General features: G+C 37.5%; 54 protein-coding genes and 1 tRNA gene (2 of these 55 cut by a window edge). 19 read left to right on the forward strand and 36 right to left on the reverse strand.

Annotated elements, in window-relative coordinates; all coding sequences use genetic code 11:
* The 4 genes from ACFIJW_RS05750 to argH all read right to left on the reverse strand — a co-directional run.
* Positions 1-9: the beginning of a TIGR02302 family protein gene (locus ACFIJW_RS05750; protein WP_375633601.1), read on the reverse strand. Its footprint begins 2421 nt before the window's first position; 9 of the gene's 2430 nt are visible here — the first part of the coding sequence; the start codon lies at positions 7-9; the stop codon falls past the left edge of the window.
* Between the two features lie 126 nt (positions 10-135).
* The gene (lysA, locus tag ACFIJW_RS05755; RefSeq protein WP_375633602.1) at positions 136-1416 is read right to left on the reverse strand and encodes a diaminopimelate decarboxylase; all 1281 of its coding nucleotides are present in this window, start codon (positions 1414-1416) and stop codon (positions 136-138) included.
* Between the two features lie 8 nt (positions 1417-1424).
* Complete coding sequence (locus ACFIJW_RS05760) at positions 1425-1604, reverse strand: LPS translocon maturation chaperone LptM (RefSeq protein ID WP_375618333.1); 180 nt, start codon at positions 1602-1604, stop codon at positions 1425-1427.
* Positions 1605-1655: 51 nt separating this feature from the next.
* Positions 1656-3056: an argininosuccinate lyase gene (gene argH, locus ACFIJW_RS05765; protein WP_375633603.1), complete on the reverse strand. Its 1401-nt coding sequence runs from the start codon at positions 3054-3056 to the stop codon at positions 1656-1658.
* Between the two features lie 32 nt (positions 3057-3088).
* On the opposite strand from argH, the gene ACFIJW_RS05770 reads away from it, so the two are divergent.
* A complete protein-coding gene (locus ACFIJW_RS05770; protein WP_375633604.1) occupies positions 3089-3784 on the forward strand; it encodes a TlpA disulfide reductase family protein in 696 nt (231 codons plus the stop codon).
* 2 nt (positions 3785-3786) lie between these two features.
* On the opposite strand, the gene ACFIJW_RS05775 is transcribed toward ACFIJW_RS05770, so the two are convergent.
* From ACFIJW_RS05775 to ACFIJW_RS05805, 7 genes are all read right to left on the reverse strand, one after another.
* Positions 3787-4263: a YaiI/YqxD family protein gene (locus ACFIJW_RS05775; RefSeq protein ID WP_375618336.1), complete on the reverse strand. Its 477-nt coding sequence runs from the start codon at positions 4261-4263 to the stop codon at positions 3787-3789.
* Positions 4264-4293: 30 nt separating this feature from the next.
* Positions 4294-5148 carry a YihY/virulence factor BrkB family protein gene (locus ACFIJW_RS05780; RefSeq protein ID WP_375633605.1) on the reverse strand — a complete coding sequence of 285 codons (855 nt, stop codon included), beginning with the start codon at positions 5146-5148 and terminating at the stop codon, positions 4294-4296.
* Between the two features lie 410 nt (positions 5149-5558).
* Positions 5559-6488, reverse strand: a complete 930-nt coding sequence (locus ACFIJW_RS05785; RefSeq protein WP_375633606.1) for a prephenate/arogenate dehydrogenase family protein — start codon at positions 6486-6488, stop codon at positions 5559-5561.
* A gap of 1956 nt (positions 6489-8444) precedes the next feature.
* The gene (gene holA / locus ACFIJW_RS05790; protein WP_375633607.1) at positions 8445-9485 is read right to left on the reverse strand and encodes a DNA polymerase III subunit delta; all 1041 of its coding nucleotides are present in this window, start codon (positions 9483-9485) and stop codon (positions 8445-8447) included.
* 4 nt (positions 9486-9489) lie between these two features.
* Entirely contained in the window at positions 9490-10284 is a 795-nt protein-coding gene (locus ACFIJW_RS05795) for an ABC transporter ATP-binding protein (RefSeq protein ID WP_375618340.1), read from the reverse strand.
* Complete coding sequence (locus tag ACFIJW_RS05800) at positions 10277-11173, reverse strand: ABC transporter permease (protein ID WP_375633608.1); 897 nt, start codon at positions 11171-11173, stop codon at positions 10277-10279. Before ACFIJW_RS05800 ends, ACFIJW_RS05795 begins: the two co-directional genes overlap by 8 nt.
* 62 nt (positions 11174-11235) lie before the next feature.
* The gene (locus ACFIJW_RS05805; protein ID WP_375633609.1) at positions 11236-12213 is read right to left on the reverse strand and encodes an ABC transporter substrate-binding protein; all 978 of its coding nucleotides are present in this window, start codon (positions 12211-12213) and stop codon (positions 11236-11238) included.
* A gap of 186 nt (positions 12214-12399) precedes the next feature.
* Between ACFIJW_RS05805 and ACFIJW_RS05810 the strand changes: the two genes are divergently transcribed.
* Positions 12400-12474, forward strand: a tRNA-Gly gene (locus ACFIJW_RS05810).
* Positions 12475-13084: 610 nt separating this feature from the next.
* The gene (locus tag ACFIJW_RS05815) at positions 13085-13522 is read left to right on the forward strand and encodes a GNAT family N-acetyltransferase (RefSeq protein WP_375633610.1); all 438 of its coding nucleotides are present in this window, start codon (positions 13085-13087) and stop codon (positions 13520-13522) included.
* Positions 13523-14233: 711 nt separating this feature from the next.
* Here the strand turns inward: ACFIJW_RS05815 and ACFIJW_RS05820 are convergent.
* Both ACFIJW_RS05820 and thiD read right to left on the reverse strand, forming a co-directional pair.
* Entirely contained in the window at positions 14234-14404 is a 171-nt protein-coding gene (locus ACFIJW_RS05820) for a hypothetical protein (protein WP_375633611.1), read from the reverse strand.
* A gap of 1007 nt (positions 14405-15411) precedes the next feature.
* Positions 15412-16266: a bifunctional hydroxymethylpyrimidine kinase/phosphomethylpyrimidine kinase gene (gene thiD / locus ACFIJW_RS05825; RefSeq protein ID WP_375633612.1), complete on the reverse strand. Its 855-nt coding sequence runs from the start codon at positions 16264-16266 to the stop codon at positions 15412-15414.
* Positions 16267-16395: 129 nt separating this feature from the next.
* Between thiD and ACFIJW_RS05830 the strand changes: the two genes are divergently transcribed.
* The 3 genes from ACFIJW_RS05830 to ACFIJW_RS05840 all read left to right on the forward strand — a co-directional run bounded on the left by ACFIJW_RS05830 (position 16396) and on the right by ACFIJW_RS05840 (position 20460).
* Positions 16396-17202: a 1-acyl-sn-glycerol-3-phosphate acyltransferase gene (locus ACFIJW_RS05830; RefSeq protein ID WP_273790137.1), complete on the forward strand. Its 807-nt coding sequence runs from the start codon at positions 16396-16398 to the stop codon at positions 17200-17202.
* 692 nt (positions 17203-17894) lie between these two features.
* Positions 17895-18992: a D-alanyl-D-alanine carboxypeptidase family protein gene (locus ACFIJW_RS05835; protein WP_375633613.1), complete on the forward strand. Its 1098-nt coding sequence runs from the start codon at positions 17895-17897 to the stop codon at positions 18990-18992.
* Positions 18993-19398: 406 nt separating this feature from the next.
* Positions 19399-20460: a CobW family GTP-binding protein gene (locus ACFIJW_RS05840; RefSeq protein ID WP_375633614.1), complete on the forward strand. Its 1062-nt coding sequence runs from the start codon at positions 19399-19401 to the stop codon at positions 20458-20460.
* An 886-nt stretch (positions 20461-21346) separates the two neighbouring features.
* On the opposite strand, the gene ACFIJW_RS05845 is transcribed toward ACFIJW_RS05840, so the two are convergent.
* From ACFIJW_RS05845 to ACFIJW_RS05860, 4 genes are all read right to left on the reverse strand, one after another.
* Positions 21347-22096, reverse strand: coding sequence for a L,D-transpeptidase family protein (locus tag ACFIJW_RS05845; protein WP_375633615.1), 750 nt, complete (start codon positions 22094-22096; stop codon positions 21347-21349).
* A gap of 40 nt (positions 22097-22136) precedes the next feature.
* Positions 22137-23093, reverse strand: a complete 957-nt coding sequence (locus ACFIJW_RS05850) for an acetyl-CoA carboxylase carboxyltransferase subunit alpha (RefSeq protein ID WP_375633734.1) — start codon at positions 23091-23093, stop codon at positions 22137-22139.
* A 78-nt stretch (positions 23094-23171) separates the two neighbouring features.
* Complete coding sequence (locus ACFIJW_RS05855; RefSeq protein WP_375617420.1) at positions 23172-24110, reverse strand: site-specific tyrosine recombinase XerD; 939 nt, start codon at positions 24108-24110, stop codon at positions 23172-23174.
* A 1-nt stretch (position 24111) separates the two neighbouring features.
* Positions 24112-24273, reverse strand: coding sequence for a hypothetical protein (locus ACFIJW_RS05860; RefSeq protein WP_375633616.1), 162 nt, complete (start codon positions 24271-24273; stop codon positions 24112-24114).
* A 97-nt stretch (positions 24274-24370) separates the two neighbouring features.
* On the opposite strand from ACFIJW_RS05860, the gene ACFIJW_RS05865 reads away from it, so the two are divergent.
* From ACFIJW_RS05865 to ACFIJW_RS05880, 4 genes are all read left to right on the forward strand, one after another.
* A complete protein-coding gene (locus ACFIJW_RS05865) occupies positions 24371-25003 on the forward strand; it encodes a shikimate kinase (RefSeq protein WP_375633735.1) in 633 nt (210 codons plus the stop codon).
* Positions 24978-26111 carry a 3-dehydroquinate synthase gene (aroB, locus tag ACFIJW_RS05870; RefSeq protein ID WP_375633617.1) on the forward strand — a complete coding sequence of 378 codons (1134 nt, stop codon included), beginning with the start codon at positions 24978-24980 and terminating at the stop codon, positions 26109-26111. Before ACFIJW_RS05865 ends, aroB begins: the two co-directional genes overlap by 26 nt.
* A 416-nt stretch (positions 26112-26527) precedes the next feature.
* Positions 26528-26923 carry an MliC family protein gene (locus tag ACFIJW_RS05875; RefSeq protein ID WP_375617422.1) on the forward strand — a complete coding sequence of 132 codons (396 nt, stop codon included), beginning with the start codon at positions 26528-26530 and terminating at the stop codon, positions 26921-26923.
* A 17-nt stretch (positions 26924-26940) separates the two neighbouring features.
* On the forward strand, positions 26941-27333 hold the full coding sequence (locus tag ACFIJW_RS05880; protein ID WP_375633618.1) for an MliC family protein: 393 nt from the start codon (positions 26941-26943) through the stop codon (positions 27331-27333).
* 16 nt (positions 27334-27349) lie between these two features.
* Here the strand turns inward: ACFIJW_RS05880 and mnhG are convergent, their stop codons facing one another.
* The 7 genes from mnhG to ACFIJW_RS05915 form a co-directional block, all read right to left on the reverse strand.
* Positions 27350-27760 carry a monovalent cation/H(+) antiporter subunit G gene (mnhG, locus tag ACFIJW_RS05885; RefSeq protein WP_375633619.1) on the reverse strand — a complete coding sequence of 137 codons (411 nt, stop codon included), beginning with the start codon at positions 27758-27760 and terminating at the stop codon, positions 27350-27352.
* Positions 27757-28038, reverse strand: coding sequence for a K+/H+ antiporter subunit F (locus ACFIJW_RS05890; RefSeq protein WP_375633620.1), 282 nt, complete (start codon positions 28036-28038; stop codon positions 27757-27759). Before ACFIJW_RS05890 ends, mnhG begins: the two co-directional genes overlap by 4 nt.
* Positions 28035-28520, reverse strand: a complete 486-nt coding sequence (locus ACFIJW_RS05895) for a Na+/H+ antiporter subunit E (protein ID WP_375617425.1) — start codon at positions 28518-28520, stop codon at positions 28035-28037. The genes ACFIJW_RS05890 and ACFIJW_RS05895 overlap by 4 nt, the downstream gene beginning before the upstream one ends.
* Complete coding sequence (locus ACFIJW_RS05900; RefSeq protein WP_375633621.1) at positions 28517-30139, reverse strand: monovalent cation/H+ antiporter subunit D; 1623 nt, start codon at positions 30137-30139, stop codon at positions 28517-28519. Before ACFIJW_RS05900 ends, ACFIJW_RS05895 begins: the two co-directional genes overlap by 4 nt.
* The gene (locus tag ACFIJW_RS05905; RefSeq protein WP_375617427.1) at positions 30139-30480 is read right to left on the reverse strand and encodes a Na+/H+ antiporter subunit C; all 342 of its coding nucleotides are present in this window, start codon (positions 30478-30480) and stop codon (positions 30139-30141) included. Before ACFIJW_RS05905 ends, ACFIJW_RS05900 begins: the two co-directional genes overlap by 1 nt.
* A complete protein-coding gene (locus ACFIJW_RS05910; protein WP_375633622.1) occupies positions 30480-33401 on the reverse strand; it encodes a monovalent cation/H+ antiporter subunit A in 2922 nt (973 codons plus the stop codon). Before ACFIJW_RS05910 ends, ACFIJW_RS05905 begins: the two co-directional genes overlap by 1 nt.
* 229 nt (positions 33402-33630) lie before the next feature.
* A complete protein-coding gene (locus ACFIJW_RS05915) occupies positions 33631-34128 on the reverse strand; it encodes a BA14K family protein (RefSeq protein WP_375633623.1) in 498 nt (165 codons plus the stop codon).
* 167 nt (positions 34129-34295) lie between these two features.
* Between ACFIJW_RS05915 and ACFIJW_RS05920 the strand changes: the two genes are divergently transcribed.
* Together ACFIJW_RS05920 and ACFIJW_RS05925 are read left to right on the forward strand one after the other, a co-directional pair.
* Positions 34296-35393: a carboxynorspermidine decarboxylase gene (locus ACFIJW_RS05920; protein ID WP_375633736.1), complete on the forward strand. Its 1098-nt coding sequence runs from the start codon at positions 34296-34298 to the stop codon at positions 35391-35393.
* Between the two features lie 55 nt (positions 35394-35448).
* Positions 35449-36687, forward strand: a complete 1239-nt coding sequence (locus ACFIJW_RS05925; RefSeq protein WP_375633624.1) for a saccharopine dehydrogenase NADP-binding domain-containing protein — start codon at positions 35449-35451, stop codon at positions 36685-36687.
* Positions 36688-37818: 1131 nt separating this feature from the next.
* Here ACFIJW_RS05925 and lpdA read toward each other — a convergent pair.
* The 8 genes from lpdA to ACFIJW_RS05965 form a co-directional block, all read right to left on the reverse strand.
* The gene (gene lpdA, locus ACFIJW_RS05930; protein WP_375633625.1) at positions 37819-39225 is read right to left on the reverse strand and encodes a dihydrolipoyl dehydrogenase; all 1407 of its coding nucleotides are present in this window, start codon (positions 39223-39225) and stop codon (positions 37819-37821) included.
* A 31-nt stretch (positions 39226-39256) separates the two neighbouring features.
* Positions 39257-40468 (reverse strand): 2-oxoglutarate dehydrogenase complex dihydrolipoyllysine-residue succinyltransferase, encoded by a 1212-nt coding sequence (gene odhB, locus ACFIJW_RS05935; protein WP_375633626.1) that lies wholly within the window; start codon positions 40466-40468, stop codon positions 39257-39259.
* A gap of 32 nt (positions 40469-40500) precedes the next feature.
* Positions 40501-43500, reverse strand: coding sequence for a 2-oxoglutarate dehydrogenase E1 component (locus ACFIJW_RS05940; protein ID WP_375633627.1), 3000 nt, complete (start codon positions 43498-43500; stop codon positions 40501-40503).
* Positions 43501-43663: 163 nt separating this feature from the next.
* Positions 43664-44566 carry a succinate--CoA ligase subunit alpha gene (gene sucD / locus ACFIJW_RS05945; protein WP_375633628.1) on the reverse strand — a complete coding sequence of 301 codons (903 nt, stop codon included), beginning with the start codon at positions 44564-44566 and terminating at the stop codon, positions 43664-43666.
* A 3-nt stretch (positions 44567-44569) separates the two neighbouring features.
* Positions 44570-45766, reverse strand: a complete 1197-nt coding sequence (gene sucC / locus ACFIJW_RS05950) for an ADP-forming succinate--CoA ligase subunit beta (RefSeq protein WP_375633629.1) — start codon at positions 45764-45766, stop codon at positions 44570-44572.
* Between the two features lie 88 nt (positions 45767-45854).
* Positions 45855-46817, reverse strand: coding sequence for a malate dehydrogenase (gene mdh, locus ACFIJW_RS05955; RefSeq protein WP_375617436.1), 963 nt, complete (start codon positions 46815-46817; stop codon positions 45855-45857).
* A 289-nt stretch (positions 46818-47106) separates the two neighbouring features.
* Positions 47107-48306 carry a cell division protein ZapE gene (gene zapE, locus ACFIJW_RS05960; protein ID WP_375633630.1) on the reverse strand — a complete coding sequence of 400 codons (1200 nt, stop codon included), beginning with the start codon at positions 48304-48306 and terminating at the stop codon, positions 47107-47109.
* Positions 48307-48404: 98 nt separating this feature from the next.
* On the reverse strand, positions 48405-48950 hold the full coding sequence (locus ACFIJW_RS05965; RefSeq protein ID WP_375633631.1) for an AprI/Inh family metalloprotease inhibitor: 546 nt from the start codon (positions 48948-48950) through the stop codon (positions 48405-48407).
* Positions 48951-49175: 225 nt separating this feature from the next.
* Here ACFIJW_RS05965 and dapF point away from each other — a divergent pair, with 225 nt between their 5' ends.
* The 7 genes from dapF to ACFIJW_RS06000 all read left to right on the forward strand — a co-directional run bounded on the left by dapF (position 49176) and on the right by ACFIJW_RS06000 (position 55153).
* Positions 49176-50027: a diaminopimelate epimerase gene (dapF, locus tag ACFIJW_RS05970; RefSeq protein ID WP_375633632.1), complete on the forward strand. Its 852-nt coding sequence runs from the start codon at positions 49176-49178 to the stop codon at positions 50025-50027.
* On the forward strand, positions 50027-51310 hold the full coding sequence (gene mtaB, locus ACFIJW_RS05975; RefSeq protein WP_375633633.1) for a tRNA (N(6)-L-threonylcarbamoyladenosine(37)-C(2))-methylthiotransferase MtaB: 1284 nt from the start codon (positions 50027-50029) through the stop codon (positions 51308-51310). Before dapF ends, mtaB begins: the two co-directional genes overlap by 1 nt.
* Before the next feature lie 14 nt (positions 51311-51324).
* Positions 51325-52524 carry a signal recognition particle-docking protein FtsY gene (gene ftsY, locus ACFIJW_RS05980; protein WP_375633634.1) on the forward strand — a complete coding sequence of 400 codons (1200 nt, stop codon included), beginning with the start codon at positions 51325-51327 and terminating at the stop codon, positions 52522-52524.
* Entirely contained in the window at positions 52521-53207 is a 687-nt protein-coding gene (locus ACFIJW_RS05985) for a septation protein A (protein WP_375633635.1), read from the forward strand. Before ftsY ends, ACFIJW_RS05985 begins: the two co-directional genes overlap by 4 nt.
* Before the next feature lie 62 nt (positions 53208-53269).
* Positions 53270-54031, forward strand: a complete 762-nt coding sequence (gloB, locus tag ACFIJW_RS05990) for a hydroxyacylglutathione hydrolase (protein WP_375633636.1) — start codon at positions 53270-53272, stop codon at positions 54029-54031.
* A 2-nt stretch (positions 54032-54033) separates the two neighbouring features.
* Positions 54034-54531 carry a hypothetical protein gene (locus ACFIJW_RS05995; protein ID WP_375633637.1) on the forward strand — a complete coding sequence of 166 codons (498 nt, stop codon included), beginning with the start codon at positions 54034-54036 and terminating at the stop codon, positions 54529-54531.
* 154 nt (positions 54532-54685) lie between these two features.
* The gene (locus tag ACFIJW_RS06000) at positions 54686-55153 is read left to right on the forward strand and encodes a hypothetical protein (RefSeq protein ID WP_375633638.1); all 468 of its coding nucleotides are present in this window, start codon (positions 54686-54688) and stop codon (positions 55151-55153) included.
* A gap of 21 nt (positions 55154-55174) precedes the next feature.
* Here ACFIJW_RS06000 and ACFIJW_RS06005 read toward each other — a convergent pair whose 3' ends face one another.
* The 4 genes in view from ACFIJW_RS06005 to mnmG are tightly spaced (at most 41 nt apart) and all read right to left on the reverse strand, a layout consistent with a single transcriptional unit that may run on beyond the window.
* A complete protein-coding gene (locus ACFIJW_RS06005; protein WP_375612765.1) occupies positions 55175-56071 on the reverse strand; it encodes a ParB/RepB/Spo0J family partition protein in 897 nt (298 codons plus the stop codon).
* A 41-nt stretch (positions 56072-56112) separates the two neighbouring features.
* Entirely contained in the window at positions 56113-56910 is a 798-nt protein-coding gene (locus ACFIJW_RS06010) for a ParA family protein (RefSeq protein WP_273790170.1), read from the reverse strand.
* 6 nt (positions 56911-56916) lie between these two features.
* Entirely contained in the window at positions 56917-57564 is a 648-nt protein-coding gene (rsmG, locus tag ACFIJW_RS06015; protein WP_375633639.1) for a 16S rRNA (guanine(527)-N(7))-methyltransferase RsmG, read from the reverse strand.
* Positions 57564-57671, reverse strand: partial view of a tRNA uridine-5-carboxymethylaminomethyl(34) synthesis enzyme MnmG gene (gene mnmG, locus ACFIJW_RS06020; RefSeq protein WP_375633640.1) — the end only. Its footprint extends 1761 nt past the window's final position; 108 of the gene's 1869 nt are visible here — the last part of the coding sequence; its start codon lies beyond the right edge, outside the window — the gene reads right to left on this strand; the stop codon is at positions 57564-57566. The genes rsmG and mnmG overlap by 1 nt, the downstream gene beginning before the upstream one ends.

Genomic DNA, 57671 nt, shown 5'->3' on the forward strand with positions numbered 1-57671 from the left:
ATTTTTCATAAACAAGCATTTATCCCCTTTTATCGTGGTGCATTAAGATCATAAACCCCATACAAAACAATTTCTAGAAAATAAATTGTTTCATCAAAGTTTAGTAAAAATAAGACCCAAAATATTTAATAATGCTCAATCTAATTTGGGCTCAATCCAATCTGGAATATGATCACAGCCTATCAATTGTGCATAATCAAGGCGTGGACGAATGACTGCATAACGCGTATCCTGAACCAGAACTTCCGGCACCAAAAGTCGACTATTATAAGTGCTTGCCATCACTGCGCCATAAGCCCCTGCTCCTGTTAACATCAAAACATCACCCGCTTTCAACACTGGTAAAGAACGTTCCAAGCCTAAATAATCACCAGTTTCACAAATAGGACCAACAATATCAGCATTAATCAGAGGGGCATCTACTGGTGTTTTTTTCACTGGCATTACATTTTGCCACGCATCATAAAGCGTTGGACGCATGAAATCATTCATCGCCGCATCAACAATAACAAAATTTCGTCCTTCCCCCTTTTTTAAATACACAACCGATGTTACCAATACACCGGCTTCACCAACAATACTACGCCCAGGTTCTAGGATAATATTGATCCCTAAAGGCGCAATATGTTTCTTTACCAGTGCTGCATACTCAAAAGGAGAAGGTACTGGATGCTGCTCATAACCATAAGGAATACCAAGCCCACCCCCAATATCGATATGGGTTATCGCATAACCATTATTCCATAATTGACGCACAAAATCTGCAACAATAACAAATGCATCTTCAAACGGTTTTAAATCACAAATTTGACTGCCAATATGGAGATCAACACCACACACATGAAGACCGGGCAATTGGGCTGCTTTTTTATATGCATCACCCGCCAAAGACAGTGGAATACCAAATTTATTCTCAGACTTACCTGTTGTAATTTTCTTGTGAGTCTTAGCATCCACATCAGGATTAATGCGTAAAGAAATACGAGCCGTTTTTGAAAGCGCAGCAGCCCGCGCCGATAATTGTTCAAGTTCTGGCTCTGATTCAACGTTAAAACAATAAATATCTTGTGCAAGAGCAAAATCTATTTCTCTCACTGTTTTACCAACACCAGAATAAACAATATTCTGCGCAGGAATACCAACAGCAAGTGCACGCCGTAATTCCCCTTCTGAGACCACATCAGCTCCCGCTCCATTGTTAGCTAAAAGTTGTAAAACTGCTTGATTGGAATTCGCTTTAACCGCATAAGCAATTAAACTCGGCATATCATGGAATGCATTCTGATAATCTTTAAAATGTGCAACGATTGCGCTAGCTGAATAACAATAAAAAGGTGTTCTAACTTCCCGCGCAAGTTCCAAAAGAGAAAGACCTTCAGCGTGAAGCACACCCTGATGATAAGAAAAAAAACGCATAAAAATTCCTATTGTATTAACCGATCAAGAATAAAAGGTTTATCTGTTTTGCCTTGAGAAACAAAAGTTCCTTGTGAAGAATTCACTCCTGTTGAAGGAGGTAACTCTAATGACCCTTTACGCCCACACCCAACAATACCCAAGCCCCCCAAAAGGACAATCACCAACCCCTTTAATATAATTTTCATTTGTCCTCTTTCCTCATCTCGATTTCTTTTTTACCTTTAAAATACAATCACTCAAGCGCTCACGAGACGCTTTTTCCAATACGCAATTTGCCGAAGAACCTCTGAAGGCGCTGTTCCTCCAAAGCTTTTACGACTTTCAACAGATTTTTCAACGGTCAAAACATCAAAAAGTGTCGCATTGATATCAGGACAAATTGCTTGAAGTTCATCTAATGATAAATCATGAAGGCGACACTGTTTTTTTTCTGCCAATGCCACAGCACACCCTGTGATGTGATGTGCTTTGCGAAAAGGAATCCCTAAATTGCGTACAAGCCAATCCGCAAAATCTGTAGCTGTTGCATACCCTAAATCCGCTGCTTGTTTCATGGCTTTTTTACTCACTTTCAAATCAGCAATCATCCCTGTCATTGCTGCTAGTGATAATTCCAAACTCAAAGCCCCATCAAACACATATTCCTTATCTTCTTGCATATCCTTTGAATAAGCAAGCGGTAATCCTTTCATCACCGTTAACAATCCCATAAGTGCACCATTCAATCGACCTGCTTTCGCTCGTACTAACTCTGCCGCATCAGGATTTCTCTTTTGTGGCATAATGGAAGACCCTGTTGAAAAAGCATCTGATAAATGAATAAAACAAAACTGTGCACTTGACCAAAGGACAATTTCTTCCGCCAATCGCGAAAGATGTGTTGCACAAAGAGCGCCAGCGCTTAAAAATTCCAATGCAAAGTCACGATCTGAAACACTATCAATTGAATTGCGTGTAGGTTCCCGAAAGCCTAGCGCTTTTGCTGTCATAAAACGGTCAATTGGAAAGCCTGTCCCCGCTAAAGCAGCCGCCCCTAAAGGCGATTCATTCATTCGCTCAACAGCATCACGCATCCGCGATAAATCTCGACCAAACATTTCAACATAAGCCATCATATAATGACCCAATGTTACGGGTTGAGCCAATTGTAAATGCGTAAAGCCTGGCATAAAGGTATCAACATGTTGTTCTGCGCGAATAAGTAATTGCTCTATCAATCCTTTTAAAGCTTGTGCTATTTTTTGCGTTGCTTCACGTACCCACAAGCGAAAATCAACAGCAACTTGATCATTGCGTGAACGCGCCGTATGCAAACGTCCTGCTGCAGGACCAATCAACGCACTCAACCGCGCTTCAATATTCATATGAATATCTTCAAGCTTTCGTGAAAAAACAAATTTACCGTCTTCAATTTCTTGGCGAATAAGTTTCAAACCATGAACAATTTTTTCATAATCTGATTGTGAAATGATTTTCGTTTGCGCTAACATAGCTGCATGAGAAAGAGAACCTTCAATATCTTGTCGATAAAGTTTTTGATCAAAATCAATAGAGGCATTAATTTCTTCCATAATTGCAGCAGGACCTGCCGCAAACCGACCACCCCACATTTGGTTCTTTAACTTCTCATCTGTCATATTCTGAAAACACCCATCCAAAGGACAAAATTATGATTTTTCAAATTTTCATCAGCGAAAAAAACAATAAAAAAAGGCAACTCTCCCTTGCATTCTTTATCATTGCACTGAGTTTATACGCAACCATAAACTACGATACCAAAAGAGAGTTTTTTCTTTTCAATTTCATTTCAGCAGCACAAGCACAAGAAATAAACATTAATAAAGCACGAGCAGAAAAAATTATGGCGATACGAAAAGCAGCAAAAGGCTTTTTTAGCCACATACGATTTGCTGATACGCTCTCAGATATGAACAAACTATCTTTCAAGGATATTCAAGGAAAAGAGCGCACACTCAGCGAATTTACCGGAAAACCAATGCTGGTCAATCTATGGGCTATTTGGTGTGCACCTTGCCGCACAGAAATGCCTGAACTTGCGCAATTAAAACGTGAATTAGGTGGAGAAAACTTTGATGTCATAGCTATTAATATCGATAAAACTGCTTCTCCTGAAAAAATTCAGCAATTTTTACAGAATCTTCATTCAGATAATTTGCTTTACTATCGCGATGAAACAATGGATATTTTCAACAATGTTAGAAAACAGGGACTCGCTTTAGGACTCCCCATTACATTGCTCATTGATAAAGAAGGATATCTCTTTGCTTCTTTCAATGGTGCAGCTCCATGGGCCAATGACGATGCCAAAGCACTTATAAAAGCAATCATTAAAGAAGCCCTATAACTTTAATAACCGCGTCTTTTTAAACGTTGTATAACAAGATCCAGTGCTGACAAAAAAGCAGAACGGTCTTTACGAGAAAAAGGACGGGGACCACCTATTATACTACCCTGTCCACGCAAATCTTCCATCAAATTGCGCATCGCCAAAGCCTGACCAATTGAATTTACATCAAAAATACGCCCCGTTGGCGAAAGACAAAAACCCCCAGCTTGCACAACCCGCGCTGCTAAAGGAATATCACTGGTAATAACGATACTTGCCTCATGCACATGTTCTACGATCCAATCATCAGCACCATTGAATTCACCAGCAACGACCACTCTTTCAATGAGTGCTTCATCTGGAAGGGACAAAGAACGATTTGCCACAACAAATGTCTTAAGCTGATAACGATTCATCACACGATAAACTTCATCTTTTACGGGACAAGCATCTGCATCAATCAACAAAGTGATAGCAGGCTTTATTGGGATACTCATACCTTGGCTTTCAAGTAATAATAAACTCTTTCATTCATCTGAATGTTGCAAATCCTTGCGATAAAACATTATCGCCGCGTTTATTTCTCCTCCCAAAATAAAAATTGCACTCAATATGTAGAGAAAAATAATAGCAACCATAATAGATGCCAACCCTGCATAGGTAGAAATATAATCAAACATCGTTAAATATTGCGCAAAAGCGATAGAAGCCATAAACCATATAAACATTGTCACCACTATTCCTGGTAAAATATCTATAAATTTCCGCCGCCCTGCTGGAAGCCATTTATGAACAATCAAAAGACTGATAAACAAAATAATGATTGCAACTGTATAACGCCATACACGAATAGCAGCAATATATTCAGTCATAAAAAAAGAATGATTTTGCATAATTTTGATCAACAAAGGCGCCAGAATCAATAAAAAGCTAATCACAACAAGACCAACAGCTCCAAGGATTACAAAAAACAGACTTTGAAAACGACAAAACAACAAACTCCGTCGATCAGTAACACGGTAAGCTTTATTTAAAGCCGTACGCAAAGCCTCTATCCCATTAGAAGCAAAATAAGCCGCTCCAATGACAGAAAGCGTCAACACACCTCCTCGATGAATGGTTAAAACATTGACAATTTCCTGAGATAAAGGCTCTGCGATAACATCAGGCAATAACTGCACCAGTGCTTTAATTTTTTGCGGTGTATAGGTAAAAGCACCTAGAAAACGAGCAAACGATGTTCCAAAAATAAAAAAAGGGAAAAATGCTAAAAGCCCCGATAGCGCAACATGGCTTGCAAAAGCACTCCCATTATCACGCCAATAATGACTTACTGCGTCACCCAAAATACGATAGCTATACCAAAAGATATTTTTTAACAAAACTCAATACTTTCTGGTAAAACTCTTCCTCAGTCTATTTCAAGTTTTATAAAAATCATCAAAGCTCTGCAAATAAACATTTTGCAATGTTGCAATATAACGGTCAATAATCAATACGGTCAAGCCCGACTTTATACCAAAACAAAAACAATAACCCACTCTATGAAGTTCTACAACAACCTCATTTTTTTGTTACTTCTACAGATCAGTAACCTCTTCTGTACATTATATGCCCTATAGAGAGCTAAGCAAGATGATCGTGCACACATAAAACCTTTTAAAGTCATGGTTATCTGTATCGGAGCAATCGTCACTCTTTTTTATTGCAATCTATGACTGAATAAAGAAAAAACTTCTTATCGATTTCTAGAAAAAACCAACGAAATTCAACAAAAACCCCTTGCTTTTATTCACCCTTTTTTAGAAACACTCTGACGTCCAAAATCAGGAGCATCAATTTCCTGTCCAGCATCAATAATATTGCGACGTACAGCACGCGTACGTGTAAAAAAGTTAAACAGTGTCTCACCATCTCCTAAATGAATTGCCTGTTCTAAAAAAGCAAGCCCCTCACTAAAACGGCTCAACATTTCTAAAATAGCATCCTTATTATGCAAACAAATATCTCGCCACATAACGGGATCAGAAGATGCTAAACGCGTAAAATCACGAAAACCGGAAGCGGAATAAGCAATTACTTCCGAATTTGTTACTTTTTCTAAATCACTCGCTGTCCCAACAGTATTATACGCAATCAAATGGGGTAAATGTGAAACAATAGCCAAAACAAGATCATGATGCTTAGGTTCCATCTTTTCGACACGCGCACCACAAGCTTCCCAAAACGCTGTTAATTGTGCGACAGCAGCAGCATCGCTATCCGCAAAAGGCGTTAAAATACACCAACGATTCATAAATAAATCAGCAAAACCAGCATCCGGTCCTGAATATTCCGTTCCAGCAATTGGATGCCCTGGAATAAAATGAACCGTTTTTGGCAATAAAGGTGCCATTTCCGCAATAACCAACGCTTTCGTAGAACCAACATCACTCACAATCGCTCCAAGTTTTAAATGATCACGAATGGTTTTTGCCACTTCTGCACTAGCCCCAACAGGAACAGAAAGAATAACCAAATCTGCTCCTTCAACAGCTTTTGTATTATCTGTCGTATAAAAGTCCCCAAGCTCCAATTCACGCGCTCTTTTCAGGGTTTCTGGACGACGTGTTGCAATAGAAATCTGAGCCGCAAGATTTTTCTTTTTAATCACTCTTGCTAAAGAAGACCCAATCAGACCGATCCCAATGAGTGCTATTTTTTCAAACTGAATATGGAGCATCTTTCACCTTCAAAGATTCTTTGCAAATGGCAATAAAGACTAATTGTAAAATCACAATTTTCTTGTTTGTTTGTTCAAGAGTTATGCGTAAAACATTAAAAAATGACAACTAGGGAATAAAGAATAACGCAGTTTACCAATTATCACCTGCGCAAGCTGACAACAGATCACTTTACCTAGAAAACACATAAAAAATAAATGACGAGAAATCTAACATCACGCTCTAAAACTCCCTCTTAATTACTGATCAAAGCGCATCACCGAAACAAAATAAAATGCACTCTCAATGAGGATAACAACGACTCTACATAAAATCCCATCAGTTTACTTTATCTTACTAATTTTACTCACAAAAAAACACATCAAAAGCGTAAGCAGACACTAGCTCTTCTCCAATTATCCCGATACGTTCATTAATTTGTACATCAGACCTATATAAAAACGTATTACGCCTCCACCTACAACAACAACATAAGTTTCGCGAATATTGAAAACACCGTAAAACAACGCATACCAAAAGATACCATTAAAAACATTTTCCTCTCCAGATTCCGGATACCATAAATCAAATAAATATGAGAAAAACACGACCTCTCAATAAAGAAAAAGTTTGATAATAAAAACACCGAATATCCCTTTAATGGAATCACACCCCTCACGTAAAACAGAACGCCCTAAATAGAATAGATTTGGATTACAAATTCATGCGTTTGTTTTAAAAAGGCATCTCGCTCTCTAGCCTATCTCACGACAGTGTTCGTAAATGTTATAACTATAAATCTATTAAGCACGACCCTCTTCACACTTAATAAAACACTATCATTATATTTTCCTACCCCCAATGTTGCAAAAAACCTTGGAATTTGAGAGCATTCATAAGAGGCATTTTAGTGCTTTCTTGCACAGTTTTTATCCACACGCCCCCACTTATGACGTGCAAAAGACATTGTTCTGATTGATTCAATATGAAAAATAATAAATTATTAATAATAAACAATGGCTAGCTCTGTTTATGAGACACATTCATTGCTAAGATAATCATCTCTATATCAAACATAAAAGTTTCCCCATAGGTGTTGTCATTTTCATCATAATCTATTTTGACTTTCTCCTCATCCCACGAAGATTCTTAATTCATACCAATCTGCAAATAATTCATTTTCTTGTCTAAAAGATTCCTCTGGCTCACTATTTTATGTGATTCAATTAATCTATAATACATTGATTTATAAAAATAATACTTTTTTCAATTTGAATCATAACTTCGAATACTGTAAAATTCTTCCATCACAAACCCTCTTATCAATTAAAATCTCTTGTCTACACATCACAAGAAGACATGTGAGCAAAAATGATGAAAAACGCTTTCTAATGCTAAAAACTGTAGCAACATTAGAGGCTAGCAAAGTATATAATGAGTGTCGACTTGCACTTTTATTAAGCATAAAGATAGAGTTGCTCTATGGGTTTTATATTCTTCACAAGGAACTTTACTTCTACACCATTCATAAACACCGCCGCAAAATAGATATGACGCGCATTGAAAAATATTTCTAAGAAAGCGTATGAATCTACCATCCAAGTGTCTTCTGTTGTTTGAGATACTCTTTTTTACACGGGGGTGTTACTCCATTAAGACTCTATGAACCAACCTAATATTCACCAAATACCCACACAAAAAAACATCGAACACATAAAATTTGATATGGGCCTCGTATCACTACCCTAAAAAACAGTATTTTACGACACAACAAAATAATAAAACTGTTTCAAAATGGCCTTTTGAAAATAAACTATTTCTTTTGAAGAAAAATTTCTATCAAGCTTTCAAGCTCCTAAAATACATCCTCAAAAATACAAGTTCCCTCAACCTCTACTTGATAGCATAACAGTTTTAATTACTGAAAATACCTCTGTGGTATACCAAAAATAAAAAATCATTATATTTCTAGGCTGTTAAGCTGCCATCTGGCGTCGTGCAATAATTGTAAGCCCTAACAAAACTTGACGAATGATAGCTTCGCCCAAAAGTGGATTTTTACGACTGTCTAAAACAGCACTCTGAATTCTTTCCATTGCATAAGAAATTTGTTCTAACTTCCAATATTTTAAAGCTTGTTCAACGATCTTTTTCCGTTGAAAAAAAATGGGAGGACGTGCCTGAGAAACCACCGTAAAAGGTGAATTTCCTTCAACCTCTACCTGATAACGCAATAGCTGTAATTGCTGAAAATGCCTTTGAGCTGTACTCAAAATTAAAAAAAGTGCCCCCTGCACTGCTGCATGTCGGTTAAAATGCGCTTCAAAGCCTGATATATCGCCCAATAAAAGAGCATCAATGACTTCATCTTGAGAAAGAGCACTGACATCGCTTACAACAGCTTTCACATCTTCAAGAGTAATACGAACATTTGCAGCGTAAAGACAAAGCTTTTCTAATTCACCTCGTGATACAAGGCGATCCGCCCCTAAACATTCATGCAACCATCTACGTGCATCTAAAGAAAGAGTCTTCTTAAACTGTCCTAAAACCTCATCAATCAAACCGTCAAGAGAACGCATATCATCGGCAAAACAGGGCAAAGCCATCGCTTTTGATGCTGTTTCAACAGCATTGCGCAACCCTGTTCCTTTTTTTAAATCCCCTGCCTCAATGAGAATAAAACAAGCTTCTGGTGGTTTCTCAATTAAAAGCTTTAAGGCAGCAAGAAAACCTTTTTGGTTAGCAGCATTAGAGATCCATATCAAACGATCTCCCCCAAAAAGCGATAACGTACGCGCTTCATTTTCTAAACGTGCAGGATCTTTATCAATTTCAGCAGCATCCAAACGAATTGTCGAAAATGGATCTTCTATTGCTACCCGTGTAAGTTTTGCAAAACATTGTGCACGCTCACAAATAAGACCACGATCTGGCCCATAAATGAGAACAATAGGAAAAGCACGTGAAAAGCGCATTAGAAACTGATCAACTTCATGTGCTTTTTTCTGAGCCACACTATTAATCCATTAACAGTTCATCATCATCAAGAACTTCCCCGCGAACTTTCTGAAACATGCCAATTAAATCATTTACATCCAAGCCCTTACGCTCTTCATGACAGACATCCAAAATCACTTTTCCACCATGCAACATCAAGGTACGATCGCCATAATCAAGAGCCTGACGCATAGAATGAGTCACCATGATAGTCGTTAATTTTTTCTCTTCAACGATTTTTTCAGTCAACCGCATCACAAAATCAGCCATTCCAGGATCAAGCGCTGAGGTATGTTCATCAAGCAATAAAACATCCGCATGTGCTAATGTTGCCATCACAAGACAAACTGCTTGGCGTTGCCCACCTGACAAACTATCCATAGGATTATGAATATATGCTTCAAGACCAATGCCTAATTGAGCAATTTTCTCTCGAAAAAATTGCCGTTTCTCATGATTTAAAGCCGCACGCAAACCACGACGACTTCCTCGAAGAGCAGCAAGAGCCAAATTTTCTTCAATTGTTAAAGAACCACAACTTCCCTCTAAAGAATCTTGAAAAACACAAGCAATCTTTCCAGCGCGTTCACTGACTGATTGCCTAGAAACATTTTGTCCATTGATAACCACTTTCCCCGTTGAGGGAAGCGTTGCACCCGCTAAAACACTGAGCAAAGTTGATTTACCAGCACCATTTGAACCAATAACCGTAACAAAACTACCCTGATCAATTTTCAGGTTAATATCAATTAAAGCCTGTTTTTCCAAAGGTGTTTGCGGTTTAAATGTGACCCCAACATGAAAAAATTCAATCACGTTTATGCCTCCTCCAATAGCGTGGCACAATAAGGGTTAAAACAACCAACAACGAAGTAATCAACTGAAGATCTGTCGACGTATCAATACCAATGCCATTTGCTTCAAATGCAAATTGCACCGCCACACGATAAAGTACAGACCCTACAATACAGCTGATTATAATCCAAAAAATATTGCGCGTACGAAAGAGAGTTTCACCAATAATCACGGCTGCCAATCCAAAAACAATTGTTCCAATTCCACCGGTAATATCTGTTGCAATCGCAGTTTGAATATAAAGAGAACCACCAAGTGCCACACACGCATTGGAAAGCCCCATTCCAAAATATATCAATGCTGATGTATGAACACCTTGCGCCGTCGCCACGCGTGGATTAGCGCCCATTGCACGCATAGCAAGACCAATTTCACTTTCCAAAAAGCGCCAAATCAAAAACGCCATAACGAGCAACACAATACCAACGAAAAGAGGACGCACAAAAATATCAGACAAACCAAACAGATTATAAAAGGGCGTTAACGCCGTATCAGCAAGAGCTAAATTAACATTAGACCCTCCCATAATTCCCATAATACGAAGATTAACCGTATAAAGTGCCGACATTGTTAAAATAGAAGCTAAAAGATTCAAAATACCAAAATGCAAACTCAACAGAGCGGTTAATAAACCAGCTACCATGCCTGCACAAAAAGCACATGCCATAGCTGTCCATGCATTAAAACCTAAAAGAATCAAGACGCCACAGACACAAGACCCAAGAAGAAATGAGCCATCAACTGTTAAATCAGGAAAGTCCAAAACGCGAAAAGAGAGATAAACCCCTATAGCCACAAACGCATAAATAAGACCTAATTCTACAGCGCCAGAAAACGCAAATATATTCATGTAAAGACAATCCCCATGAAAACTTAACGTATTTTATTGTATCAACATCCTATCAATGAAAGTCATTGAATCACTTTTGTTGCACGATCAATAACTGCCTGCGGAATAACAATCCCCGCTTTTTTTGCTGCTTTCATATCAATTCGAATGTCATTATTAGCCGCCTGCACAACATCAATATCACCAGGCTTTTCACCCTTTAGAATACGCACAACCAACTTCCCAGCATCAACCCCTACATCATAGAAATTCACACCTTGCGTCATAAAGGGACCGCGTCCAATAGAATTAGCATCAACAGTAAATACAGGAACATTTGCTTCCTGTGAGACCTTTACTGCCCCCTCTAAAACAGAAAGAACCGTATTATCAGCGGGAATAAAAATGATATCTACCTTACCTATTAAAGCCCGTGTTGCCGCCTGAACATCTGAAGGTTTTGGTGCTGATGAAGGAATGATTTCAATTCCAACTTTTTTTGCCGCATCTTTTAACACCTTAAGTGTTGAAACAGAATTTGCTTCAGAAGCATTATAGAGATAACCAATTTTTTTCAAATCTGGTTTTACTTCTTGTAAAAGTTTAACACTTTCTGCAACATCTATACGATCAGAACTCCCCGTCATATTACCGCCAGGTTTGGTAAGCGAAGAAACGATTTTAGCTCCGATAGGATCAGAAATCGCCGCAAAAACGATAGGAATTGTTTTTGTTGCCGCAAGCATCGTTTGTGCTGAAGGCGTGGTAATTGCTACAATAACATCGGGCTTATCACCAACAAATTTACGTGCAATTTGCGTTGCTGTTGAAATATTACCCTGCGCTGATAAAAAGGTAAGTTGAAAATTTTCACCTTGCTTATAACCATTTTCTGTAAGAACATCTTCCACACCTTTACGAACGGCATCCGCAGCAGGATGGACCATAATTTGCGTTATTGCAACTTTAACGCGTTTAACTTGGTCATCTGCCTTTGCAACACTGTTCATCATAAAAACAGTTGCAATGATAATCCCTAATATATTTATTCTCTTCAACATTATATTCCACCCCTCTCCATGCAAAAATTAAAAAAAGAATAATCTATTACTGAAGAATTTTCTAAAATCAATCTTTATTTCATTTTATTTAAACATGGACAAAATAAATCAAACTAAAATGATATTTTTTTGTTGCAATTCGTAGAAGCCTACGCCATACAGACAAGACATATATCGAATCGGTAAGCGGGTGTAGCTCAGGGGTAGAGCACAACCTTGCCAAGGTTGGGGTCGTGGGTTCGAATCCCATCGCCCGCTCCATTGAATTTTGTATTTATTCGTTCTTGTGTGGAGTTATAGCTTGTCATCGGTTGTTGTAGCTGTATGTAGCTTGCCAGCAGGTTTTGTATATTTTTCCACTCGATCTTGTATCAATTTATTTTTTTTCAAAGTTTTTCTAAGATTCGTAATTTCTTATGAAGCATCTATTGGATTGGGGGCTTAGATTTAAGATAATAATTTTTAACTTAGACGGATTTTTTACAGCCCCCGTATAAAAGATTAATTAGAAATGATGAGCAATGACAAGAAAAACAAATGTTAAACAAATCAAAAATTGACTTATCATTAGATGAATAATTTTTGTTCAAAAGTACGTTTTTTACCAAAATTGTGCCCTAAAATGAAGGTTGTTGATTTTTCAAATGGCGTGTCTTCTATTAATTCAACATTCGCTTCAGATACATTCAATATTATCTCTTCTAAAAATTTACAAGAAACTATACCTGTAGAGCAGGCAAAATCTATAATCGCTTCCTTTAATGCGCAGAAACTACCTTTAGTTTAGTGGGTTGGACCTCATTCATCTCATTATAAAGTTGATGAAGTTCTCTTATCTATTGGCTTAGAGCATGTTGAAACAGAGGTAGGAATGGCAGCTTTAGCGCAAGATATAGACTCACATGTTACTTCTATGCCAGATAGCTTCAAAATCAAGGAAGTTGAATCACTTCAAGATTTTAGAGATTATGGAAATGTTATGGCATCAGTCTTCGAGCCTTTTAATGAAGAAGCAGTTATATTTTATGAAACAATAGGGCGTTGTTATAAAAAAGACTCTGATGTAGAGATGTTCGTTGGTTATATAAATAACAATCCTATAGCAATATGTTTTTGTATTAAAGCGGATGGGATTGGTGGATTGTATGATATTGTCACCAAGCCAGATTTTCAGAAAAAAGGTATTGGGACATTCATGACAAAAATTGCTATTGAGCATTTAAAAAGAAAGAGATGTCATGTTATTGGTATGCAAGCCTCTCACGAGGGAATTAGCATTTATAAAAAATTGGGCTTTACAAACTTCTGAATTCTTTTTTGCTCATCAATTAAAAGAATTTATTATTTTCAGCAGAACTCAAATATGATCAAGCAATCGATATAACCAAGGAAGCTTGGCCAATCCCCTTTAATACTGATAGTGAAAAGCTAAAATCAGTTTTACAAACATAATTGTTTCAAATGACTCACTCAAATTTTCTTATTTTTTACTTTGTCTTAAAAAAGATATCTATCACAAATCTAAGTTGAACAAATGTAATTTTTTATATGATCGATAATCTACTGTCTGTTACTGATATTTATGAAGAGCTCGAAAGCAAACATTTAAAACGACAGTTGCATCATAATTTGTTAGATGGTTAGTCTGTTAGTTAATTAATAGAAAAAATTTTCGCTTTATAAAATAACCAAAGGAGCTTAAAAAATCTTTCAAAGATCATTTAAAGGTCCTTTATGTGTATTGTTTCTTTTTCTATGTCACAGTTGATGATGAAAAATCCCTCACGCTAATTGTAATTATTTTCAAACGAAATAAACTGTTTTCACCTATTATTTAGAGTAAATTAAGTTTTTGGGATTTCTGGCACATCATTTGATAATCCTCTTTCTTGAACAAATTCTTATCCAGAATAATCTTCAACACAAAAATAAATTAATAACTTGATTTATAAAGATAATTTATCATTATTCATATTGAGCAAGCGTCTCAAATATCATAGGATTATCTCATTTCAAATCTCTATACATTAAAATCACTCACAATCATCTGCTCACGCATAACAGGAAAAATTGAGGCATCAATAAATTCACTTGAAGAAAGGAATAAAAACTCTTCTTCTGAACGCTCTGAAATACCAAAGATTATCGCAACATTGGGAGCTAAAATAGTATAGGGAGGTACCCCTTTCACCTTGAAAACGTAAAAATGGGAAGCATAATAGCTTTATACACTTCATAGAGGCTTTAGACCATTCACGAACGTTATTATAAAATGGATGTGACACACTTTGAGAGAAATCTCTTTAAAATAGACATGTGAATTAACAATATTAAGTGCATTCTATTTTACATGAGGAACATAACTTCAAATCAAGATAAGGTAACATAAAGTATTGAAACCGTCATAGTGCACAATAAAATCAGACCATTTTAAATGTTTAATGGTAACATCAGCTAAACAACAGAATAAAAATTCAATTTTGAAAATATTAAACCATACGCTACAAGTCTATTGAAACTCCGATTGTGCAATCGACTACCTTCTCGCTAAAACTGAATCACTATAAATATAAAAACCTTAAAATCCGCTCTAAATTCGTAAAAGTTTCTAGATCTTGCTGTATTAAATGTTGAAACTCCTCATGGCTACTCATCTGAAACGCCAATAATTCTATAAAGCAGTTCCATAAAAAAGGATAATGACGTTGTAATATCCGAAAAAAATTTACCACATCACCTGAAAGATCATTAATAATTCCATCAGGAAGTATCAATTTCTATTTAGAAAACCCTATCCATGCCGACAAAAACTATGTAAATGTTAGATATATAATAATTTTGATGACGATTTTGGCTCACCCTGTTTTGCCACCAATATAAGAAACAGCGAATATAGCGGGATCCGCCAGCTTTAATATCGCCTTGTAAAAGGTCTTTCCCTCTACTCTTTTTGCTATCAAATCCTGATTTTACAATTCCTTGCTCTCTTTTTTATACTCAAAATTGCCTCTGAAACAGGATAGATTAATCGTAAAAAATATATAAAAGAAGCAAATTATAACATTTTTTCTTATCCTTCTTAATACAAAATAACTGTTAAGCTACAATGCGCTAACACTTATCAGTCATAAGTCCAAAACATCATATAATGACGAAACAAATTCATAGAGTGAAGATTTTTCACAATCAATCGTTGTATTAATCTTTCCATAATGCATAAAAATGATGAAGCGGCCCTCGCCCTTTCCCTACTTTTAAAGCATCTGAAGCAGTTAAAGCGCCATGCAAATAATCTTTTGCTTGTTTAACAGCGCAATCCAAAGGTTGAGTAGGTAACAGAGCTGCAATGGCAGCAGAAATGGTACACCCTGTCCCATGATCATGAGTGGTTGAAAGACGAGAAGCTTCAAGTATAAAAAGGTTTTCACAATCACAATAAAGATCTGGACTAGAACAATCGTAATTTTCTGTGCTATTTTTGGTAAGCGTATTCAAATGTCCCCCTTTTAACAAAACTGCATGACACCCTAGCGCCAAGAGTCGTGGAGCATATTGATACATAGTCTCTAAAGACCATTGCACTTCACACCCCAATAACAGTGCAGCTTCAGGCAAATTTGGCGTGATCAAAGTTGACATCGGCACAAGAACATCACGCATAATTTCAATTGCATCAGACTTTAAAAGAACATCACCACTTTTTGCAACCATAACCGGATCAAAAACAATGAAACGCACTTTATGATAAGCAAGACGTTCTGCAATAACCTGTGCAATCTGAGCATTTGCAACCATACCAATTTTAACGGCATCAACATGGATATCCTCAAAAACAGAATCAATTTGATCTGCAACAAAAGAAGCATCTAATGCCTGAAAAGAACGCACACCCTGAGTATTTTGTGCAACAACAGCTGTAACCACACTCATACCATAAGTTTTCATAGCTGAAAAAACCTTCAAATCCGCCTGCATTCCAGCGCCACCAGAAGGATCTGTTCCCGCAATAGATAAAATCCGTGGAATAAAAAGTTTATCTTTTTGTAATTCCATTAACCTCTTTCCTTCTGTTTTTAAATATCGGAAAATGAGTTACCGAAAAAATAGATGCTTGAGAAAACATAAAGAAGATGTTTTCTCATGTGAATTATATTATATATGAAGTCTTCTTATAGATATAAAATGGAAAATGTAGTGCTTATCCTTCGTTCTATTCTTTTTACGTTCGCTTTTTATACAACAACTTTCATACAAATGATTCTTTACGCTCCCGTTTATTTTTTAATGCCCCGCAAAAAGGCATGGATTGTCCCTAAAACATGGGCACGCGTTACACTCTTTTTGCAAAAATACATCGCAGGCACAAGTTATGAGATTGAAGGTTTAGAAAATCTTCCCAAAGGCCCCTATATCATTGCTCCAAAGCATCAATCAGCTTGGGAAACTTTCAGTCTTGTTCCTTATTTTGATGATCCCACTCTCATTTTAAAACGTGAATTGATGTGGATTCCATTGTTTGGCTGGTATATGGCAAAAACGCAAATTATCCCCATTAACCGCACAACACCCATCAAAGCTTTAAAAATGATTATACAAAAAGCAAAAGAGAAAGTAAAACAAGGGCGCCAAATCTTGATTTTTCCCGAAGGAACACGCCGACAACCCGGTCAAGAACCAGATTATAAGTCAGGAATTGTCGCGCTCTATAATGAATTAGGACTTCAAGTTGTCCCTATTGCACACAATGCGGGTTTATATTGGCCACGCAATAATTTTCGCCGCTATCCCGGAACAATTCGTGTCCGTATTCTTCCCCCGATAGAAGCGGGTTTAAGCAAACGTGATTTTCTAGATCAACTTGTCCAAAAAACTGAAAAAGCGTGTGATGAACTGCTTCTCTTAGCAGCTCAAGATCCTACCCCTCCTCCTATGCCACCATACGCTGTTCAGAAACTTCAAAAACTAAATCATCATGAAACAATGCACTAATTGATAAGAATAATGCATAACTTTGTATATTGAGCGGAGTATAGGGAACAAAAATATAAGAAAGATACTTCAAACTTTCTAATTCAAAATTATAAAACACATGTACATGATAAGAAATAATCAATGTGTAAATTTTTTTGAAAAAGAATTCTTCCTCTCTTTAAAATCATTTAAATAACATACATCTCATTGACTTATAAGGATGTTTTAGCGTTATTCAACTTGAATGAGAACCCTGAATACCGTAAGATTCTCTCATTTCAAATCTATTCTAGGTTGAATCAATTAGAATCATTTTCTTACACATTACAAGCGGGGATATCTGTGTGAATAAAACGATACAAGAAAAGATTAAAATGCTTTTTACGAACCGTCTCAAGTGCCAAGGGCTATCCTAACAGGAGAGAAAGAAAAATGCATGATTATACAGATTCATTCCTTTCTGAGAAATTCAATCCCTCCAAGAACATGAAATCTTGTACAATCTTCATTATTTAAAAAGTATTTCTTGAGATACTTAAGTCATCAAACCAAATTCAAGGGGAAAATAAAAATGAGTGTTGGTTTTTATCCCACAGACACAACGGATACAGCAATTAACCATCTTTCCTCCCTATCCTAGACTTAAAAGCTTTGTGTGCTACATTAAAACAATTCTAAATAACGAATAAGAGGGAACTAGATTTAAATTAATGCAACGTCTCTTCTATAATTTATTTTTTTCTGTGATTTTGAGTTTATCCAGCGCTGTTGCTTTAGCGCAGCCTTTTATTTCTGTTGATGTTACAACGAGGCGTATCTTAAAACATAATCAAGCTTTTGAGCGTTGGTATCCTGCTTCCTTGACAAAATTAATGACCGCTTATGTTATTTTTCGTGCCATGAGCCGAGGAGAAGTTTCACCAAACAAACATATCACCATCAGCGAATACGCCGCAAAAGCTCCCTCATATCGTTCAGGCTATAAAGCTGGTTCTGTACTCACACTTGATACAGCCTTAAGTATCACCATGGTTAAATCTACCAATGATTTAGCCATTGCCATGAGTGAAGCTGTTGCGGGTTCACAGAAAGATTTTGTACATAAAATGAATAGCGAAGCTAAACGTTTAGGCATGTTTGGCACCCATTTTGCGAACGCAAGTGGTTTACCAGATCCTCAAAACTATTCCACGGCACGCGATATTGCTCTTTTAGCCGTTCAAATACGTAGAGAATTTCCACAATATGCTCATTATTTTTCTATTCCAGCCATTGATTTTGGTAATAATCGAAAAATCCAACATAACTCAAACAACCTCATTGGCCGTTTTTATGGGATAGACGGTATGAAAACAGGCTTTATTTGTGCCTCTGGTTTTAATCTTGTTGCCTCAGCCACCCGCAATAAACGTACAATTATTGCTGTCATTCTAGGTGCTAACAACATAAGTGAAAGAGAAGAAAAAGCTGCACAACTTCTTGAAATAGGATTTTCGCACCAAGGAAACCCCCAATTAACACTAGCAACATTAAAACCTTATGGGAGCAACATAACAAAAGCCAACAATATGAGACAACAAACATGCACACCTGAAGCCATAAAAATGCATGCAAAATCATATGATGATCAAGGAAATATTATTCTCACCTCACCTTTTATCATTGCTCCACCTTCTTTTTCTCATCCTTTATCAGTACACCTCATTCGTACGCCACAAACACCTAAAATGACAGTAAAACCACTAAGAAAACCCTATATTCCGTATAAAAGGCACGCAAACCATTCTATAAAAAGCCATAAATCATAATCTACAATTAATTATAATACTTTGATTTATAATGATAATTAATTATTTTGTACCTTATGTCAAAACCACAAGTATTGTAAGATTCTCTCATTTCAAATCTGTATTTGTTGAATCAATAAAACCAGTCTCTTGCGCGCCACAAGGTGGATGAACATGTAGATAAAATAATTAAAACAAGGAATAAAAATCCTTCCTATAAGTCCTTTCAAGAACCAAGAATTATCATAACATTGACGCTAAAAAGTGTATAATATACCCACGTGCACCTACCTTTATAAGCGTAAAGATAGTGGTACAATGGATCTCATGAGGGATTAACCATTACATCCCTCACGGACATCATTATAAATTGGTTAGACATACTGAGATATATTTTTTAAAAACAAAACTATGATTGATGATTAACATGAAAATAAAGCGCATCCCTCTCACGCTTATTACGGGTTTTTTAGGCTCTGGCAAAACAACTTTGCTCAACCGTATGCTACAAGACCCTCTTCTAACAGAATGTGCTGTTATCATCAATGAATTCGGCGAAATCAGTATTGACCACCTTCTGGTTGAAAAAACAACAGAAGGAATTATTGAGCTTGCCAATGGTTGCTTATGCTGCAATTTACGCAGTGATCTCATCGACACATTAATTGATTTAATAAATCGCGTTCAGACAGGACAGATCAAACAACTCCATCATATTATCATTGAAACCACAGGGATGGCTGATCCCGCCCCTATTTTACAAATACTTTTAAGCCACCCATTGTTTATTCAAACATTGTCCATAAATGCTGTTATTGCAACATTTGATACATTAAGCCCACTTTCCATATGTGAGCGCTATCCTGAAATATATAAACAATTAATATTTGCTGATAAAATCATTCTCACCAAAACAGATCTTAGAGACCCACAAACGCTTTCAGATGCACTCCTTAGCACACTTAAAACAATGAATCCTACAGCACAAATCATTGACGCCCATTCTAAAGATTTCTGTTCAAATCTATTAATAAATAACACATTATGGGATGAAAAAGTAGAAAATACAAAACTTAAACAAAATCTTACGACTACCCCACATGATCATAGCCCCCATAAAACCATTCGTACCTTTTCACTAAACTGTGAGGGTCCTGTTGATTACGCCACAATTGAGGCTTTTTTAGATCTCCTACAAGAGCGTTATGGTACAAAATTATTACGTATTAAAGCAATTATCGCATTACGTGATGACCCTTATCGCCCACTTGTATTACATGGCGTACAAACATTTTTTCATCCTCCCATAAGATTGCCAGCATGGCCAAAAGGAATAAAACAAACACGTTTCGTCATCATTGCCGATGGTGTTGAAAAAGACGCAATACAAAAGCTCCTCAATGCTTTTTTTAATAAACCAGCAATAGATACTGCAGACAAAACAGCTCTCTTAGAAAATCCCCTGGTCATTCCAGGAATAAAATTTTAATTTTTTCTCCCCTTCAATGATATAACATTAAATTCATTAGCACCACCATCTTTATGCTTTTAAAGGAGCAAACCGGCACCATTACACACTTTGCTAATTCCCAATGTTGAAACAGCTCTTGGTACTTGAGACGGTTTGTAAAAAGCATTTTAGTCTTTCTTGCACAGTTTCACCCACGCGGCTATCCCCGCTTGTAACGTGCAAGCAAATGGTTTTAATTTATTCAACATGGAACGGCTTTGAAATGAGAGAAGCTTACGGTATTCAGGGTTCTAATTTGACTTAAAAACTAAATTATCATTATAAATCAAATTGTTATGATACAAAATTTAATACCCATCAATCTGCAAATAGATTGTTTTCTCTCTAAATGCGCTTCATCTGCAAACCATTTCATGTGATTCATTTCACAGACCGATTGGCCAAATTCTTGGTTCTAAAATATTCTGCTCAACTCTATATTTATTCAAGCTAATTGAAATCAAAATCCCTGTTAAGAAAAAAACCAAAATTAGACAGAGGCAATATCGCATTTTAAAATATGTGAATGTATCTTATATAACAGCACGACAAGACAATATTTCACAGCATAAAAGAATAAAACTCTTTGAAAGAAATAAAAAGAGAGGTACATTTTATATTAACTTACTCTTCACTAAAAACGAAGATTGATACCAGTAACGATGTGCAAACAATCCAACTTCTTTGAGAAAATTCCTCTTGGCTTCCCACTTCATATGATTTACTTACATAAAGCTCTATGAAAAAACTCTGCACTTTAAAATATTGACCACTCACTTAAACATCTTATGTGCAAAGTTTTTGCATATCCTGTATCACCATTATTAAGTGATAGTGTTTACGGTGCAGTAGGATACAATACCACTCACTGCATTAGAGAAACTGAATTTTTATCAATATCGCGATTAAAAACGTAACGTTTTCCATAAACCTCAACAGTTGGAGGTTGACGATTTTTTTCAAAAAAATCATAACCTTTCTTAAGCATAATCCAGAATTGATAATGAGGATTCTTGCTATGACGTGACATATTATCCTCGGTCATGCGGAAAGGAAAAGCCTGCAACTGAAACTCTCTTTGTCCTCCTTTAAAAGCATCCCGTGCAAACGCATAAATCTGAGCCATGTTCTTATCACTCATAGAATAACAACCTGCGGAAAAGCAAGAACCATGCACCATAAGATTGCTTCCTGTGCGACCATTTTCCTGATCATAAAGGTTAGGAAATCCTATATTAAAAGAGAGATAATATTTTGAATAAGGATTCATTTGGTTTGCGCTAATAGTATAAAAACCCTCTGGTGTCTGAAGATCCCCTTCTTTATATTTAGGTCCAAGCTTACCAGACCATTTGCAAATGCCATAGCGAGCAACCAAGATAAAAGGTCCTGAACGAGATTGCTTCCAAACTTCAGCAAGATTTTCTTCCTTAAAAAACCGCATCATAATCGGTGCATAGGGATCTATATCATACAGAACCATTCTATTTTTGATTTCTTGCGGCAACGGCTGCTCAACTTTAGCGCGAATAGAGGCTGGTAATCTTCCTTCACATGCTGTCAATAGTCCCATTACAAACAACACACACACAGCGAGGAATCTGCTAAATGTCATCGAATAAAACTCCAATCCAACACCCCTCACAAAAAATAACCTATGTTAGAGATCGACCAATTTGAAGGTATTTTTCCCTTCGCTCTTGTTTAAGCACTTGACCATCTTTTCCAGCCATAGCTTTTAAAGCCTCTGAAATAACATCACCCGTTGCATCAATGACAATCTCTTTGCCACGATGCGCTCCCCCTAAAGGTTCCGAAATAATGCCATCAATAATCTTTAAGCGATACAAATCTTGAGCGGTAATACGCATATTCATTGCAGCATCTTTTGCACGAGCTGGATCACGCCATAAGATAGAAGCTGCTCCTTCTGGTGAAATAACAGAGTAAATTGCGTGCTCCAACATATAAACTTTGTTGGCAGCCGCGATTGCTATCGCCCCTCCAGAACCGCCTTCTCCAATAACAACGGAAACTACAGGAACTTTCAAACGCAAAGTTGTAGCTGTTGATTGAGCAATTGCTTCCGCTTGCCCACGTTCTTCAGCGCTTACCCCAGGATAAGCACCTGCTGTATCAATAAAAGTGAGGAGTGGCAAACCAAAGCGGTCAGCCATTTCCATAATACGTACAGCTTTACGATAGCCTTCTGGACGTGCAGAACCAAAATTATAGCGCAAACGTGTTTCCGTATCGTGACCTTTCTCTTGACCGATATAAGCAATGGCCTCACCTTTAAAGCGTGCAAACCCCGCTTGAATAGCCTCATCTTCAGCAAACTTGCGATCTCCGGCCAAAGGCGTAACATCACTCAATAGGCGTTTAGAATAGTCCATAAAATGGGGACGATCCGGATGACGAGCGACTTGTGTTTTTTGCCACGGCGATAATTTTTTATAAATATCGCGCAACGCTGTTTGGGAACGCGTTTCAAGACGAGCAATCTCGTCACTCATATCAAGACTGCCTTTTTCCTGAGAAATTTTTTTTAATTCAAGAATTTTCCCATCAAGATCAGCAACTGGTTTTTCAAAATCAAGATAATTATACATTTGTGTCAACTCATTCAGTGTCACTTATACACTTATAATTTGCTTTATAAAGTCTTTTTCAAAAACATCACCTTTTCTTTAACGAGCCTTTTGCTCATCGGCAAGTGGATGATGCTCATTGACTAAACGATAAAGTCCCTCTTCCAACACATGGGTATAAATCTGAGTGGTAGCAATATCAGAATGACCTAACAAATGTTGAACGGCACGCAAATCAGCACCATTTTGCAAAAGATGACTAGCAAAAGCATGACGCAACACATGGGGAGAAAAGCTATCACTTCCTATCCCTGCTCTTCTAGCGAGATTTTTCAACTCTCGTGCAACGACTTGACGAGCAATATATCCTGTCTCGGAATGCGCAGGAAAAAGATAAGAACTCGTAGCATCCTTTCCCTGATCACGCAAGTTTAACCACTGTGAAAGAACTTGGCATGCTTTTTTTGATAACAGCACCATTCGTTCTTTTTTGCCCTTACCACGAACCAAAACGCTGTATTCCTTCCTTCGAACAGACTGAACCGGCAGACTCACCAACTCACTAATACGTAACCCTGTTGCATAAAGCATTTCAATCAATAGCTGAAGACGCAGTGCACGGAAATAACCTTTGGACCCATAGTCTGCTTGATTGACTTCTAACTCCGCAAAATCAAGCAATTTTATCACTGCATCTTCACTCATGATTCTGGGCAAAGGACGCCTCTGACGAGGTGCATCAATATCATGAGAGGGATCATCTGCTCTCAACCCTTCAGCATAAAGGAATTGATAAAACTGACGCAAAGTTGATAAACGGCGCGCTTGCGACGATGCCGCAAAACCAAAAGTATGCATAAGCGACAAAAGGGTAATTAAATCTTCTTTTTGTGCTGAAAAAAGCGAAACAGAGTGTGAAGACAATTCGTCTTGTGCCCACTGCAAATCATGCTGATAAGCCGCAAGCGTATGAGACGAAGCCCCTCTCTCCGCACTCATCATCTCAAGAAAATGATCTATCACAGCACCACTTTTCATTTCATTGATTCGCTTCCGTAGAAAGATTCCATGAATCCAAGGGAACATCAATGTACATATCCACAGTTACTGGTTCAACCCAAACCACAAGAGCACCCATTATAATGAAAAGAACAGAAAGCAAAATGAAAAGAATCATCAAAAATCTAGTCAATGTTGGCATAAGACAATAACCTACCCAAAAATATTCTATCTCGTATTATGCCTCACAAAGATTAACAGGAATTGACTTTAAGATGGATAAATGCCGAAATAAAGTTATGAAAAGCAATCGACCAAAACGCGTTCCCATAACACAAATAAAGAATCAGCTCTTATCGTCCCTTGATAAAAGAGCACTTGTCCTTGTTGGTCTTATGGGGGCAGGCAAATCAGTGATCGGAAAACGCGTCGCCACCATGCTCCGTTTACCTTTTTATGATTCTGACCAAGAAATTGAAAAAGCTGCACAAATGACAATTACGGAAATCTTTGAAATTTATGGTGAATCCGAATTTCGTGCTCTTGAACAGCGTGTTATTCTAAACCTCATGAAAAAAAATCCCCTTGTTTTAGCAACAGGTGGTGGTGCCTATATAAATGAAAATATCCGAAAAGCCATTCACAAAAATGGTATATCCATATGGCTAAAAGTCGATCTTGATATCCTCATGCAACGTGTCTCAAAGCACCCGACACGTCCCTTGCTTCAAACAGCCAATCCTAAAGAAACCATGCAAAAACTCATGGAACAGCGTTATCCTATCTATGCAAAGGCAAACTTAACAATTAACAGTCATAAAGAAAGCCGTCATACCGTAGCACAAAATGTTATACGATCCGTACAGCACTACCTATACACAGAAATTAACAATAGGGATAACCAGCATGCAAACCAAAACCGTTACTGTTAAACTGGACAAACACTGTTACGATATCATCATTGGTCCGGGTCTGATTACACAAGCTGCTTCACAAATTAAACATGCTCTTAATAAAAAAGATCCTCATCAAACGCGCTTGGCGCTTGTTACAGATACAAATGTTGCTTCCCTTCATTTGGAGATATTGCAAGCAGAATTAACAAAAAATAAAATTCATACTGTCCCTATTATTGTAGAAGCGGGAGAACAATCAAAATCATTTTCAACCCTGCAAGTTGTCATCGATCAAATTCTTGCTGCGCGTTTAGAAAGAGGCGACTGTGTTATTGCTTTTGGCGGTGGTGTCATTGGCGATCTAGCAGGATTTGCGGCAAGTATAATCCGCCGTGGTATGAACTTCATTCAAATGCCCACAACGCTTCTTGCACAAATTGATTCCTCTGTTGGTGGAAAAACTGGAATCAATAGCCAATATGGCAAAAATCTTATCGGTGCTTTTTATCAACCACAATGCGTTATTGCTGATACGTGTCTTCTTGATACCCTGCCGCCGCGCGAATTTCGCGCTGGCTACGCAGAAATAGTAAAATACGGTCTCATTAACCAACCTGACTTTTTTGAGTGGCTTGAAAAAAATGGGCAGAAAATTTTCTCTAATGGCCCTATGCGAACAGAGGCCATTGTTCGCTCATGCCAATTTAAAGCTGACATTGTAGCACGCGATGAGTACGAAACGGGAGAGCGTGCACTCTTAAATCTTGGCCATACATTTGGACACATGCTTGAAACAGCAACCGCTTATGACTCCAACCGTTTAATCCATGGCGAAAGCGTAGCAATTGGGATGATTCTAGCTCATCAATTCTCTGCTCAATTAAATTTAATAAGCCCCACGCTTACACAACGCATTGAAGCGCACTTCAAATTTATAGGATTGCCTACACAATTAAAGGATATCCCAGGGGGTCTACCAGATGCTGAAACTTTAATGAATCTCATTGCCCAAGATAAAAAAGTTTCGCAAAACAATTTGACTTTCATCTTAACACGCGGACTTGGCCAATCATTTATTGCAAAAAATGTTTCACCAGATGCAGTTTTATCCTTTTTGGAACAAAAATTAACAGAAATTCGTTAATTCATATTGAATATAATTGATTCGTTTTTATACTTCTATTAAAGATTAAATATGATGATGTCTGCGTAGCTCAGTAGGATAGAGCACAGGATTCCTAAAGAAATTGGGCACTTTGAGGAGAAATCCTCAAAGTGAATCTGCTCAAATTCGGGGAAAGCTTCATGGGCGACTATATGCCAATCCCGAGCCAAGTCTCTTTTCAAATGAGAGAAAGGTGTAGAGACTGAACGGGCAGCACCTAAAGAGCAAAAGCTTTAAGGTGAAGAGACAGTCCAGACCACAAACAGCCGATAAGGCTGGCGGTGAAAATCGAAGTGGTATGAATCCTGGGGTCGCAGGTTCGAATCCTGCCGTAGACACCATCGTATCAGTCAAATTATTCTTTGTGCACAATATTAGGAATATAGGGAAGCATCATGAAAAAAACTTTGCACATTTTAGGATTTTTCACCGCTTTAAGTTTATCACTCTTCAGCTCAAACAATAGCTTAGCTGGTTCTTTAATCATTGAAGTACCAGACAATCCAGAGCCCAAAACAGAGACCATTACCTATCAGTGTGATACTGAAACAGGTAAAGAGCGCGTAGAGGCAGTTTATCTTAATGCTGACAATATTTCGTTGGTTGATTTCAAATGGAACGGTGATCGTGTCATTGCTGCTAATGTCATCGCGGCAACAGGAGCAAAATTTGCAGGAGCTCAGTACATCTGGTGGGAGAAGAACAAAGAAGTCACGCTTTATGACCTTGCTCAGGATCCAGAAGAAAAAAAACCTATCCTATGTAAAGATGAGTCAACATTATTATTTTAAATAACACGGGAAATATTATGAAAAAAATTTCTTTTACTAAACAATTTTTCATTACGTTAAGTGTGTTCCTCCTCGGTTCAATTAATGCATTAGCAAGTTCTTTAGTCATTGAAGTACCAAATGATCCAGAACCAACAACAGAGACCGTCTCCTATCAATGCGACATGGGAACAAGCAAAGAGCATGTTGAGGCAACTTATCATAATGCTGGCAATATTGCGCTTGTTGATTTAAAATGGAACGGTAAGCGCATCGTTGGTTCTAATGTAATTGCCGCTTCTGGAGGAAAATATGTGGGTGGTCAATACATTTGGTGGGTAACTAAAAATGAAGCCATATTTTACGATCTTATTAATGATCCAAAAGAAGAAAAGCCCATCCACTGTGTAGAAGAAAAAAGCACAGAATAAAGAAGGTTCTTACATTTCAAGAACCGCGCTGGCTCTCATCTCTTGATGTTCCTTCTGACGTGGATGACTTTTCCTCCGTCTGGTGTAATAAAAGAGCCAGCGGTTTTTCTGACTGTTCTTCTGAATGATGTCGATAAGCTGCTGTATGTGAGAGCAACATAGAAGCTACCGGTGCTGTTAAAAATAAAAAAAACATTAGCAACACTTCATGAAAAACAAAATAATGGTCCACAAATATTGAATAAAGAAATGAAGAAATAAGAATACTACCAACGCCCCAACTCGTACATACTGAAAGCATATGCAAACGCTTATAAAAATTGGAAAAACGCACCAAACCTATCGTTGCGATCAATGTCAATCCAGACCCTAATATTAAGAAAACTGTGATAGCAATAGCAACCACAAGCGATATATCATCTTTCATTCAATAATCTCCCCCCGCATAAGAAATTTCGCCAAAGCGATGCTTGAGACAGATCCCAACAATCCAATAATGAGAGCTGCGACAAAATAAGCGGTTGTTCCTGAACGAATATCGAATGTAAGAAACAAAAGAATAGTGCTTATATAAAGGGCATCCAAACCAACAATTCTATCCTGCGCCCGTGGACCACGAATCAACCGAAACAGCGCGAAAATCACCGCTAAACTTAAAAAAAACTGTGAAAAGAAAAGCCCCCAATAAAGAATCACCATACTCATAAAAAAATCTCCAAAAGCAATTGCTCATACCGTTGTTTGATCAACTGTTTGTAATCATATCCATTTTTAAAATTTAAGACATGAAGCAAAAGTTCACCCTTTTTACTATTATAGGCAACCCAAGCAGTTCCAGGGGTTGCCGAAAGGATGCATGCTAAAATAGCCAAAGCAGTGCGATTATGAAGCAGAAGAGGTACTACAATAAAACCAGATTTCTGCTCTCGAGACCTTTTTGTTAAAACAAACCAAGTCACCGAAACATTTGAGAATATAGAATCTATAAATACTCGAAAAACGAGACGAAAAACCGCACTCCAGCTTTTAATAACAGCCTTCTCCGGCTCCAGAAGCCGTATCATCCAACCACAAAACAAAGCGGTTAAAATCCCTAAAAGAAATTGCCCTAAACTAAAACCATTTAAAATAAGCCACATAAGGACAATGACACCACTGAAAAAAGGGGAAGGACAAAAACGATTCATTTACTCACCTCCCTATTTTCGAGAGAAAAATCCGTTAAAACGCTCCCAATATAGTTTTGAGGTTCATACAAAGTCTTAGCAGTTTCAGACATATAATGACTAACAGGACTGGCTACAATTGTTATAAGAAAACACAAAGCAAGGAGAACGGCAATAGGCGCAAATTCTATCACTTGCACACGGGGAATACGCCCTTCAAGAGAAACCCAAAAAGTTCGGATACCCGTTCGTGTCAATGCAATCAAAGCCGCAAAACCAGAGAGAGTGACAAAAACTACAAAAAGCCAATCTTGGTAAACCGGTAGAGAGACAGAAAAATCCTCTCTACTGTGATTTAAAATTGCCATGAACATCATAAATTTAGCAACAAAACCAGAAAAAGGCGGCAATCCAATAATCAAAATGGCACAAATACCAAAACAAGCTCCAAGAATTGCCAAGGTTACCGGAAAATAGATGCCAACTTCATCTTCTTCCTCCTCTTCATCGTCACCATACACCTCCATTGTGACAGCAAGAACATTTGCAGCCACATCTTGACAGCGTTCAACCAACTCTACCAAAAGAAAAAAAGCTCCCAGTGCTAAAGTTGAAGAAACAATATAAAAAAGTGCACCTGCTGTCAGTGCTGCATTGCCGATCCCGATCGCGGCCAACAATGTACCAGAAGAGACAAGGACACTATAAGCTGCCAAACGCACCAAAACTTGGCTTGCCAATACCCCAATAAAACCAACAATCATAGTGGCAAGCCCACCATAAAACAAAACCGTATGACCAAAATGGTTAAAATATTCACTTTCAGAACCAAACCATAGCAACGTTAAACGTAAAATAATATAAATACCCACCTTGCTCAAAAGTGCAAAAGAAGCTCCAACTGGTGCTACTGCTGCACTGTAAGTTGGCACCAACCAAAAATTAAGCGGCCACATACCCGCTTTAAGCAAAAAAGCAATACCTAAAAGTGCAACACCTATTTCGAACAAAACAATATCTGTAGAAGATATATATTTTATTTTAACAGCCAAATCGGCCATATTAAGAGTACCAACGACTCCATAAATGAGCGCTATACCAACTAAAAAAAATAATGAAGCAACAAGATTAACCACGACATAATGCAACCCTGCGCGCACGCGTGTCTGACCAGAACCATGCAAAGCAAGCCCATAGGAAGCTGTTAACATAACTTCAAAAAACACAAATAAATTAAATAAATCACCAGTCAAAAAAGCACCATTTATCCCCACCATAAAAAATTGCATTAGTGACTGAAAATGAGAACCAGCTTTGTACCAATGAGCCCGCGCAAAAACCAACACGCTAGTCATCAACAAGCTGGAAAGTAAAAGCATCATAGCGCTTAAGCGATCAAGGACTAAAACAATTCCAAAAGAAGACGGCCAATTACCAAGTCGATAAACATCGCAAGCCGGTGCTATTTCAAGAGTACGTATAATCAATAAAATAGCAGTAACGACCAACAGTCCCGCAGAAGAAAGACTGATAAATGATTTAAGTCTTGCACGACGTTCATCATAAAAAAGAAGAAGTGCTCCAGTGATTAACGGCAAAAGAATAGGCAAAATAAGGAGATGATGCACTCCTATTTCCATTATTGCACCTCACGTCCATCAACGTGATCAGAACCCGTTAAACCACGTGAAACCAACAAGATAACTAAAAATAAAGCTGTTGTTGCAAAACCAATCACAATTGCAGTTAAAACCAAGGCTTGTGGGAGAGGATCGACATAATTAGCTGGATTAATAACAGGGGTAGGATCAACAATTGGAGCAGCATTACTACGCGGTCTACTCATTGAAAATATAAAAAGATTAACACCATAGGAGATCAAGGACAAACCAAGAATGACTTGAAAAGTACGTGGACGCAAAACAAGCCAAATACCTGATCCGACAAAAACACCGATACCCAAAGAAAGAACAATTTCCATTAATTTTCCTTCTCTTTTAAAATAGGTTTCTTACCGATTCGGTAACTCCGAATTGACTGGTGTGCAAGTGCAATTAAAATGAGAACAGTTGCTCCTAACACAAGAGAAAGCACACCAAAATCAAACAAAAAAGCGGATGCCATGGAAACTTTCCCAATTAACGGAAGATGAATATATCGAAAAAAGGATGTTAAAAAAGGATATCCAAAAAACCAAGAGCCCATCCCCGTTACGACTGACAACAATAAGCCAAAGCCTATCCAACGCAAAGGTAAAACTCTCAAATGCGTTTCCACCCACCGAATATCGCGTGCAAGATATTGTAAAATAAATCCTATTGCCAAAGTAATACCACCGACAAATCCACCTCCTGGCAGATCATGCCCTCGCATGAATAAATAAATAGCAAAAGCGATAATAATCGGAAAGAGCCAACCCATAATAACAGCAGGAACAGCTAAATAATTCAATACTGTATCTCCCACATTTCGATTAGGCTGTGCTATATCAAAGGCTTTCTGGATACGTTGTTGAAAAGGCGCATCAATACTCTCAGGCGCAGGACGAAAACGTCGTAATAGGGCAAAAACAGTAAGGGAAACAACACCCAAAACCACAATTTCTCCCATGGTATCAAAACCACGGAAATCAACCAATAACACATTCACAACATTGCGACCACCAGCATCTGAGTAAGCATGCGTTAGAAAAAAATCAGAAATCGTTGTACCTTGGGGACGTGTCATCACTGCAAAAGAAAGCCATGCTACACCAGCACCTCCTACAAGGGATATGATGAAATCACGGAAACGACGCAAGCGAACCCAAAAACGAACAGCAGCCGGCCCAGGGTCATGCAAACGTTTAGGCAACCACCGTAAACCAAGCAATAATAAAACGACTGTAACAACCTCAACAACCAATTGTGTTATTGCTAAATCAGGAGCAGAAAGCCATAAAAAGGTTGCACAAGTCATCAAACCAGCTCCCCCTAAAAGCATAAGTGAAGCAAGACGATGAAACTTTGCTCGCCAAGCAACTAAAAGCGCACATAATCCGCCAACCAGCCAAAGAGCGAGAAAAGGAATATCAAGTGGAAAAAGCGGTAATGTCCCCACTGGAATGAAACCATCGCACCAAAGTAAAAGACCAACAAAGGCAAAACAGACCCAAAAAATCCAATGCAATTGGATCTGCAAACGGCGTGTTGACAAAGCAGATTCCACCGCACGGGCCCATTTCCAAGAAATAATTACGAGAATGCGTTCAAAAATACGCGGTCCTTTTAAGTGACGGAAAAAAGGAGCCCCATCATCACAGGATAAAAAATAACGATGCCCGACAGCATAGAGCAATCCGCCCCCTAATAATGCAACAAAACTCATCACTAATGGAGTGTTAAACCCATGCCAAACAGCCAAACTATAAGGAATTGTCATTGTTCCTAAAACAGACACGACCGCATTATCTAAAATAGGTCCTATTGTTAAATTAGGAAAAATACCAACCGCTAAACAAATAAACACCAAAAGCTCCATTGGTAAACGCATGAAATGCGGTGGTTCATGGGGAGTCTTGGGTAAATTGTCAGACTTTTGTCCTAAAAAAACGCCATGAATAAAGCGTATAGAATAGGTCACACTAAACAGACTAGCTAGCGTTGCCACATAAGGCGCAATCCAATCGAGCCATGATTCCATATGCGTTTCAACAGCTTCAGCAAAAAACATCTCTTTCGATAAAAAACCATTCAACAAAGGAACCCCAGCCATCGCTGCACTCGCAACTAAAGCAAGAGTTGCTGTGATAGGCATAGAACGATAAAGCCCTGACAGTTTACGCATATCACGTGTTCCCGTCTCGTGATCAATAATGCCAGCAGCCATAAATAAAGAAGCTTTAAAAGTAGCATGATTGGCCATATGAAAGATTGCCGCAACACATGCAAGTGGACTACCAAGACTTAAAAGTGTTGTAATTAATCCAAGATGACTAATAGTCGAGTACGCAAGCAGTCCTTTCAAGTCTTGCTGAAACATCGAAAAATAAGCACCTAGAAGAAGAGTTGAGAGTCCTGAAAAGCCAACCAGCCAAAACCAAGATTCTGTTCCAGAGAGCACAGGCCATAAACGAACAAGCAAAAACAATCCCGCTTTTACCATTGTTGCCGAATGCAAATAAGCCGATACGGGAGTTGGAGCAGCCATCGCGTTAGGTAGCCAAAAATGAAAGGGAAATTGCGCGCTTTTTGTTAACCCTCCCAATAAAATACAAATAAGGATAGGACTATAAAGAGAACTTGACCGGATCATATCTCCAGACTGTAGCACCTTATCCAAATCAAAACTGCCAACAGTATACCCAATCAATAAAACTCCAATAAAAAGAGCAAAGCCGCCAAAACCTGTGATCGTTAGAGCCATACGCGCACCCTCACGCGCACTTGCATTATGGTACCAATAGCCGATCAGCAAAAAAGAAAAAATACTGGTGAGTTCCCAGAAAACAACCAAAAAGACGAGATTACCTGATAAAACTATTCCTATCATTGATCCCATAAAGGCCAAAAAAAAGGAAAAAAAACGCGGTACAGAATCCGCTGGATCTATGTAATAACGTGAATAAATGACAACAAGCAGCCCAATCCCTGTAATAAGCAAGCAAAAAAGCCACGACAAACCATCTATGCGGAGAATCAAATCGCTTCCCCATTCTGGAAGCCAAGAAATATCTAAACGCACTATGTGGTTTCCGCGAACTTCCGGATAAAGCATTATTGTAAAAATAAGACAGAAAAGTGCGACGACCCCAGCAAACCACGCTTCATTATTTTTTGCTGTCGAACGAAAAAAGCCAATGACAGCACTTCCACCAAAGGGAAGCAAAACGAGCAATACCAACATTGCTTCCCGTGTTGTCATTCTTTAAACTCCATTTTACCTTAATATTTTGTCATCGACAAAACAAAAACTTATATTCTCACCCCCCATTCCACACTTAATGATAATAAGATTTAATAAAACTTAAAAGCATTTAAATTTTTAAAAAAAACAATGCTTGCATGAAAATACTGCGCACCACACAAGTCTTCTCTTTATTGTAAGAACAATAACGCCCACGACAAGAAGCAATTAAAATTTTATTTAATTTCTATCCTTTAAAAAAGCGGGATAAACACTGCCTACGCCCCCCATGAAAAGGCTGAAAACTATTATCATTTTTATTATAAGAGCGATAACGCGCACGGCAAGATTCAATATGTTGTTTAAGCATCCATGGCTCTTTTTTTTCTAATTTTTCCGAAGAAAACGTTAAAAACACTTTTTTAGCATCTGGTACAACTTTTAATGATGCGCCTTTTGTGCTTAAGTGCGGTGATGTAACAAATGCCACTTCAGGATACCACCAATTATCACTGTATTTACGATAACCACGCCGATAATGACGATAACCTTTGAAACCATTAAGTTCTCTACGCCCCGTAAAAATCAGAGGCACCGAACTATCTAGGACAGAAGTCTGAGTAACCAGTTTGGCTTTAGCGTCACTTCTATTTTGCCCCCAATTAACAAGAGTGGTTGTTATAATGAAAAAACTGCTAACAAATACAAAAGCTAAAGCATAATATAATTTTTTTTTCATACTCATAACAAAAAACTCAACATAATAAACAACAGTAATTACAGAAAGCCTTTCTCTTGCTAGACAGAAACAGATTCTTTTCTTAAGATTCTTTTTTCTTGAGACATTCTGTTACTCTTTGTACTAAACGTTGATCTTGGCAATAAGATCCTTCAAAAAAGAATGAATAAATGATGATAAAAACCCCCTACTATCTTATAGACAAATCGAAACTCATCAAAAACATGCAAACAATTTCTCGTTTACGGGAAATGTCCGGAGCTAAAATTTTACTTGCTTTAAAATGTTTTGCCACATGGAGTGTTTTTGATTTAATGTCTGAGTTCATGGATGGAACCACATCATCATCCCTTTATGAACTACGTTTAGGAAGAGAAAAATTTGGCAAAGAAACCCATGCTTATTCAGTGGCTTGGGCAGATGATGAAATTGATGAAGCCTGTGGTTATGCAGATAAAATCATCTTTAATTCCATCCAACAGCTTCAACGCTTTTCTGATGCAACAAAAACCATTCAAAGAGGTTTAAGGTTAAACCCAGGAATCAGCGCATCAAATTTTGATCTTGCCAACCCCTCTCGCCCTTTTAGCCGCTTAGGAGAAACAAACCAAAGCGCTATCAAAGAAGTTCTGCCTCTTATCAACGGATTGATGATCCATAACAATTGTGAAAATGCTGACTTTAATCTTTTTAACCAAATGCTTGGATATATGGAAGAAAAATTTGCAGAACTTTTTTCTGCTGTTGACTGGATAAGCCTTGGCGGCGGAATCCATTTTACGGCTGAAAATTATCCTCTAGAAGCTTTCGCAAAACGCTTAAAACAATTTTCTAAAACTCATGGTGTCACTCTTTTTCTAGAACCAGGAGAAGCTGCTATTACCAAAAGCACCACATTAGAAGTCAGTGTTCTTGACACATTGTATAATGAAAAGAATCTAGCCATCGTTGATAGCTCAATTGAAGCACATATGCTTGATCTTCTCATTTATCGTGAAAATGCCAAATTAGAACCCAATCTAGGACCACACGAAATTATGATTTGTGGAAAATCTTGTCTTGCCGGCGATATTTTTGGAACATTTCAATTTCAAAAACCTCTTAAAATAGGCGATAGACTGTCTTTTCAGGATGCAGCAGGTTATACAATGGTCAAGAAAAACTGGTTTAATGGCGTTACAATGCCTGCTATTGTTCTCAAAGAGTGCGATGGTACATTAACACTTCAACGCCAATTCAGCTATAACGACTATCAGGAAAGCCTTTCATAAAGATAAACCATAAAAAACGTCATACAACAGTATTAAAAAGGGAGATGGACCTACAATGAAAAAAAATGTTCTCATTATTGGTGCTGGAGGTGTTGCACAAGTTGTTGCACACAAATGTGCTCAAAACAACGATATTCTTGGTGAAATTCATATTGCTTCACGAACACTCAAAAAATGTGAAGCCATCATTGCTTCTATTAAAGAAAAAAACACAATGAAAGAGCAAGGTGTTCTCAAAAGCCATTCGCTCAATGCCATGAATGTAGAAGAAACTATAAAGCTCATCCAAAAGACCAAATGTGAAATTGTCATTAATGTTGGTTCTGCCTTTCTTAATATGTCTGTTCTTTCAGCTTGTATTGAAACAAAATGCGCTTATATCGATACAGCGATTCATGAAGACCCATTGAAAATTTGTGAAACACCTCCTTGGTATGGCAATTATGAATGGCCTCGGCGTCCAGAATGTGAAAAAGCTGGTATAACCGCTATTTTAGGAGCAGGTTTTGACCCAGGTGTAGTGAATGCTTATGCAGCATTAGCGCGCGATGATTATTTTGATAAAATCACAGATATTGATATTATTGATATTAATGCCGGAAATCATGGACGTTGGTTTGCTACAAATTTTGATCCAGAAATTAACTTCCGTGAATTTACAGGACAAGTATGGTCATGGCAAAATAAAAAATGGACTTCCAATAAAATGTTTGAAGTCAGCCATGAATGGGATCTTCCCGTTGTGGGAAAACAAAAAGCCTATATGACAGGACATGATGAAATTCATTCACTTTCCAAAAATCTTGATGTAGAGAATGTCCGTTTCTGGATGGGATTTGGTGATCGTTATATCACTGTTTTTACGGTTCTGAAAAATCTTGGTCTCTTATCTGAACAGCCCATTAAGACAGCAGAAGGACAAGAAGTCGTGCCCTTGAAAGTCGTAAAGGCCGTCTTACCCAACCCTTCCTCTCTCGCCCCAGACTATACAGGAAAAACCTGTATTGGAGATCTTATTAAAGGCGAAAAAGATGGAAACCCGAGAGAAATTTTTATCTATAATATAGCCGATCACAAACAAGCTTTTCATGAAACTGGGGCACAAGGCATTTCCTATACGGCTGGCGTACCAGCAGCCGCAACAGCTCTTCTTATTGCCACAGGTGAATGGGATGTTAAAACTATGGTCAATGTGGAAGAATTACCACCCCACCCTTTCCTTAAATATCTTGATCATATGGGGCTTCCCACTTTTATAAGAGAACAACAAGAGGATAAAAAATTACAATTTTAATACCTATAGAAAGCATATGCTTGATTTTTTAAGTTATCACAAAACTGCCCAATGAAAACAAACTTAATATTCTCGTGTAATTATGGTTTTCAAAAAAATTTTAGCTATTCGTTATATTTTGGCAACATTGCGATTTCTTAACAACCCTAAAGAAGAGACATAGCATCTTTTTAAGACATAGCGAGCAATGATCAAGAAAAACAGAGAAGAAAAACTAATTTAATCACACTGTATAACTTGTCATTATCATCAAAAAGATAGTGTCATAAACAAAAGATATAAAAATACCGCTCTTTTAAAGAAGAGCGGTATTTTGTAGAATATTCAATCCCTCCCCCCTCTTCATCTTAAATGACAAAGATCCTTAACCCACACCAATCATTAAACAATTCAATTTCTTTGGGTGAATTCCTCTTGGCTTCTCTCTTCATATGATTCACCATCATATACAACATGTTGATTTATAACGCTGAATGCTGAATACTGTAAAATTCTCTTAATCACAAACTCTCTCACATTGAAGCAATTAAAATCTTTTGTCTGCACATCACAAACAAAACGAGCGTGTGAGGTAAAATGATAAAAGAACAGAATAAAAATTCTCTTATGAAAACTCTCAAATAATAAAGAGCTTTAGCAATATTGAGAACTGAAAAAGTGTATTATAATACCAGCGTGTACTTTTACTAAACATAAAGATTATAGTGCACAATAGGTCTTATAACAGTTTGAATGAATTTCATATATTTCAAGAGGAACTTTACAGCTATACCATTCATGAACACCATCGCGAAGTAGATTTAAGCATTTTGAGAGATGTTTTCTTAACACAAAGCACGCAGATAGGCTCAGAATCCTATCTTAAATATTTTATAACAGTATAAAAACTACCCCATATATAAAACTTTACATAGACTAAACACCACCGCTCTAAACGATAGTGCAAAACAGAATAATCAATCAAAACTGCACAACAGATATCTAAAACATTAACTATCGAAAAGCATACAACAAATGGAACATTTCAATACAATTGGTTATATTCTTTTTTTAAGTTTTAAAATGTTGTTGCATGCTTCACAAATATTTTCTGCCCCCCGTACCTTTTAAAATTTACTTTTTAAAAGCTTTTTAAATATGAAGTGGTTTAGCAAATGTTGCCAAAGCTGCCTCACGCACGGCTTCTGATAAGGTAGGATGTGCATGGCAACAACGTCCCAGATCTTCTGATGAACCTCCAAATTCCATTAAAACTGCAATTTCATGGATCATTTCACCAGCACCAAATCCAAGAATATGCCCCCCTAATACCCGATCTGTTTTTTTATCAGAAAGGATTTTAACGAACCCATCACTCTTTTGCATTGCACGTGCACGACCATTAGCCATAAAAGGAAATTTGCCAACATTATATTCAATACCAGCAGTTTTTAGCTCTTCTTCTGTCCTTCCTACACTCGCAATTTCCGGCTGTGTATAAACAACACTAGGAATAACATCAAAATTAACATGCCCTTTTTGACCTGCCAAAATTTCTGCCACAGCAACGCCTTCTTCCTCTGCTTTATGTGCTAGCATTGGCCCTTTTACGACATCACCAATCGCATAAATTCCTGGAACATTCGTCTGCCAATGAGCATCAATTGCAATAAATCCGCGTTCATCTAACTGAACACCAGCCTCTTGTAATCCAAGCCCCTCTGTATAAGGAGAACGTCCAGTAGCAATAAGCACAACATCAGCCTCTAAAGTTTCAGATTCACCACCTTTGACAGATTCAAAGCTCACCTGAGCAGTTGAGCCAGATTGTGTAACAGCTGTTACCTTTGCACCCGTTTTATATTCAATCCCCTGTTTTTCCATTAATTTCTGAAATTGCCGTGAAACTTCACCATCCATTGAGCCCAAAACTTTATTAAGATACTCAATAATGGTCACCTTAGCACCTAAACGGCTCCAAACTGATCCAAGTTCTGAACCAATGACACCAGCACCTACTACAATCATATGCGTTGGTACTTTTTCAAGTGAAAGAGCTCCCGTAGAAGAAACAATAGTCTTTTCATCAATTTCAACATTCACCCCTGGAATGCCTGAACTCTCTGAACCGGTAGCAATAATAATATTTTTTGTCTCAATTGTTTGTTTATTACCATCTCTGGCAACAACTTCCACATGACCCGCACTCAAAATTTTGGCTGTCCCCAAAAAAGTATCAACTTTATTTTTTTTCATCAAAAAAGAAACACCACTCGTATTGGCTGTCACCACAGCTTTCTTATGAACCATCATTTGTTCAAGATTAAGCTTAGATTTACCAATAGAAATACCAAGCGTTTCAAAACCATGCTGGGTTTCAGAAAACACTTCTGAAGCATGCAGCAACGCTTTAGAAGGAATACAACCAACGTTGAGACATGTTCCTCCTAATGTTGTACGCTTTTCAATAATTGCTACTTTAAGTCCCAGTTGCGCCGCTTTTATTGCTGCTACATAACCACCTGGACCCGCTCCGATCACAGCCACATCATAAGACATCCGTTTCTCCTTTCATCCTGAAAACTGTATTTTACAAATCAAGAACAAGGCGTTCCGGATCTTCTAAGCTTTCCTTAACACGCACAAGGAAAGTCACAGCTTCTTGCCCATCCACAATACGATGATCATAAGAAAGCGCTAAATACATCATGGGGCGGATCACAACTTGACCCTCAACAACCATTGCTCGCTCTTTAATCGCATGCATTCCCAAAATACCAGATTGTGGTGCATTCAAAATCGGTGTTGACATCAACGATCCATACACACCACCATTGGTAATGGTAAAAGTTCCGCCCTGCATATCAGAAACGGCTAATTTTCCATCACGCGCAAGACGCCCCAAACGACCAATCTCTTTTTCAATCTCTGCCAATGACATTTGATCTGCATCTCGCACCACTGGAACAACAAGCCCTTTATCCGTTCCAACAGCAATTCCAACATTAACATAGTTTTTGTAAACAATATCTGTCCCATCAATCTCTGCATTAACAGCAGGAAGTTCTTTTAATGCATGACAAACAGCCTTGGTAAAAAAACCCATAAAACCAAGTTTAACATCATGTTTCTTTTCAAAAAGATCCTTATAACGCTTGCGCAAATCCATCACTGCTGACATATCAACCTCATTAAATGTGGTTAACATTGCTGCTACATTTTGTGCATCTTTAAGACGGCGAGCAATTGTTTGACGCAATTTCGTCATACGAACCCGCTCTTCACGTGTTTCTTGGACAGGAGTTGCCGAAGAACTCGTCGCAGAAGAAGAGGGTGTAGGAGCATTTGTACTTTGTTTTAATCCACCAAGAACATCTTCTTTAAGAATTTGTCCACGTTTTCCAGAACCTGAAATATCGCTTTTTGCAACATTATTTTCAGCCATCAATTTTGCTGCTGAAGGAGAAGGAGGCATTGCACTGCTCAAAGCAGGCTTCTCCGATTCAGATGAAGCCGCTGGAACAAGTGTAGCAGAAGGTGAAAGTGATTGGGAGATACCAGCTTCTCCAGCCTTCACCACTCCTAAAAGAGCATTTACTTCAACCGTATCGCCTTCTTTTGCAATGATTTCAGATAATTTCCCAGCAACAGGAGAAGGAACTTCAACGGTTACCTTATCAGTTTCTAATTCAACCAAAGGCTCATCCATAGCGACAGCTTCGCCAAGTTTTTTAAACCATTTGCCAACCGTTGCTTCGGTAACCGATTCGCCCAAAGTAGGAACACGAATTTCAGTAGTCATAATATTTTTCCATACATCAGAGTAGTAATAAATTAAGAACCTAACGCGTCTTTAAGAAACGCAGCCAGTTGTTCAAGGTGTTTCACCATTAACCCAGAGGCCGGTGACGCACTCGCAGGACGTCCTGCATAACGAGCACGTGAATATTGCGCATTAATATGCGTCAAAACCCATTCCAAATAAGGCTCAATAAATGACCAAGCCCCCATGTTTTTTGGTTCCTCTTGGCACCAAAAAACTTCCGCCTGCAAAAAGCGCGATAATACATTCACCAAAACTTTTGCAGGGAAAGGATAAAGCTGTTCAACACGAAGGAGGTAAACATCATCAATACCCCTTTTTTCACGTTCTTCATAAAGGTCGTAATAAACCTTACCAGTACAAAGAACGACACGGCGAATCTTATTATCTTTTTGCAACTTAATGACAGAATCTTTGAGACATTCTGCATCATCAAGCAACACACGACAAAAACTTGTTTCTGGCCCCATTTCATTGAGAAAAGAAACAGCTCGCTTATGACGTAAAAGTGATTTCGGTGTCATCAAAATCAATGGCTTCCGGAAATCACGCTTAATTTGTCGACGCAAAATATGAAAATAATTTGCAGGGGTTGTACAATTAGCAACCTGCATATTATCTTCCGCACAAAGTTGAAGAAACCGTTCTAAACGTGCAGAAGAATGCTCCGGCCCTTGCCCTTCAAAACCATGAGGCAATAAACACACAAGACCAGACATACGAAGCCACTTACGCTCTGCGGATGAAATAAATTGATCAAAAATGACCTGTGCACCATTAGAAAAATCACCAAATTGTGCTTCCCAAAGTGTTAATCCTCGTGGTTCAGCAAGAGAATATCCATATTCAAAACCAAGAACAGCTTCTTCAGAAAGCATAGAATTAACAACATCATAAAGCGCTTGCCCCTTTTGTAAATGATTCAAAGGAATATAACGCGCCTCATTTTCTTGGTCATAAAGAACTGAATGACGTTGTGAAAAAGTTCCCCGTTCAACATCTTCACCGGAAAGACGAACCGGTGCTCCTTCCAAACAAAGTGAACCAAAAGCTAAAGCTTCAGCAGTTGCCCAGTCAACACCCTCACCGGTTTCAAAAATTTTAGCACGATTATTTAAAAAACGTTGAATGGTTTTGTGAACGTGAAAATCTGCCGGAATTTCAACAATTTTCTGACCAATTTCCTTTAAAGTTTTTAATTCAACACCAGTTGTTCTAGAATGCTGCTCATCAGAACTACTAAAAGCTTTGAGTCCCGTCCAGCTTCCATCAAGCCAATCAGCCTTATTAGGTTTATAAGAAGCACTTGCTTCAAGTTCACCTTCAAGCTTATCGCGCCATAATTTTTTTTGTTGCTCAATCTCTTCTGAAGTAACCATTCCTTCTGCTACCAATTGGTCACTATAAAGTTGAAGTGTTGTTTTATGATTACGTATTGCTTTATACATAAGCGGCTGCGTAAAGGAAGGTTCATCACCTTCATTATGCCCATAACGGCGATAACAAAACATATCAATAACCACTGGTTTATAGAAAATCTGGCGAAACTCTGTTGCTATTTTGGCAACAAAAACAACTGCCTCAGGATCATCACCATTCACATGGAAAATTGGTGCGTCAATCATTTTTGCGACATCTGATGGATAAGGCGAAGAACGTGAAAAACGTGGAGATGTTGTAAAACCAATCTGGTTATTGATAATAACATGAAGTGAGCCTGCAACACGATAACCTTTAAGACCTGAAAGACCAAAAGTTTCTTGGATAACGCCTTGTCCTGCAAAAGCGGCATCACCATGAATAAGCAATGGCATCACTTTTGAACGCTCACTTAATGGGAGTAAATCAGTATGCGCATGTCCCATAAGTTGATCTTGTTTAGCACGTGCTTTTCCCATAACAACCGGATCAACAATCTCAAGATGAGATGGATTGGCCAACAGCGATAAATGAACTTTTTTACCATCAAAGTCCAGATCAGCGGTAGTTCCCAAATGATATTTGACATCACCGGATCCCTCCACATCATCAGGCTTGTAAGATCCCCCTTTGAATTCATGAAAAATAGCCCTATGCGGTTTGGCAAGAACTTGTGAAAGAACATTTAAACGACCACGATGGGCCATCCCTAAAATAACTTCCCTAACCCCCAAAGCACTACCACATTTGATAATCTGCTCAAGAGCGGGAATCAACGCCTCACCACCATCGAGTCCAAAACGCTTTGTGCCTTTATATTTAGTGTCTAAAAACTGTTCGAATCCCTCTGCCTGAATAAGCTTATTCAGAATAGCTTTCTTGTCTTGGTGTGTGAAAGAATTTTTTTTATCTCGCCCTTCAATGCGTTCTTGAAGCCATACTTTCTGAACCGGATCAGAAACATGCATATATTCCACACCGATTGTTGAACAATAGGTACGATTGAGAATCTCAAGCATTTGCGGAATAGTTGCATATTCCAACCCTAAAACATTATCAATAAAAATGGGACGCTCGTAATCAGCTGGAGTAAAACCATACGCCTCTGGAGAAAGTTCCTTATAATCTTCTTGTTTTTCGGCCAATTGAAGAGGGTCAAGTTGCGCATGAAGATGTCCCCGTTCTCGAAACGCACGAATCATCATAATTGCATGAACGGAATCACGTGTTGCACGAATAATATCTTGTTCACTGGAAGTTTTTCCCTTTTGTGCAGCACCTGTTATTGCTTTTTCCTTTAATTTATCGCCAAAATATTTTTCAAGAGAAGACCAATCACCATCAAGAGCAGAAATCAATTCACCCTCTGCTTTTAATGGCCAATGATCACGCTGCCATGTTGCTCCTTCAGCATTTTTAAGAACATCTTCTTTATTATCATGAAGTCCTTCAAAAAAAGCACGCCACTGTGAATCAACACTGGTAGGATCTTTTTCATATTGAGCATAAAGTTGATCTATATAATCCGCATTCCCACCATAAAGAAATGATGTCTGTGCAAAAAGGCTATTTATTTCGTCCTGCCTTGCCATATACTTCTCCGGAACATTTATTCCGTCTCCTTATATCTCTTTTTGACCTTTAAATGCTTACAAACAAGCAGTGATTCGAACATTCAAAAAAGTTTTACCTTTTTATACTCAAGTTTTCTCACCTGAATCTAAGAACCTTTTCTTATTCAGGTGAAACTTTCTTTTAGCCTTTCAAAACTGACATCAAAGTCTTACCTATCTGTGATGGCGAAGAAGACACACGAATCCCTGCTGATTCCATTGCCGCAATTTTATCTTCTGCTCCACCTTTACCACCAGAAATAACAGCACCAGCATGTCCCATTGTACGTCCTGGAGGAGCCGTACGGCCAGCAATAAAGCCAACAACTGGCTTTTTTCGACCTTTTCTTGCTTCATCTTGCAGAAACTGTGCTGCTTCTTCTTCAGCAGAACCACCAATCTCACCAATCATAACAATAGACTCGGTTTCATCATCCGCTAAAAACATTTCCAACACATCAATAAATTCAGTACCCTTAACAGGATCGCCACCAATCCCTATAGCAGTTGTTTGTCCGAGACCTTCCTGACTCGTTTGAAAAACGGCTTCATAAGTTAAAGTTCCCGACCTCGAGACAACCCCAACAGAACCTTTTCTAAAAATAGAACCAGGCATAATACCAATTTTACATTTATTTGGTGTAAGAATACCGGGACAATTAGGACCAATAAGACGAGACTTTGAGTTTTCTAATCGCGCCTTCACTTTAACCATATCCATAACGGGAATACCTTCCGTAATACAGATAATTAAACGAACTTCAGCTTCTATAGCCTCTATAATAGCTGCCGCAGCCCCTGCAGGAGGAACATAAATAACGGAAGCATCTGCACCTGTTTTTTCTTTTGCTTCTGCAACATTAGCGAAAATAGGAAGAGTTTCGCCTTTTAAACCTTCCCATGTTTCTCCACCCTTTTTAGGATTAACGCCACCAACCATTTGCGTACCATGATAAGCAAGTGCCTGTTCTGTATGAAATGTTCCTGTTTTTCCTGTAAGCCCTTGAACTAGAACTTTTGTCTCTTTATTCACAAGAATTGACATAGCTTAAGCTCCCTTCACGGCTGCAACAATTTTTTGGGCAGCATCATCTAAATCATCAGCAGGAATAACATTCAAACCACTCTCATTGATAATTGCTTTACCTTGCTCAACATTAGTACCTTCAAGACGAACAACCAAGGGAACCTTTAAACCAACCTCACGAACAGCAGCAACCACACCTTCAGCAATGACATCACAACGCATAATACCACCAAAAATGTTAACTAAAATGCCCTTAACATTTGGATCGGCCGTAATAATTTTAAAAGCAGCTGTCACCTTTTCTTTTGATGCTCCACCACCAACATCCAAAAAATTCGCTGGCTCTGCTCCATAAAGCTTAATGATATCCATTGTTGCCATAGCAAGCCCAGCACCATTAACCATGCAACCAATCGTACCCTCAAGAGCAACATAAGCAAGATCATGCTTTGATGCCTCTATTTCCTTTGGATCTTCTTCTGAAAGATCGCGCAATTCTAAAATATCTGGATGACGAAACAGAGCATTATTATCAAAAGAAACTTTCGCATCAAGAACACGCAAGTGACCATCTTTCATCACAATAAGCGGATTGATTTCTAAAAGGCTCATATCTTTTTCACAAAATGCCTTATAGAGAATCGAAAAAAGCTTTTCACCATCTTCTCGCGCACTACTTTGTAGTTTCAACGCATCACAAAGTCTTGCACAATCAGCTGAAGTAACACCCTCTACAGCATCAATGGGAAGCGTGAATATTTTTTCTGGTGTCTCTTCAGCAACCGTTTCAATATCCATTCCACCTTCTGTTGAAACAACAAAAGCAATTCGACCAACGCTACGATCAACCAAAAGTGAAAGATAAAGCTCCCGTTCAATATCGGCACCATCTTCAATATAAAGGCGGTTGACCTGCTTACCCTCTGGACCAGTTTGTTTGGTTACCAAAGTTTTTCCAAGCATTTCTTGAACATTTGCAACAACTTCTTCAACAGATTGTGCAAGCCGAACACCACCCTTTGCATCAGGACCAAGTTCTTTAAACTTACCCTTACCACGACCACCAGCGTGTATCTGACTTTTAACCACATAGAGAGGTCCGGGCAATTTTTCCGCCCATTTTTCAGCTTGCTCTACAGAATAAACAGCGACACCATTTGCAATTGGTGCTCCATATTCATGAAGCAGACGTTTGGCCTGATACTCATGGATATTCATGCATTTGTCCTTTTCTTTTATGGATCTTATTAATCTTAAAGTTTTAACATTCTAAATACTTATTTTAATGAATTAAATCTTGTTCAATTTACTTGAGACTAGGTACAAGAGCAATACAAGCTTCACAAAGCTTTTTAACCGCATTTACTGAATGATCAAAAGCACCTCTTTCTTCTTTGTCAAGATCAATTTCAATGACTCGTTCAACACCACCTGCACCAAGTACAACAGGTACCCCAACATAGGTATCATTAACCCCATATTCTCCTGAAAGATAAGCTGCAACAGGCACAACACGCTTAGTATCCTTTAGATAGGCCTCAGCCATAGAAACAGCAGAAGCTGCTGGTGCATAATAAGCAGAACCTGTTTTTAACAAACCAACAATCTCTGCACCGCCATCACGGGTACGCTGGATAATTTGATCAATTCTTTCCTGTGTTGTCCAGCCCATCTTTATAAGATCAGGCAAAGAAATACCACCAACTGTTGAATAACGCACGAGAGGAACCATTGTATCACCGTGCCCCCCTAAAACAAACGCTGTCACATCTCTAATAGAGACCTTAAATTCCTCAGATAAAAAATGACGAAAACGCGCTGAATCAAGAACACCAGCCATACCAACTACTTTATGTGTAGGGAGACCTGAAAATTTCTGCAATGCCCACACCATCGCATCAAGGGGATTGGTAATACAAATAACAAACGCTGAAGAAGCGTATTTTTTAATTCCAGCTCCAACTTGTTCCATAACCTTTAAATTAATGCCCAAAAGTTCATCACGGCTCATACCAGGTTTTCGCGCAACACCTGCTGTTACAATAACAACATCAGCATCTTCAATTGCTTCATAAGCATTAGCACCTTTTAGACTGATATCAAAACCATCAACGGGAGAAGATTCGGCGATATCTAGAGCCTTACCTTGTGGCACACCTTCTGTAATATCAAATAAGACCACATCAGCAAGCTCTTTAAGCCCAATAATATGTGCTAAAGTACCACCAATCATACCTGAACCAATGAGAGCTATTTTTTTCCGTGCCATTTTATTTTTTCCTAACTTTTAGATCATTCAGCGCACACCCAATCAACGTCCGTATACTGAATATTTTTGACTTCAACCATATTCAAACAATATCATAAAAAGGAGTAAAGAAATGAAATTTACAAATTTATCTCCTTACAGAAACAACAACCCTCCGCTGAAACAACTATTAGAAAATTATCACGATGTATCGATAAAGTGAATTTAAAAAAAATACAACAGAATTATTATATTTCTTTAATTTCAAAAAGTTATTGTTTTGACAGTTTACGTAAAGGTAAAAGTATAATCAATGCTTCTTCTTCAAAAGAAAATGTTCTTCCCAAAGTTTTAAATAATCGTAGCTTTGCATTTCGAAAAGACGTGATTGTGTTCTTTGAAATTCAAATGTTTCCGTAATCTGCGCATGCCCTTTATACAAATCCCCTATCCCTGCGGCTGCCGACATAAACAACCGTATATGCCGCTCATAAAGAATATCAATAAGCAAAATAAACCGTTTTGTTTCATTGCGACATGTATCATCCATGACCGGTACATTATCAATAAAAATCGTATGATAATGCTCTCCTAATAACAAATATTCAGCCGCGGCCAAAGGTTTTGCACATAAATCCCCATAATCAAAACGAGCACATCCTGCACCAAAGCGCGGAATAGGAATAAAGCGCCCTTTTATAGAAAGCTCATCAGACATCTCCTTATGTCCTTGCAATACAAGTGCCCATGCTTGATCCATATATTCATTTGCTTGGACCCCCAACGGCGATACATACATCTGTTGTAGATTTGATTTTTCAAGGCGATAATCTGTTTTTGCATCAAGATTAACAACACGAACATATGCTTTCAAAACTTGAATAAAAGGCAAAAAGAGCTCACGATTCAAACCGTTACAATAAAGGTTATCCGGCGCCACATTTGAAGTCGCAATAAAGAAAATTCCTTTATCAAACAGAGCAGAAATAAGCCGCCCCAATACCATAGCATCAGCAATATCCGTTACACTAAACTCATCAAAACAAAGTACTTTTGCTTCTCGTGCAAGATCTTTAGCAACAGCTAAAATAGGATTATCTTGTTTAAATTTTGTACACCCAGATGCTTGACGATAAGAATTAATACGCTCATGCACATCAGCCATAAAATCATTAAAATGGGCACGCTTTTTATGAACTTTAGGCAAACAAGAAAAGAACAAATCCATCAGCATGGTTTTGCCCCGTCCTACTTCACCATAAATATACAGTCCCTGAAAAAAAACTGTTTCATCTCCTTGTTTTACAACGCAAGAAATATTTTGTTTTTTCCTTTTAAATATTCTGTTAAAGAAAGAGCAAAATATCCAAGGCAAAGAATGAGAGATATTTTGTTCCGCAATTTTTTTTAATAAATGATCAAAATATTCTGTTATAGCTAATTGAGCGGGATCAAAACAAACCTCTCCTTTAGCGACAAGCTCCTTATAACGTGTTGAAACGAGAATCATCCAAAAAACCTTTTTCAAACCGACCTCAATGAAAAATACAAATACTTTTCAAGAATCTGTCCGTCTAGTTTAGTTTGTCATAAACGATCAAAAATGATTTAACGACTTAAAATAACGGGATGATCATCAAGTGTACGTCCCTCAAAACGATCAACATTTGAAGAATAAAGAACGAGGATAACACGTCCAGAGTTATTATAAAAATATAATCTTTTTCCTTTAACAGCCCACGATCTCACTTGGGAAACAATTCCTGGACAGTGTAAAGGACCAGCACGGTACCCTTGTCCAAACTTTGTTTGTGGAGTTGCAATCCGGCAAACTTTTCCTCCCATAGAAAGATTCCATACCCCAGCAATACTTGCAGGAAATAAATCAGTGGCATTGCTTGGCAATTCGAGACTAGCCATTCGTCCATCGCTCTGAGAATCTCCTTTTTCATACATCGGAGCGTTTGCATCTTCAGATATCGACGAAGAAGTAGACGACAGATCAGACGCTTCTAATATTGTCATTTTTTGAGATGGATAAAAAACTTCTAATGCGTTACCATCGTCATTACCATCAAACCGTGTTGTTGAACACCCCCCTAAAAACATTACAGTTGATAGTGCAACGAAAAACGAAACTTTTGAAAACGCCATGTCTGTACTCTCTCCCACGACAATAAATAAGTTCACAAAAAAATTAAGCGAATATTTGTTATAGTTACAAAGATAAATTAACAAATTAAAAAAAACAGGTTAAAATCACTTATTTTAAAAGAAATAATTTATGTACCCAATTTTATATTTATTAAACACTAGAAATTTATAATATTTTCAGTCATATATCTTTTTATAAGTAATCATTAGAAATAGAGAAGTTTCATGAAAACGCCATTTAGCAAAATGGACGGTCTTGGAAATCAAATTATTGTTGTTGATATGCGTGAAAGCACATACGCTCTTACACCACAAGCAATCCTTGCTTTGTCGGCAGATCCTGAAATGCATTTTGATCAAATCATGGCTATCCACACACCAACCCAAAAAAAAGCCGACTTCCGCATAGAAATATGGAATGCCGACGGATCAATGGCTAAAGCTTGTGGCAATGGTACCCGCTGTGTCATCGCATGGCTTAAAGATCACAATTTTGGTGAAAAATTTCATTTAGAAACTCCCGCTGGAATTATTGAAGGAAAATACCAAACCGATAATCTCATTTCTGTTGATATGGGATGCCCAAATTTCAATGCAAAAGAGATGCCTGTTTCACGTGAAATAGTTGATACCAATCACGTAGAAATTATGGCTGGTCCCCTAAAAGACGCTTGTCTCATATCCATTGGCAATCTCCATGCTATCTTTTTTGTTGAAAATGATATTCAACATATTCCATTAGAAAAATATGGGCCAAAACTTGAACATGATCCCCTGTTTCTCGAACGATGCAATATTTCCATTGCTTGCATAACGTCAAAGAAAAGTCTAAATTTACGTACATGGGAGCGAGGGGCAGGATTAACACAAGCATGTGGGAGTGCTGCTTGTGCAAGTGCAGTGGCTGCTTATCGTCGTGGACTTACAGAGCGCCATGTTGATGTAAATTTACCAAAGGGAACACTTAATATTTTTTACCGAGAAGACGATCATATTATCATGACAGGACCAATTAAATATCACTTTAGTGGTTTTTTAAGCCCTTTAACAGGGTGCTACAAAAAGGATCACTCCTGATGGCAATAGAAATTGTAACTTTTGGTTGTCGACTTAATAGCTACGAATCGGAAATCATTCGCAAAGAAAGTACTTCTTCAGGGCTAGATCAGCTTAAAGATGGTGCTATTATCTTTAATACCTGTGCTGTCACTGCCGAAGCCGTACGACAAGCAAAACAAGCTATCCGCAAAGCAAGACGTGAAAATCCTCATGCGCGTATCATTGTAACAGGGTGTGCAGCCCAAACAGAAGCACAAAATTTTGCCTCAATGACAGAAGTAGATATTGTTTTAGGAAACGAAGATAAACTTCACGCTCATTCTTATCGTCAACTTCCTGATTTTGGTATTAATCATTCTGAAAAGGTGCATATCAATGACATTATGGAAGTACAAAAAATTGCTCCACATATGGTCAGTGCAATGCAAGAGCGCACCCGCGCTTTTGTACAGGTACAAAACGGATGCGATCACCGCTGTACATTTTGCATTATTCCTTATGGACGAGGACCATCTCGTTCAGTTCCCATGGGTGCTGTCATAGAACAAATTAAAAAGCTGATAGGTGGGGGTATCCAAGAAGTGGTCCTTACAGGTGTTGACCTTACAAGTTATGGCCACGATCTTCCTGGAAAAGCTACTCTAGGAAAATTAACTTCAGCTATTTTGCATCATGTCCCTGACTTAGCCCGATTACGCCTCTCATCTATTGACTCTATTGAAGCAGACGAAGAACTCATAAATCTTTTAGCTTATGAAACAAGAATCATGCCCCATTTGCATTTATCTTTGCAAGCAGGTGATAATATGATTTTAAAACGGATGAAACGGCGTCATCTGCGCGAACATGCCATTCAATTTTGCCAAGAATTGCGTGCCAAACGTTCTACAATGGTTTATGGTGCCGACTTAATTGCTGGTTTTCCTACAGAAACAGAAGAGATGTTTCAAAATAGTCTTGCCTTAATCAAAGACTGTAATTTAACCCATCTCCATGTCTTCCCCTTTAGTCCAAGAGAAGGAACACCTGCCGCACGTATGCCACAAATCAACCGTAAAATAGTTAAGCTGCGTGCTGAAAAATTGCGTAAAGCAGGTGATATGGCTTACCAAAAGCATCTTGCTCATTTACAAAACAGTCTACAAACAATTCTCGTTGAAAAAGATGAAATCGGACGAACAGAAGATTATACTCTTGTACAAGTTAAAGGTGCAAAAGCAGGAACAATTGTTCAAGCCCTTATCGTTGATCATGATGGCGATAAATTGATTGCTGTCCCTCCAAAATTAAACGCTGCTTGAGCAGGAGAATTCTTATGACTAAATCTTTTATAAAAAAAATATTCTCTTTTAACAAATCTCAAGAGCAAGAAATAGAACAACAAATTTCTATTCCTGATAAAAGCGATATAATAGAAGAAAATAATGAAAAGACAAAAAATCCAGAGTCAATACTTACAAAATATGATGAAAAATCTCCATTTCTAGAATCCCATTCTGATAAAATTCCCTTTTCTGGTAAAATTATTGTCACAGACAACATCCGTGAAAAAAAGAATGAAGAAATTTTATCTGAACCTTCTGTTGAACAAAAAAAGACAGCGTGGTTTGGGCGCCTTAAAAAAGGCCTATCCCTTTCTTCACAACGCCTAAGCGGATCAATTGGCGATCTCTTTGTTAAAAGAAAACTTGATGAAGATACATTGCAAGAGCTCGAAGATATTCTTATCCAAGCTGACATAGGTGTAGAGACGGCAACACGTATCACAAATACTTTAGCTTCCAGTCGTTACGGAAAAAACCTCTCCCCAGATGACATTCATACTATTGTAGCTGATGAAGTCAAAAAAGTTCTGGAACCTGTTGCAATACCATTAGAACTTGATCTCAGCCATAAACCTCATGTTATTTTGCTGGTAGGTGTAAATGGCACTGGAAAAACGACAACTATTGGAAAACTTTCAGCCAAATTAACAGAAGGAGGATTAAAAGTTATGCTGGCAGCTGGTGATACTTTCCGAGCCGCCGCTATTGAGCAACTACAAATTTGGGGTGAACGTACCAATTCTCCTGTTATTTCGACAAAATTGGGTGCAGATGCCGCCAGCTTAGCATTTGATGCTTATGAAAAAGCAAAAAAAACAAACAGTGATGTATTAATTATTGATACAGCAGGGCGTTTACAAAATAAATCTGAATTAATGGATGAGTTGGCAAAAATTATTCGTGTTTTAAAAAAACACACCCCCCAAGCACCCCACACAATCCTTCAAACTCTTGATGCAACAACTGGACAAAATGCACTCAACCAAGTGGACATTTTCCGTGATATTGCTGGTGTTAATGGTTTAGTTATGACAAAGCTAGATGGGACTGCACGAGGAGGAATTCTTGTCGCTATCGCAGCAAAATATAAATTACCCGTTTATTTTATCGGTATAGGAGAAGATATTGAAGATCTTCAACCCTTTTCTGCTTCTGACTTTGCCGAAACTATTGCAGGAAAACACGCATGAAACAGCCTTTATCTAATCTTAATTTACACAATAATTCTAAAAAAAAGATGAATAACAATAAAAAAATTTCTCTCTCACCAACACTTAAGTTTCTTTTGGAAATGGGTCCATTGGTTGCCTTCTTTTTTGCCAATTATAAGGGAGAATGGCTGATAAAAAACATTGGATTTTTTCAAAATTTTAGTAAGCCTATTTTCCCTGCAACAGCTATTTTTATGGTGGCTATTATTATTTCCCTAAGCTTATCATGGATCCTTGCAAGACAAATTCCTATTATGCCTCTTATTTCAGGAATATTTGTTTTAGTTTTTGGCTTTCTAACTCTCTGGCTTCATAATGAAACTTTCATAAAAATGAAACCAACAATCATTAATAGCTTATTTGCTTTTGTACTTTTTGGTGGGATGTTTTTTAAAAAACCACTTTTACGTTATGCTCTTGATTCTACCTTAAAACTTGATGATTTAGGTTGGCAAAAACTTACCTATCGTTGGGCGTTTTTTTTCATTTTTCTTGCCATTTTGAATGAAATAATTTGGCGTAATTTTAGCGATAATTTCTGGACAAGTTTCAAAGTATTTGGCGTCATGCCTATAACAGTCCTTTTCATGCTTACCCAAATGCCTATAATTATAAAACATTCAAAAGGATTTTTTACAGAAGAGGACAAATCTGATTCTTAAAAAAATCATCACTACCGATTATTTTATAGATTCATCGCCAAACACTGTTCACGAGAAAAAATATGTTGATTGAACAGTTTATTTGTCGAGAAGACAATTTCGGTGTACTCCTTCATGATGAAAAAAGTGGTATGACAGCTGCAATAGATGCTCCTGAAGGCAAAGCGATTCACAATGCCTTAAAGCGCCGCAATTGGACACTTAACACTATTTTTGTAACTCATCATCATCACGACCATGTAGAAGCCCTATCAGAATTAAAACAAGTTTACAACGCTACGGTTATCGGACCAGAAGCAGAAAAAGAAAAGATCAATCATCTTGATAAAACACTTCAACCTGATGAAAGTTTTTCTTTTGGCTCACACCTTCTTTTAGCTCTTTCAACACCTGGTCATACTCTAGGCGCATTATCTTACTATTTTCCTGAAAAGAATTTACTCTTTGCTGGAGATACACTTTTTTCATTGGGCTGTGGACGTCTTTTCGAAGGAACACCAACACAAATGCTGAATTCTTTAAAAAAACTTCGTAAACTTCCTGATGAAACACTTCTTTATTGTGGACATGAATATACAAAAAATAACGCTCTTTTCGCACTAACAATTGACCCACATAATAAAAAACTCCACCAAAGAATAGAGGAAGTTTTTTTGCTACGTGCAAAAAACGCTATGACTTTACCAGTAACCTTAGGGCAAGAAAAAGCCACCAATCCCTTTCTCCGCTGGGATGATAGTGTGTTGCGAAGAAACCTTGTAATGGAAGAAGAAACAGATGAAGAAGTCTTTGCTGAAATTCGAAGAAGAAAGGATAATTTTTAACTATGCGTAAGTTCGTATTACGTTTGTTCCTGCTTTTTCTTTTCGTGATACATATTCAACAAACAATGGCAGAGGAAAAGGAAACAGATAATTCTTCTCTTATATCATCTCTCATTGCAAATTATCCCTTAACGGAAGATTTTCTTTTAAAGCTGGAAAAAATTGAAAAAGAATGTAAAAACTTACTTCCAGAAACAAAAAATAATCTTATAACTTATGATTCTAGTATCCAATCTAGTATTGAAAATTACACTACCTATATTTCTAGTAAACCAAAACTTGTAAATATTTTAAAAGAAAATAATATAACACCGAAAGATTTTGCTTCAGGAACCTTAGCTCTTAAAGAAATATCAACGCTTCTCATATTTGTACCTGAAAAGGAATATTCTACTGAGAAAAATACTATATTTCTAAACAATCTTGAATTTGTTAAAAAACATTTTTTTAAAGCGACAATTCTTTTAGATAACTGTGAAAAACTCATTTTGAGCAACTAATCAGCTATGACACATTAAAAAATAACCGTGTTTTTATCATTCCTAATAATTGGGTTTATTTCGATTATATTTAACAAATGTTTTTATAAAAATAAAGAATAACAGACGAAAAAATATTTATTGAAATTCAAAAAAGAAAGGATAATTTTTAGTCATGTTTAAACTTCTATTGTGCTTTTTCTTCATTTTTCCTTTTGCATCATACGCTCAAGAAAAAAAACAAGAAATAGATGATCTTTCTTTTATACCGCCTTTCATTGCAAATTATCCCTTAACGGAAGATCTTCTTTTAAAGCTGGAAAAAATAAAAATAGAATGTAAAAATTTATCTTCAGAACCAGAACAAACAAATAAAAAAAGTGATTTCAATAATTATAATGATAATATTGAAAAATACGCTGCCTATATTTCTAATAATCCAAAACTTGTGAATATTTTAAAAGAAAATAATATAACACCGAAAGAGTTTGTTATTGCTCACCTAGCACTTCAAGCGACATTGTATGTACTTACTGATGAAGGAAATTCTACTTATGAAAAAAACTTTTTACCTCCAAGCAATATAGAATTTGCTAAAGAGCATATGTATAGAATAATAAAAATTTTAAAAGATAACTGTTAAAAAACTTTTTAGAACAATTGATTAACTTTGTAAACGCCGACAAATTTCATCTAATTGTTCTAATGAAGAGTAATGTATTTTTAAATCTCCACCTTTTTTACCATGTCGAATAATAACTTTCATTCCTATCACATCTGCAAGTAATTTTTCTAAAGATTTTGTTTCAGCATCTTTCTCCGTATTGGTACGCTTTTTAGTTTTAGGATTAGCTTGCTCATATGCAAGTATTTCTGTTTGACGTACTGAAAGCCCTTCACGAATAATTTTCTCAGCTAAATTTTGTGGATCATCAACGGTTATAAGACAACGTGCATGACCTGCAGAAAGTTGTCCATCAGTTAAGAATTGTTGTACTTTTTCTGGAAGTTTTAACAAACGAAGCGTATTTGCAACATGACTACGACTTTTTCCTATAACTTGCGCTAAATCTACTTGCGTATAATCATGTTCATTTAGAAGCATCTCATATCCCTTTGCTTCTTCGATAGGATTAAGATCTGCACGTTGAACATTTTCAATAATTGCCAATTCCAAAGCCGTTTTATCGTCCACATCACGAATAATAACGGGTAATTGACTTAAATTTGCACGTTGTGCTGCACGCCAGCGCCGTTCACCCGCAATCAATTCAAACCGATGAGGATGATCTCTTAAAGGCCTCACAATAACCGGTTGAACCACACCGTGTTGACGAATTGATTGTGTCAAATTATCAAGCTCTGTTTCAGTAAAATGACGCCGAGGATTGTGAGGATTACATGAAATAGATTCAATAGAAATAAATCGCTCAGAAAGACTACCGGATTCATTTAATTTATCAAAGCTTGATGAACGTGCAATATTGTTGTTTAAATTGATATCTCCAATCAATGCCGCTAATCCACGTCCTAGTCTTTTTTTTGATAGATCATCGTTCATAATTTTGCTCTTTGAGTTTTCTTACAAAAAATTTTACATTTTTAAGCAGCAGCACGTGCTTGTTTTTCACGTTGAATCATTTCTGATGCTAGACGCAAATAAGCTTGGCTCCCAGCACATTTAAGATCATAAAGCAATACAGGTTTGCCAAAAGAAGGCGCTTCTGATACTCTTACATTTCGTGGAATAACAGTACGATAAACTTTATCTCCCATAAAAGAACGTACATCTTCAACAACTTGATTTGAAAGGTTATTACGTCCATCATACATTGTTAGAACAATACCTTGGATCTCTAAAGATGGATTAAGTACGGATCGCACTTGTTTTACTGTTTCAAGTAATTGACTTAAACCTTCAAGTGCTAAAAATTCACACTGCATAGGCACTAAAACAGAATCCGCAGCCCCCATAGCATTAAGTGTTAAAAGATTAAGGGAGGGAGGACAATCAATTAAAATATAATTGAATTTTTTTTCCATTTCCGGATCATCATAGAGAGCTTTACGTAAGCGTTGTATGCGATCTTTTGATGAAGAAATTTCCATTTCCACACCTAAGAGATCAAGTGTAGAGGGAACTATATAAAGATTGGGTACGGCTGTTTTTAAAGCCGCCTGTGTAATTGAAACGCCCGAAACCAAAACATCATAAGAAGATAAAGGACGGCTATTACGATCAATCCCTAAACCTGTACTAGCATTACCTTGTGGATCAACATCCATAATAAGGACATTTTCACCAATAGCCGCTAAAGCTGTAGCAAGATTAATTGCTGTGGTTGTTTTTCCGACTCCACCCTTTTGGTTTGCAATAGCGATAATTCGTGTTTCGCTCATTTTGCTCTACCCTCTATATGATCGAATATGAGAAATTTCCAAAATAACAGAATTTTCATCAACTTTACTTTTATGTTTTAACAGATCAAAGTGCCAATTGGCAGAGGCATTTTTTATTTCTGTAGCGTAATCCCGACCTTTTTGCAAAAGAGCTATTGTTTTTTCTGTTAATAAAGGAAAAATGAGTTGTAAAAGAGTATCAAGCGGCGCTAATCCCCGTGCCGTTATAATATCAGATATGGGAATTTTTTGATATATATCTTCAATTCTAGCGTGATAAACCGTTGCTGGAAGATTAAGTTGAGCAATAACTGTTCGCAAAAAAGCAACTTTTTTCCCATTACTTTCAACAAGATTAATATGTGCTGTTTTTTTTTCTTTCAAAAAGATAGCAATCACAATTGCAGGAAAACCTCCTCCTGATCCTAAATCACACCAATGTAAAGAATGAGCATACAAAGGAAAAATTTGTGCTGAATCTAGAATATGTCGTGTCCATAGATCTGGTATAGTTGTAGCAGATATCAAATTAATATGTGCATTCCACTGAAGTATTAAAGACTCAAACTGAATTAAATTTTCCATCGTTTCACGTGAAACAGAAGGAACAATATTTAATAATTGTTGATATTTTTTTTCTGTAGAAAAATTCATTAAGCTGTTTTAGCCTTTTCACGTCGTTGACGTTGAATATGTGTAATAATAAGTGATAACGCGGCGGGTGTCATGCCATCAATTTTTTGTGCATCAGCAATTGAACG

The organism is Bartonella sp. MM97QHHN (assembly GCF_042194285.1).
Classification (GTDB): Bacteria; Pseudomonadota; Alphaproteobacteria; order Rhizobiales; family Rhizobiaceae; genus Bartonella.

Bases quoted from the DNA above. Each gene is read 5' to 3' on its own strand.
- ACFIJW_RS05865 (WP_375633735.1), top strand. From the start codon at position 24,371: ATGAAAAGCAATCGACCAAAACGCGTTCCCATAACACAAATAAAGAAT.
- ACFIJW_RS05855 (WP_375617420.1), bottom strand. From the start codon at position 24,110: ATGAAAAGTGGTGCTGTGATAGATCATTTTCTTGAGATGATGAGTGCG.
- ACFIJW_RS05995 (WP_375633637.1), top strand. From the start codon at position 54,034: ATGCGTAAGTTCGTATTACGTTTGTTCCTGCTTTTTCTTTTCGTGATA.
- ACFIJW_RS05815 (WP_375633610.1), top strand. From the start codon at position 13,085: ATGGCAGCTTTAGCGCAAGATATAGACTCACATGTTACTTCTATGCCA.
- ACFIJW_RS05940 (WP_375633627.1), bottom strand. From the start codon at position 43,500: ATGGCAAGGCAGGACGAAATAAATAGCCTTTTTGCACAGACATCATTT.
- ACFIJW_RS05860 (WP_375633616.1), bottom strand. From the start codon at position 24,273: ATGCCAACATTGACTAGATTTTTGATGATTCTTTTCATTTTGCTTTCT.
- mnhG (WP_375633619.1), bottom strand. From the start codon at position 27,760: ATGAAAGATGATATATCGCTTGTGGTTGCTATTGCTATCACAGTTTTC.
- ACFIJW_RS05785 (WP_375633606.1), bottom strand. From the start codon at position 6,488: ATGCTCCATATTCAGTTTGAAAAAATAGCACTCATTGGGATCGGTCTG.
- ACFIJW_RS05920 (WP_375633736.1), top strand. From the start codon at position 34,296: ATGATAAAAACCCCCTACTATCTTATAGACAAATCGAAACTCATCAAA.
- ACFIJW_RS05760 (WP_375618333.1), bottom strand. From the start codon at position 1,604: ATGAAAATTATATTAAAGGGGTTGGTGATTGTCCTTTTGGGGGGCTTG.
- zapE (WP_375633630.1), bottom strand. From the start codon at position 48,306: ATGATTCTCGTTTCAACACGTTATAAGGAGCTTGTCGCTAAAGGAGAG.
- ACFIJW_RS06010 (WP_273790170.1), bottom strand. From the start codon at position 56,910: ATGAGCGAAACACGAATTATCGCTATTGCAAACCAAAAGGGTGGAGTC.
- ACFIJW_RS05800 (WP_375633608.1), bottom strand. From the start codon at position 11,173: ATGAATATATTTGCGTTTTCTGGCGCTGTAGAATTAGGTCTTATTTAT.
- ACFIJW_RS05905 (WP_375617427.1), bottom strand. From the start codon at position 30,480: ATGGAAATTGTTCTTTCTTTGGGTATCGGTGTTTTTGTCGGATCAGGT.
- ACFIJW_RS05835 (WP_375633613.1), top strand. From the start codon at position 17,895: ATGCAACGTCTCTTCTATAATTTATTTTTTTCTGTGATTTTGAGTTTA.
- lpdA (WP_375633625.1), bottom strand. From the start codon at position 39,225: ATGTCTTATGATGTGGCTGTGATCGGAGCGGGTCCAGGTGGTTATGTA.
- ACFIJW_RS05850 (WP_375633734.1), bottom strand. From the start codon at position 23,093: ATGTATAATTATCTTGATTTTGAAAAACCAGTTGCTGATCTTGATGGG.
- ftsY (WP_375633634.1), top strand. From the start codon at position 51,325: ATGACTAAATCTTTTATAAAAAAAATATTCTCTTTTAACAAATCTCAA.
- ACFIJW_RS05805 (WP_375633609.1), bottom strand. From the start codon at position 12,213: ATGTTGAAGAGAATAAATATATTAGGGATTATCATTGCAACTGTTTTT.
- dapF (WP_375633632.1), top strand. From the start codon at position 49,176: ATGAAAACGCCATTTAGCAAAATGGACGGTCTTGGAAATCAAATTATT.
- ACFIJW_RS05985 (WP_375633635.1), top strand. From the start codon at position 52,521: ATGAAACAGCCTTTATCTAATCTTAATTTACACAATAATTCTAAAAAA.
- ACFIJW_RS05910 (WP_375633622.1), bottom strand. From the start codon at position 33,401: ATGACAACACGGGAAGCAATGTTGGTATTGCTCGTTTTGCTTCCCTTT.
- ACFIJW_RS05840 (WP_375633614.1), top strand. From the start codon at position 19,399: ATGAAAATAAAGCGCATCCCTCTCACGCTTATTACGGGTTTTTTAGGC.
- odhB (WP_375633626.1), bottom strand. From the start codon at position 40,468: ATGACTACTGAAATTCGTGTTCCTACTTTGGGCGAATCGGTTACCGAA.
- ACFIJW_RS06000 (WP_375633638.1), top strand. From the start codon at position 54,686: ATGTTTAAACTTCTATTGTGCTTTTTCTTCATTTTTCCTTTTGCATCA.
- thiD (WP_375633612.1), bottom strand. From the start codon at position 16,266: ATGGAATTACAAAAAGATAAACTTTTTATTCCACGGATTTTATCTATT.
- ACFIJW_RS05900 (WP_375633621.1), bottom strand. From the start codon at position 30,139: ATGGAAATAGGAGTGCATCATCTCCTTATTTTGCCTATTCTTTTGCCG.
- rsmG (WP_375633639.1), bottom strand. From the start codon at position 57,564: ATGAATTTTTCTACAGAAAAAAAATATCAACAATTATTAAATATTGTT.
- ACFIJW_RS05915 (WP_375633623.1), bottom strand. From the start codon at position 34,128: ATGAGTATGAAAAAAAAATTATATTATGCTTTAGCTTTTGTATTTGTT.
- aroB (WP_375633617.1), top strand. From the start codon at position 24,978: ATGCAAACCAAAACCGTTACTGTTAAACTGGACAAACACTGTTACGAT.
- lysA (WP_375633602.1), bottom strand. From the start codon at position 1,416: ATGCGTTTTTTTTCTTATCATCAGGGTGTGCTTCACGCTGAAGGTCTT.
- mdh (WP_375617436.1), bottom strand. From the start codon at position 46,817: ATGGCACGGAAAAAAATAGCTCTCATTGGTTCAGGTATGATTGGTGGT.
- ACFIJW_RS05875 (WP_375617422.1), top strand. From the start codon at position 26,528: ATGAAAAAAACTTTGCACATTTTAGGATTTTTCACCGCTTTAAGTTTA.
- sucC (WP_375633629.1), bottom strand. From the start codon at position 45,766: ATGAATATCCATGAGTATCAGGCCAAACGTCTGCTTCATGAATATGGA.
- ACFIJW_RS05880 (WP_375633618.1), top strand. From the start codon at position 26,941: ATGAAAAAAATTTCTTTTACTAAACAATTTTTCATTACGTTAAGTGTG.
- ACFIJW_RS05845 (WP_375633615.1), bottom strand. From the start codon at position 22,096: ATGACATTTAGCAGATTCCTCGCTGTGTGTGTGTTGTTTGTAATGGGA.
- gloB (WP_375633636.1), top strand. From the start codon at position 53,270: ATGTTGATTGAACAGTTTATTTGTCGAGAAGACAATTTCGGTGTACTC.
- ACFIJW_RS05965 (WP_375633631.1), bottom strand. From the start codon at position 48,950: ATGGCGTTTTCAAAAGTTTCGTTTTTCGTTGCACTATCAACTGTAATG.
- ACFIJW_RS05830 (WP_273790137.1), top strand. From the start codon at position 16,396: ATGGAAAATGTAGTGCTTATCCTTCGTTCTATTCTTTTTACGTTCGCT.
- sucD (WP_375633628.1), bottom strand. From the start codon at position 44,566: ATGTCAATTCTTGTGAATAAAGAGACAAAAGTTCTAGTTCAAGGGCTT.
- mtaB (WP_375633633.1), top strand. From the start codon at position 50,027: ATGGCAATAGAAATTGTAACTTTTGGTTGTCGACTTAATAGCTACGAA.
- ACFIJW_RS05890 (WP_375633620.1), bottom strand. From the start codon at position 28,038: ATGAGTATGGTGATTCTTTATTGGGGGCTTTTCTTTTCACAGTTTTTT.
- argH (WP_375633603.1), bottom strand. From the start codon at position 3,056: ATGACAGATGAGAAGTTAAAGAACCAAATGTGGGGTGGTCGGTTTGCG.
- ACFIJW_RS05775 (WP_375618336.1), bottom strand. From the start codon at position 4,263: ATGAGTATCCCAATAAAGCCTGCTATCACTTTGTTGATTGATGCAGAT.
- ACFIJW_RS05895 (WP_375617425.1), bottom strand. From the start codon at position 28,520: ATGAATCGTTTTTGTCCTTCCCCTTTTTTCAGTGGTGTCATTGTCCTT.
- ACFIJW_RS06005 (WP_375612765.1), bottom strand. From the start codon at position 56,071: ATGAACGATGATCTATCAAAAAAAAGACTAGGACGTGGATTAGCGGCA.
- ACFIJW_RS05925 (WP_375633624.1), top strand. From the start codon at position 35,449: ATGAAAAAAAATGTTCTCATTATTGGTGCTGGAGGTGTTGCACAAGTT.
- ACFIJW_RS05770 (WP_375633604.1), top strand. From the start codon at position 3,089: ATGATTTTTCAAATTTTCATCAGCGAAAAAAACAATAAAAAAAGGCAA.